At 68.3% G+C, this 57,671-nt stretch carries 46 protein-coding genes (1 of these 46 running past the window's edge); 33 read left to right on the top strand and 13 right to left on the bottom strand.

Annotation, left to right across the window (positions count from 1 at the left end; translation table 11 throughout):
• The first annotated feature begins 29 nt into the window (after nt 1-29).
• From tssK to NU688_RS20500, 31 genes are all read left to right on the top strand, one after another.
• A complete protein-coding gene (tssK, locus tag NU688_RS20650; protein ID WP_257862666.1) occupies nt 30-1,361 on the top strand; it encodes a type VI secretion system baseplate subunit TssK in 1,332 nt (443 codons plus the stop codon).
• Nucleotides 1,362-1,392: 31 nt separating this feature from the next.
• Nucleotides 1,393-2,757, top strand: coding sequence for a DotU family type VI secretion system protein (locus tag NU688_RS20645; protein ID WP_257862665.1), 1,365 nt, complete (start codon nt 1,393-1,395; stop codon nt 2,755-2,757).
• Nucleotides 2,754-6,353, top strand: coding sequence for a type VI secretion system membrane subunit TssM (tssM, locus tag NU688_RS20640; protein WP_257862664.1), 3,600 nt, complete (start codon nt 2,754-2,756; stop codon nt 6,351-6,353). The genes NU688_RS20645 and tssM overlap by 4 nt, the downstream gene beginning before the upstream one ends.
• A complete protein-coding gene (tagF, locus tag NU688_RS20635) occupies nt 6,350-6,982 on the top strand; it encodes a type VI secretion system-associated protein TagF (protein ID WP_257862663.1) in 633 nt (210 codons plus the stop codon). The genes tssM and tagF overlap by 4 nt, the downstream gene beginning before the upstream one ends.
• Nucleotides 6,983-7,778: 796 nt before the next feature.
• Nucleotides 7,779-9,713, top strand: coding sequence for a serine/threonine-protein kinase (locus tag NU688_RS20630; RefSeq protein ID WP_257862662.1), 1,935 nt, complete (start codon nt 7,779-7,781; stop codon nt 9,711-9,713).
• 60 nt (nt 9,714-9,773) lie between these two features.
• A complete protein-coding gene (locus NU688_RS20625; protein ID WP_257862661.1) occupies nt 9,774-11,360 on the top strand; it encodes a murein transglycosylase A in 1,587 nt (528 codons plus the stop codon).
• A 141-nt stretch (nt 11,361-11,501) separates the two neighbouring features.
• Nucleotides 11,502-12,251 carry a hypothetical protein gene (locus tag NU688_RS20620; RefSeq protein WP_257862660.1) on the top strand — a complete coding sequence of 250 codons (750 nt, stop codon included), beginning with the start codon at nt 11,502-11,504 and terminating at the stop codon, nt 12,249-12,251.
• A 28-nt stretch (nt 12,252-12,279) separates the two neighbouring features.
• Nucleotides 12,280-13,419: a hypothetical protein gene (locus tag NU688_RS20615; protein WP_257862659.1), complete on the top strand. Its 1,140-nt coding sequence runs from the start codon at nt 12,280-12,282 to the stop codon at nt 13,417-13,419.
• 140 nt (nt 13,420-13,559) lie between these two features.
• Nucleotides 13,560-15,518: a caspase family protein gene (locus NU688_RS20610; protein WP_257862658.1), complete on the top strand. Its 1,959-nt coding sequence runs from the start codon at nt 13,560-13,562 to the stop codon at nt 15,516-15,518.
• Nucleotides 15,519-15,564: 46 nt separating this feature from the next.
• Nucleotides 15,565-16,122, top strand: coding sequence for a hypothetical protein (locus NU688_RS20605; RefSeq protein ID WP_257862657.1), 558 nt, complete (start codon nt 15,565-15,567; stop codon nt 16,120-16,122).
• 1 nt (nt 16,123) lies between these two features.
• The gene (locus tag NU688_RS20600; protein ID WP_257862656.1) at nt 16,124-16,972 is read left to right on the top strand and encodes a type VI secretion system accessory protein TagJ; all 849 of its coding nucleotides are present in this window, start codon (nt 16,124-16,126) and stop codon (nt 16,970-16,972) included.
• A gap of 1 nt (nt 16,973) precedes the next feature.
• Nucleotides 16,974-17,486: a type VI secretion system baseplate subunit TssE gene (tssE, locus tag NU688_RS20595; protein WP_257862655.1), complete on the top strand. Its 513-nt coding sequence runs from the start codon at nt 16,974-16,976 to the stop codon at nt 17,484-17,486.
• Between the two features lie 111 nt (nt 17,487-17,597).
• Nucleotides 17,598-19,490 carry a type VI secretion system baseplate subunit TssF gene (tssF, locus tag NU688_RS20590; RefSeq protein ID WP_257862654.1) on the top strand — a complete coding sequence of 631 codons (1,893 nt, stop codon included), beginning with the start codon at nt 17,598-17,600 and terminating at the stop codon, nt 19,488-19,490.
• Between the two features lie 8 nt (nt 19,491-19,498).
• Nucleotides 19,499-20,536 carry a type VI secretion system baseplate subunit TssG gene (gene tssG / locus NU688_RS20585; RefSeq protein ID WP_257862653.1) on the top strand — a complete coding sequence of 346 codons (1,038 nt, stop codon included), beginning with the start codon at nt 19,499-19,501 and terminating at the stop codon, nt 20,534-20,536.
• Nucleotides 20,533-21,867: a tetratricopeptide repeat protein gene (locus NU688_RS20580; RefSeq protein ID WP_257862652.1), complete on the top strand. Its 1,335-nt coding sequence runs from the start codon at nt 20,533-20,535 to the stop codon at nt 21,865-21,867. The genes tssG and NU688_RS20580 overlap by 4 nt, the downstream gene beginning before the upstream one ends.
• 77 nt (nt 21,868-21,944) lie before the next feature.
• A complete protein-coding gene (tssH, locus tag NU688_RS20575) occupies nt 21,945-24,662 on the top strand; it encodes a type VI secretion system ATPase TssH (RefSeq protein WP_257862651.1) in 2,718 nt (905 codons plus the stop codon).
• A gap of 27 nt (nt 24,663-24,689) precedes the next feature.
• On the top strand, nt 24,690-27,731 hold the full coding sequence (locus NU688_RS20570) for a type VI secretion system tip protein TssI/VgrG (protein ID WP_308340317.1): 3,042 nt from the start codon (nt 24,690-24,692) through the stop codon (nt 27,729-27,731).
• An 11-nt stretch (nt 27,732-27,742) separates the two neighbouring features.
• Entirely contained in the window at nt 27,743-30,340 is a 2,598-nt protein-coding gene (locus tag NU688_RS20565; RefSeq protein ID WP_257862650.1) for a DUF2169 domain-containing protein, read from the top strand.
• 61 nt (nt 30,341-30,401) lie between these two features.
• The gene (locus NU688_RS20560) at nt 30,402-31,460 is read left to right on the top strand and encodes a pentapeptide repeat-containing protein (protein ID WP_257862649.1); all 1,059 of its coding nucleotides are present in this window, start codon (nt 30,402-30,404) and stop codon (nt 31,458-31,460) included.
• 32 nt (nt 31,461-31,492) lie between these two features.
• Nucleotides 31,493-32,137 carry a DUF3540 domain-containing protein gene (locus tag NU688_RS20555; RefSeq protein WP_257862648.1) on the top strand — a complete coding sequence of 215 codons (645 nt, stop codon included), beginning with the start codon at nt 31,493-31,495 and terminating at the stop codon, nt 32,135-32,137.
• A 13-nt stretch (nt 32,138-32,150) separates the two neighbouring features.
• Nucleotides 32,151-32,546: a DUF4150 domain-containing protein gene (locus tag NU688_RS20550; RefSeq protein WP_013539039.1), complete on the top strand. Its 396-nt coding sequence runs from the start codon at nt 32,151-32,153 to the stop codon at nt 32,544-32,546.
• An 87-nt stretch (nt 32,547-32,633) separates the two neighbouring features.
• Nucleotides 32,634-35,012 (top strand): type VI secretion system Vgr family protein, encoded by a 2,379-nt coding sequence (locus NU688_RS20545; protein WP_257862647.1) that lies wholly within the window; start codon nt 32,634-32,636, stop codon nt 35,010-35,012.
• Nucleotides 35,013-35,032: 20 nt separating this feature from the next.
• A complete protein-coding gene (locus NU688_RS20540) occupies nt 35,033-35,518 on the top strand; it encodes a DUF6484 domain-containing protein (RefSeq protein ID WP_257862646.1) in 486 nt (161 codons plus the stop codon).
• Between the two features lie 13 nt (nt 35,519-35,531).
• The gene (locus tag NU688_RS20535; protein ID WP_257862645.1) at nt 35,532-36,644 is read left to right on the top strand and encodes a DUF2169 domain-containing protein; all 1,113 of its coding nucleotides are present in this window, start codon (nt 35,532-35,534) and stop codon (nt 36,642-36,644) included.
• The gene (locus NU688_RS20530) at nt 36,641-37,693 is read left to right on the top strand and encodes a hypothetical protein (RefSeq protein ID WP_257862644.1); all 1,053 of its coding nucleotides are present in this window, start codon (nt 36,641-36,643) and stop codon (nt 37,691-37,693) included. The genes NU688_RS20535 and NU688_RS20530 overlap by 4 nt, the downstream gene beginning before the upstream one ends.
• Nucleotides 37,690-38,685: a PAAR-like domain-containing protein gene (locus tag NU688_RS20525; protein WP_257862643.1), complete on the top strand. Its 996-nt coding sequence runs from the start codon at nt 37,690-37,692 to the stop codon at nt 38,683-38,685. Before NU688_RS20530 ends, NU688_RS20525 begins: the two co-directional genes overlap by 4 nt.
• Before the next feature lie 12 nt (nt 38,686-38,697).
• The gene (locus NU688_RS20520) at nt 38,698-39,606 is read left to right on the top strand and encodes a hypothetical protein (protein WP_257862642.1); all 909 of its coding nucleotides are present in this window, start codon (nt 38,698-38,700) and stop codon (nt 39,604-39,606) included.
• 16 nt (nt 39,607-39,622) lie between these two features.
• Nucleotides 39,623-40,918, top strand: a complete 1,296-nt coding sequence (locus tag NU688_RS20515) for a TIGR02270 family protein (protein WP_257862641.1) — start codon at nt 39,623-39,625, stop codon at nt 40,916-40,918.
• A gap of 5 nt (nt 40,919-40,923) precedes the next feature.
• A complete protein-coding gene (locus tag NU688_RS20510; protein WP_257862640.1) occupies nt 40,924-41,091 on the top strand; it encodes a hypothetical protein in 168 nt (55 codons plus the stop codon).
• A 122-nt stretch (nt 41,092-41,213) separates the two neighbouring features.
• Complete coding sequence (gene tagH / locus NU688_RS20505) at nt 41,214-42,941, top strand: type VI secretion system-associated FHA domain protein TagH (protein WP_257862639.1); 1,728 nt, start codon at nt 41,214-41,216, stop codon at nt 42,939-42,941.
• Between the two features lie 71 nt (nt 42,942-43,012).
• A complete protein-coding gene (locus NU688_RS20500; protein ID WP_257862638.1) occupies nt 43,013-43,852 on the top strand; it encodes a PP2C family serine/threonine-protein phosphatase in 840 nt (279 codons plus the stop codon).
• Between the two features lie 82 nt (nt 43,853-43,934).
• On the opposite strand, the gene NU688_RS20495 is transcribed toward NU688_RS20500, so the two are convergent.
• From NU688_RS20495 to tssA, 5 genes are all read right to left on the bottom strand, one after another.
• On the bottom strand, nt 43,935-44,495 hold the full coding sequence (locus tag NU688_RS20495; RefSeq protein WP_257862637.1) for a hypothetical protein: 561 nt from the start codon (nt 44,493-44,495) through the stop codon (nt 43,935-43,937).
• Between the two features lie 70 nt (nt 44,496-44,565).
• Nucleotides 44,566-45,048, bottom strand: coding sequence for a type VI secretion system tube protein Hcp (locus NU688_RS20490; RefSeq protein ID WP_257862636.1), 483 nt, complete (start codon nt 45,046-45,048; stop codon nt 44,566-44,568).
• A 137-nt stretch (nt 45,049-45,185) separates the two neighbouring features.
• Nucleotides 45,186-46,679: a type VI secretion system contractile sheath large subunit gene (tssC, locus tag NU688_RS20485; RefSeq protein WP_257862635.1), complete on the bottom strand. Its 1,494-nt coding sequence runs from the start codon at nt 46,677-46,679 to the stop codon at nt 45,186-45,188.
• A 52-nt stretch (nt 46,680-46,731) separates the two neighbouring features.
• Nucleotides 46,732-47,247 carry a type VI secretion system contractile sheath small subunit gene (gene tssB, locus NU688_RS20480; protein ID WP_257862634.1) on the bottom strand — a complete coding sequence of 172 codons (516 nt, stop codon included), beginning with the start codon at nt 47,245-47,247 and terminating at the stop codon, nt 46,732-46,734.
• A gap of 73 nt (nt 47,248-47,320) precedes the next feature.
• Nucleotides 47,321-48,349 carry a type VI secretion system protein TssA gene (tssA, locus tag NU688_RS20475; protein WP_257862633.1) on the bottom strand — a complete coding sequence of 343 codons (1,029 nt, stop codon included), beginning with the start codon at nt 48,347-48,349 and terminating at the stop codon, nt 47,321-47,323.
• Nucleotides 48,350-48,420: 71 nt separating this feature from the next.
• Between tssA and tssJ the strand changes: the two genes are divergently transcribed.
• Entirely contained in the window at nt 48,421-48,942 is a 522-nt protein-coding gene (tssJ, locus tag NU688_RS20470) for a type VI secretion system lipoprotein TssJ (RefSeq protein WP_257862632.1), read from the top strand.
• A 119-nt stretch (nt 48,943-49,061) separates the two neighbouring features.
• On the opposite strand, the gene NU688_RS20465 is transcribed toward tssJ, so the two are convergent.
• Both NU688_RS20465 and NU688_RS20460 read right to left on the bottom strand, forming a co-directional pair.
• Complete coding sequence (locus NU688_RS20465; RefSeq protein ID WP_257862631.1) at nt 49,062-50,192, bottom strand: type VI secretion system protein; 1,131 nt, start codon at nt 50,190-50,192, stop codon at nt 49,062-49,064.
• Nucleotides 50,189-51,514, bottom strand: coding sequence for a DotU family type IV/VI secretion system protein (locus NU688_RS20460; protein WP_257862630.1), 1,326 nt, complete (start codon nt 51,512-51,514; stop codon nt 50,189-50,191). The genes NU688_RS20465 and NU688_RS20460 overlap by 4 nt, the downstream gene beginning before the upstream one ends.
• Before the next feature lie 243 nt (nt 51,515-51,757).
• Between NU688_RS20460 and NU688_RS20455 the strand changes: the two genes are divergently transcribed.
• On the top strand, nt 51,758-52,447 hold the full coding sequence (locus tag NU688_RS20455; protein WP_257862629.1) for a response regulator transcription factor: 690 nt from the start codon (nt 51,758-51,760) through the stop codon (nt 52,445-52,447).
• Between the two features lies 1 nt (nt 52,448).
• On the opposite strand, the gene NU688_RS20450 is transcribed toward NU688_RS20455, so the two are convergent.
• The 6 genes in view from NU688_RS20450 to NU688_RS20425 are tightly spaced (at most 41 nt apart) and all read right to left on the bottom strand, a layout consistent with a single transcriptional unit that may run on beyond the window.
• Complete coding sequence (locus NU688_RS20450) at nt 52,449-53,762, bottom strand: MSMEG_0569 family flavin-dependent oxidoreductase (RefSeq protein WP_257862628.1); 1,314 nt, start codon at nt 53,760-53,762, stop codon at nt 52,449-52,451.
• Between the two features lie 39 nt (nt 53,763-53,801).
• Nucleotides 53,802-54,086, bottom strand: a complete 285-nt coding sequence (locus NU688_RS20445; RefSeq protein WP_257862627.1) for an MSMEG_0570 family nitrogen starvation response protein — start codon at nt 54,084-54,086, stop codon at nt 53,802-53,804.
• A 41-nt stretch (nt 54,087-54,127) separates the two neighbouring features.
• Nucleotides 54,128-55,144: a sll0787 family AIR synthase-like protein gene (locus NU688_RS20440; protein ID WP_257862626.1), complete on the bottom strand. Its 1,017-nt coding sequence runs from the start codon at nt 55,142-55,144 to the stop codon at nt 54,128-54,130.
• Nucleotides 55,141-55,701, bottom strand: coding sequence for an MSMEG_0567/Sll0786 family nitrogen starvation N-acetyltransferase (locus NU688_RS20435; protein ID WP_257862625.1), 561 nt, complete (start codon nt 55,699-55,701; stop codon nt 55,141-55,143). Before NU688_RS20435 ends, NU688_RS20440 begins: the two co-directional genes overlap by 4 nt.
• Before the next feature lie 2 nt (nt 55,702-55,703).
• Nucleotides 55,704-56,786, bottom strand: a complete 1,083-nt coding sequence (locus NU688_RS20430; protein ID WP_257862834.1) for an MSMEG_0568 family radical SAM protein — start codon at nt 56,784-56,786, stop codon at nt 55,704-55,706.
• Nucleotides 56,749-57,671 carry the 3' portion of a Nit6803 family nitrilase gene (locus NU688_RS20425; RefSeq protein ID WP_257862624.1) on the bottom strand. It continues 139 nt past the right edge of the window, so 923 of the gene's 1,062 nt are visible here — the last part of the coding sequence; its start codon lies off the right edge, out of view; it ends in the stop codon at nt 56,749-56,751. Before NU688_RS20425 ends, NU688_RS20430 begins: the two co-directional genes overlap by 38 nt.

The following is a 57,671-nucleotide window of genomic DNA, read 5'->3' as shown; positions in this document are numbered from 1 at the left end:
AGGCAACCCTTGCCGTTGACGGAGTGCGGATGAGTTGGCGAACAAAAGTGGTCTGGAGCGAGGGGATGCTGTTGCAGCCTCAGCACCTGCAGCAGAGCGAGCGTCATGCCGATCATGCGAGGCATGTGCTCTTGCGTTCGACCACGCCCTACGCCTGGGGTTTTGCCGAACTCGAGATCGACCAGGCCGCGCTCACGCTGGGCAAGCTCGCGCTGGTGCGCGCGGTGGGCGTCTTCGGCGATGGCACGGTGTTCGACATGCCGGCGGTCGATCCGCTGCCCGAACCCATCGACATTCCTTCCACGATGCGCGACGAGCCGGTGGTGCTCGCGCTACCGCTGCGCCGCGCCGGCGCCCGCGAGGCCGACGCCGAAGACTATGAAGAGCTGGTGCGCCACCGAGTGCTCGAATCCGAGGTGCCCGATTCCAACACCGCCGGCGAGCGCACCGCGATGCTTCAGCTGGGCCAGCTGCACACGCGCCTCATGCGCGCCAGCGAAGCCACCGACGCCTGGACCACCATGGGCGTGGCCCGCGTGGTCGAACGCCGGACCGACAACCAGGTGCAGCTCGAACGCGGCATGCTCCCGCCCTTGCTCGACGTGGCCGGTCACGCGGTGATCCGCGCATGGCTCGACGAACTGCTGGGGCTCCTGCGCCAGCGCGGCGAGGCGCTGGCCGGCCGCATGACGCAGGGCGGCACCGGCGGCGTGGCCGAGATCGCCGACTTCATGCTGCTGCAGGCGGTGAACCGCAACGAGGCCATCTTTGCGCACCTCGCAAAGAGTTCGATGCTGCACCCGCAGCACTTCTTCGAGCATGCGCTCGGCCTGGCCGGCGACCTGTCGAGCTTTCGCGATACGCGCCGCGTCGCGCGCTTCGGTCCCTACATCCACGACGACCTCGCGCTGAGCTTCCGCCCGGTGATGGACGACCTGCGCCGCAGCCTCTCGATGGTGTTCGAGCAGTCAGCCATCCGCATCGAGCTGCACGACCGCAAGCACGGCGTGCGCGTGGCGATGGTCACGGACGTGGAACTGCAGCGCAAGGCCACCTTCGTGCTCGCGGTGAACGCCAACATGCCGAGCGAGGCGCTGCGCGCGCGCTTCCCGACGCAGGTGAAGATCGGCCCGGTCGAGCGCATCCGCGACCTCGTGAACCTCGCGTTGCCCGGCGTCACGCTCACGCCGATGCCGGTCGCGCCGCGCCAGATTCCCTTCCACACGGGCGCCAACTACTTCGAACTCGAAACGCGCAACAGCGACCTGTGGCGCCAGCTCGAGCAATCCGGCGGCATCGCGATGCACATCGCCGGCGACTTCCCGGGCCTCGATCTCGCCTTCTGGGCCATTCGTTCCTAGCCGCATCGGCTGACGGAAACGGAACACCATCATGAGCACACCTCCCGACCCCTTTGCCGCCTTCGAGTCGGAGCGCACGGTCATCAAGCCCAAGCCGCGCACGCCGGCCGGCACGCCGCCGGCCGCATCGCCCGCGCCATTTTTCGGCGGTGCCGATCCGACGCCTGCCGTGGAAGTCGGCGAGATCGGCCTGCTCAATCCGCTGGTGTCGGCGGCCGGCAAGCTGCTGGTGCTGATCGGCAAGCTGCGCAACCTCGCGCAGCCGCCCAACGTGCCGGCGCTGCGTGCTTCCACCGCCGACGCGGTGAACCAGTTCGACGCCAGCGCGCGCCGCTCGGGCGTGAGCAACGAATCGGTGCTCGCCGCGCGTTACGTGCTGTGCACCGCGCTCGACGAGGCCGTGGCCAACACGCCCTGGGGCGTGCAGGCCGGCTGGAACAAGCAGAGCCTGCTGGTCCAGTTCCACAACGAAACCTGGGGCGGCGAAAAGGTGTTCCAGCTGCTGGCCAAGCTCGCGCAGGACGTGCCCACGCACCGCCAGTTGCTCGAACTCATCTACAGCGTGCTCGCGCTCGGCTTCGAAGGCCGCTACCGCGTGGTCGACAACGGCCGCGCGCAACTCGACTCGGTGCGCCAGCGCCTGGCCGACCTGATCGCCAAGGACCGTCCGCAGCTCGAACCCGAGCTCTCGCCGCACTGGCGCGGGCAGGGCGCGGGGACAGTGCGGCTGCGCGAATCGCTGCCGCTGTGGGTGTTCGCAGCGGGCTTCGCGTTCCTGCTCGCACTGGCGTGGGTGGGCATGCGGCTCATGCTGAACAACCGCTCCGACACCACCTATGCGGCCGTCTCCGGCCTGCGCGTGCCGAACATCCAGATCGCGCCGCCGGCACCGCCCGCGAAGACGCCGCGCCTCGCGCGCTTCCTCGAACCTGAAGTCAAGCAAGGCCTCGTCACCGTGACCGACGAGGCCGACCGCAGCGTGGTGCGCCTCCGCGGTGATTCGTTCTTCGGTTCCGGCAGCGCCGAACCGATGGCCGCGTCGCTGCCGGTGCTGCGCCGCATCGGGCAGGCGCTGGCCGAGGTGAAGGGCGAGGTGCTCATCACCGGCCATTCCGACAACCAGCCGATCCGGTCGCTGCGCTATCCGTCGAACTGGCACCTCTCGGCCGCGCGGGCCGATGCGGTGAAGGGCGCGCTCACCACGCTGGTCGATCCCGCGCGCATGCGCTCGGACGGCAAGGCCGACGCCGAGCCCGTGGCCGCCAACGACACGCCCGCCAACCGCGCGCGCAACCGGCGCGTGGACATCGTGCTGCTGACCGAACCCGAGCGCGTTGCCTCCGCTGCGCCGGTGGCACCTGCGCCGGCTGCTCCCGTTCCAGGAGCGACGAAATGATCAAGAAAATCTTCGGCTTCCTGTTCAGCCCGCTGCTGCTGACGCTGCTCGCGCTCATCGTCGTCGGGCTGCTGATCTGGTGGATCGGTCCGCTGGTGAAGATCGGTTCGCTCGCGCCGCTCGAAAGCGAAATGGCGCGCTGGCTGCTCATCGGCGCCATCGTGCTCATCGTGGTGCTGCGCGTGCTGTGGCGGCGCTGGCGCGCGCGCCGTGCGAGCCAGCACCTGACCGATGGGCTCATGAGAGCGCCGAGCGTGAAGACCGATGCACCGGTCAACGGCGAACAGAAGATCCTCGACACGCGCTTCAGCGAAGCCGTCGCCACCCTGAAGCAGATGCGCCTGCACGCCGCCGGCAAGAAGCCGGGCTGGCGCGACTGGATGTCGATCTCGGGCGGCAGCTATCTGTACGACCTTCCGTGGTACGTGTTCATCGGCGCGCCCGGTGCGGGCAAGACGACGGCGCTCGTGAACTCGGGCCTCTCGTTCCCGCTCGCCGAGAAGTTCGGCCCCGGCGCGATCCGCGGCGTGGGCGGCACGCGCAACTGCGATTGGTGGTTCACCGACGAGGCGGTGCTCATCGACACTGCCGGCCGCTACACCACGCAGGACAGCCACCAGACCGAGGACAAGAACGCATGGGAAGGCTTCCTCGGCCTGCTCAAGAAAGCGCGCCCGCGCCGGCCGCTGAACGGCGTGTTCCTCACGGTGAGCGTCGCCGACCTGTTGAGCCAAGGACCCGAGCAGCGCACGCAACTCGCCGCATCGATCCGCGCGCGTTTGCTCGAACTCGACAGCAAGCTCACCACGCGCCTGCCGGTGTATGTGCTCGTCACCAAGAGCGACTTGCTCTACGGCTTCACCGATTACTTCGACGATCTCGGCAAGGAGCAGCGCGCGCAGGTCTTCGGCTTCACGCTGCCAGCCGACGAGAACGTTCAGACCGAAGAAAAAGGCCTTTCCACCGCCTTCCACCGCGAGTTCGCATTGCTGCACAACCGCGTGAACGACGGCCTCATTCCGCGCATGCAGCGCGAGACCGACGGCACGCGCCGCGCGGCGATCTTCGGTTTTCCCGCGCAGTTCGGCTCTATCGGCTCGCTGCTGTCGGACCTGCTCGACCAGGTGTTCACCGGCTCGCGCTTCGCGCAGCCGCCGTGGGTGCGCGGCGTGTACTTCACCAGCGGCACGCAGGAGGGCAGCCCCATCGACCGCGTGATGGGCAGCCTCTCGCGCAGCTTCGGCATCGAGCGCGCGATGCTCGCGCCGCAGAAGTCGAGCGGGCGCAGCTACTTCCTCACTTCGCTGTTGCGCGACGTGGTGTTCCCCGAGCAGCGCCTCGCGGGCGCCGACGTGAAGCTGGAGCGCCGCCGCCATCTGGTGCGCATGACGGGCGTGGCCGCGATGACGCTGGTCACCCTCGGCCTCATCGCGGGCTGGGGCTACAGCACCTGGCAGAACACGAACTACCTGAAGTCGGTCGAAGCCCGCGCCGAGCCTGCGCAGAAGAGCCTGGCCAACCTGCCGGTGCAACTGCAGAACCTGGTCGAAGTCGCACCCGTGATGCAGGGCATACGCGACATCTGGAAGACGCCCGAGAACCGCCAGGGCGACGAGCCGCTGAGCATGACGCTGGGCCTCTACCAGGGCGACAAGCTCGATGCCGCCGCGCGCCTTGCGCACCAGCGCGCGCTCAACGACGTGTTCCTGCCGCAGATCGCCAAGCGCATCGAGGACCAGCTGCGCACCGCGCAGAAGGACAACCTCGAGTACACGTACGAAGCGCTCAAGAGCTACCTGATGCTCTACCAGCCCGAGCACTTCGACCCCGAGGCGCTGAAGGCCTGGATCACGCTCGACTGGGCGCGCAGCCTGGACCGCGGCATTCCCGAAGAGCAGCGCATGGCGCTCGAAGAGCAGCTCGACGTGCTCATCGCCCAAGGCCCGCCGCGCTCGCCGCTCAAGATGGACGAGAACCTGGTGCGCAGCGTGCGCGCCGTGCTTGCGAGCTACCCGCTGGAGCAGCGCGTGTTCAGCCGCTTGAAGCGCCAGCGCGCAACCAAGGACATCCCGGGCTTCAGCGTGGCGACGGCCGCCGGCCCCTCGGCGCCGCTCGTGTTCGAGCGCATCAGCGGCAAGCCGCTGACAGAAGGCGTGCCGGGCATGTTCACCTACGACGGTTATCACAAGCGCTTCCAGAACGAAGTGACGGTGCTCACCGGCCTGCTCGCCGCCGAAGACCCGTGGGTGCTCGGCCAGGACAAGGGCGCCGCCGACCGCCTGCGCGACGTGGCCGCGCTCGGCGCGCTGACCGACCGCGTGCGTCGCCTGTATCTCGCCGAATATGTGAAGCAATGGGAAGCGCTGCTCGGCGATGTACGCCTGATCCGCGCCACGGGCCTGGAAAAGAACATCGAGGCCGCGCGCATTCTCTCGGGCGTGAGCTCGCCGCTCGCGAACTTCCTGCGCGCCGTGGTGAAGGAAACCACGCTGATCCCCGCCGATCAACCGAAGGACGTGGTGAGCAAGGCCACCGCCACCGTCGCCAGCACCCGCAAGGGCCTGGAAGACCTGTTCGGCGGCGACCCCAACAAGCCGGTGGCGAGCGGCAAGCGCATCGAGAGCATCGTGGACGACCGCTTCGAGCCGCTGCGCCGCCTCGTGACTGCTGCCGCACCGGGCCAGCCCGCGCCGATCGACGATGCGTTGAAGCTCTTCAACGAGGTGTACGTGTACCTCAATGCGGTCGACACGGCCGTGAAGGGCCGCACTTCGCCACCGCCCGGCGACGTGGCCGGCAAGCTCAAGGCCGACGCCGGACGCTTGCCCGAGCCGGTGCGCTCGATGGTCGAGAACCTGAGCCAGTCGGGCGCCGCGCAGGCGCAGGTGGCCGAGCGCGGCAACCTGAGCCAGGACCTGCGCCCCGTGACCGAGTTCTGTGCGCGCGCCATCGCGGGCCGCTATCCGTTCTCGCCGACCAGCAAGCGCGATGTGCTGCCCGAGGACTTCGGCCAGATGTTCGGCGCCGGCGGGCTGATGGACGACTTCTTCCAGAAGCGCCTGGCTGCGTTGGTCGATACGAGCACGCGGCCGTGGCGCTACAAGCCCGTGGCCGAGCGCGGCGCGATCACCACGCAGGCGCTCGCGCAGTTCGAGCGCGCCGCGCGCATCAAGGACATCTTCTTTCGCGCCGGTGGCCGCGGGCCTTCGATGCGGCTGGACTTCAAGCCGGTGGAGATGGATGCGGGCATCACCCAGTTCATCCTCGACGTCGATGGGCAGCTCGTGAAGTACGCGCACGGGCCCGTGGTGCCGATGGCGGTGCAGTGGCCCGGCCCCAAGGGCAGCAACCAGGTGCGCATCCAGGTGAGTCCGCCGTCGACGACCGGCAGTTCGGGCTCGGCGGTCGATGGGCCGTGGGCGTTGTTCCGGGCGCTGGACGACGGGCAGCTTGAAGCGGGCGATGCGCCGGAGAAATTTTTCATCACCTTCCAGATCGGCGCGCGCAAGACGCGTTTCGAGGTGACGACGAACAGCGTGCAGCATCCGATCCGGTTGCGTGAGCTGCGGGAGTTTTCTTGTCCGGAGGGGTTGTGAGTCTGGCCTCTTCTACTTCCATCTTTGCTTCGACTGAACTGCCCGGGTGGTTTGGCAAGTTGCCGGGGATGGGGGATTTTGCGCATCGGCGGTTGCCGGAGTCGTTTCGTTCCGTGTGGGATCAGTGGTTGCAGCGGGGGATGGGGCGGCTGCGGGATCGGCATGCGGACTGGACGGCGCATTACCTTGAAGCGCCGATCTGGTGTTTTGCGCTGGGGCCGCAGGTGGCTGGCGAGCGTGGGTGGATTGGGGTGTTGATGCCTTCTGTCGATGGCGTTGGACGGTACTTTCCGTTCACCCTTGCTGTTGAACTGGCTGGCGATGTTTCGGATTCGCTGCAGGGCGAGGCGCTGGGTGCTGCGTTGCAGTGGTGGGGGTTGGGGACTCAGGCTGCGCTTGAAGGGCTTGATGGGGATTTGGATGCGCTGAGGTTCGATGCGGTTCTTGGGCGGCTGTTCGTGGCTGCTGCCGGTGAAGGTGTCGCTGGCGTCGAGTCGCTGGAATTGCCTGCGGCGGGGGCTTCTTTGTGGCTTGGCGATCCGGCTGTTGAAGGTGGGGTTCGGATGCTTGCGACTGGGCTGCCTCGCGATGCGCAGTTCGAAGCTTTGTTTCTTGGGGGTGGGGAATGAAGGCTTTGCTTTCTTTTCTTTCCCGAGGCCGGGTCTCGCCCCGGCAGGCGACCTACTTTTCTTTGCTTCGCCAAAGAAAGGTAGGCAAAAGAAAGGCGACCCTGCTGTCTGCGTCCCTTCGCTTCGCTGCGGGCAACCTGCGGTGCTCGCGTTTCGCGGGGTCTCGCAGAACTCGCTTCGCTCAAACAGCTGCGAGCCCTGATCCGCGAACCGCTGCGCTCCTCGGCGCAGCCAGAAGGGCTTTGGGGACCGACAGGCCATCGCTGCGCTCGGCCAGTTCACGGGCCTTCGCTTCGCTCGGCCTCGCTTCGGTCGAGCCGCTATTTCGTTCGGCGGCCGGACTTGCTCCCTCTCCCCTTGGGGAGAGGGCGGGGGTGAGGGCGGCGGCATTCATGCGGGCGAGGCGGTATTTCTGCGCCGCCGGCCCTCACCCCAACCCTCTCCCCAAGGGGAGAGGGAGCAAGCCAAGCCGAGCGAAGCAAAGGCCCGACTGCAAGCCGAGCGCAGCGATGGCTCGTTCGGTTCCCACCCCCCTCTGGCTGCGCCGAGGAGCGGAGCGTTTCGCGGATCAGGGCTCGCCCTTGTTTGAGCGAAGCGAGTTTGGGCGAGACCCCGCGAAACGCGAGCACCGCAGGTTGCCCCGTAGCGAAGCGCAGGGGTCGCAGACAGTGGGGTCGCCTTTTCTTTGCTTACGTTCTTTTGGCGAAGCAAAAGAAAGTAAGTCGCCCGCCGGGGCGAGACCCGGCCTCCGCCCCTCGCAGGGGAAGCAAAGCATTCAACCCGCAGGAGCAAGTCGATGACCGACTCTCCCCCCAACTCCTCGCCGCCGGACGACGACCGCACAAGAGTCGTCCCTCGTCAGGCCCAGCAGCCAGCCACAGGCGGCGACACAAGCACAACCGTCATCACCGCCGGCACGACAAGCCTGTCCAACGTCCCGGTAACAAGTCCCGCATCAGCAACGCATGAGGCGGGCCTCCTCCCCGTAGGCAGCCGCCTCGCAGAATTCGAAATCACAAGAGTCATAGGCCAGGGCGGCTTCGGCGTCGTCTACGAAGCCTGGGACCACGACCTCGAACGCGTCGTGGCCATCAAGGAGTACCTGCCAACCTCGCTCTCCACGAGACAGTACGACGGCACGGTCGTACCGCTTTCGGAGCGCCACCGCGAAACCTTCGACTTGGGCATGCGCAGCTTCATCAACGAAGCCCGCCTCCTCGCCCAGTTCGACCACCCCTCGCTCCTCAAGGTCTACAGGTTCTGGCAAGAGCGCGGCACCACCTACATGGTGATGCCCTTCTACCGCGGCGACACGCTGAGGGAGGCTTTGGTCGCCATCCCCGCCGGCGTCGACGAGGCCTGGCTCATCCGCATCATGGACGGCGTGACCCAGGCGCTCGGCGTGATGCACAACGCCAACTGCTACCACCGCGACATCGCGCCCGACAACATCATCCTGCTCGAAGGCTCCGGCCGTCCGGTGGTGCTCGACTTCGGCGCCGCGCGCCGCGTGATCACCGACAAGACCCAGGCGATCACCGTCATCCTCAAGCCCGGCTACGCGCCCATCGAGCAATACGCCGAGATGCCCGACATGTCGCAAGGCGCATGGACCGACGTCTACGCCCTCGCGGCCGTGATGCACGTGGCCGTGTGCGGCCGCGCGCCGCCGCCGTCGGTGGCGCGGCTCCTGTCCGACAGCTACGTGCCGCTCGCGGGCAACGACATCCTGCGCCAGCGCTACAGCCTCAAGCTGCTGCAGGCGATCGATGCGGGCCTGGGCGTGCGGCCCGAGCAGCGGCCGCAGTCGATGGCCGACTTGCGCGCGGCGCTCGACCTGGAAGTCGGCCACAGCATCGCGCCGACGCCGCGCACGCAGCCGCCTTCGGGCGCACGCACGGGCGGCAACAACACCGGTTCCAACGCGAACGCCGCGACGGTGATTGCCGGCAAGAAGGCGCCACCCCCGGCGCCCGCGCGGGGGGCCGCAAGCAGCACAAGCGGCGGCGGCAAGGGCAAGACCGTGGCCGCACTGGCCTCGGTGGCGGTCGTCGCGGCCGTCGCCGGCGGCGGCTGGTGGTGGTACCAGGGCCGTGCCGGTGGCGTGGGCAAGACGGACGTCACCACCACCGCACCGCCGCCACCGATCGACACCAAGGTCGCCCAGACACCGACCCCGCCGCCGCCTCCACCCCCACCGCCGCCCGCGCCGGCGGCGCCGCGCACGCCGATCGAATCGCTGCAGTCGCTCGCGGCGGGCGCGGCGCCCGGCTTCGAGGTCACGGCCACGGCGAAGAAGGCCGAGGTCAACATCGGCAAGGACAAGCTCGCCTTCGAGATCCGCAGCAAGCGCGACGGCTTTGTCTATGTGTTCCTCTTGTCCAGCGGCGGCGAGATGTTCCTCTTGTTCCCGAACCTGCTGGACAAGTACAACAAGATCACCGCCAACAGCGCGCTCGCGCTGCCGCGCGCCTCGTGGCCGATGGACGCGGGCGGTCCCGCTGGCACCAACCAGTTCGCGGTGCTCGTGAGCGAGCACGAGCGCGACTTCAGTGCTTCCGGCGTGCAGAACGACGGCGTGTTTCCGCAGTTCCCGCTGCCGGTGCTCTCGGCGCTCGAAGCCACGCGCGGCACCGGCCCGTCGCCGCTGCTGGGCAAGCCGACCTGCGCGCCCGGCGCCCCGTGCAACGACGTCTATGGCGTCGCGAATTTCAAAATCGTCGAGAAGTAATCGTCTGTAGACGTTGGCCCATCGGCTCGATGGCCGCTTTTTCCGGACAAGGAGACTTTCATGCATACCTCACAGTCGCCGCGCTTCACTTCCACGCTGATCCGATGGGCCGCCGTTGCGGCCGCCGCATCGCTGGCAGGCTGCGCCAATCCGCCGCCGGCCGCGACCACCGACACGACCGCGGCCACCACCGACACGTCATCGACCACCAGTTCGCGGCCGGCCTCGACCGGCGCGAGCGTGGCCGGCCAGGCGCGCACCTTCTCGACCCAACTGGCCACCTACACCGCGGTCAGCTTCGATGCGATGCCGGGCTGGTCGCGTGACGATTTCTCCGAGACCTGGCCCGCGTTCCTGGGCAGCTGCAAGGTGCTCACCGGCCGCGGCGCCGAGTGGAAAGAGGTGTGCGACCGGGCCGCCAAGGTCGACGGCAAGAACCGCAATGGCATCCGCGGCTTCTTCGAGAGCGAGTTCTCGGCCTACCAGATCCGCGACGACGACCGCAAGCCCGACGGCGTGGTCACCGGCTACTTCGAGCCCGAGATCGCGGGCAGCCGCACTTACGGCGCGCCCTTCATCTACCCCGTGTACGGCCAGCCGGAAGACATGCTGTTCGCCGATGCGCGCAAGCTCCCGGCCGGCAGCGGCACGGTGGCCGCGAAGGTCGAGGGCCGCAACGTGGTCGTGCAGACGGGCCTCAGCACGCGCGACATGGGCGCGCCCGGCCTCTACGCGCTCGACCTCTCGGCCGTCACCCGCGACACGCTCGACCGCAAGGTGCGCATGCGCATCGAGGGCAAGCAGCTCTTGCCGTACTACACCCGCGAAGAAATCGAAACCAAGGGCGCGCCCAACGCCAAGGTGCTGGCCTTCGTGAGCAGCGCCACCGCGCTCTACGAGATGCAGATCCAGGGCTCGGGCCGCATCAAGCTGGCCAACGGCGACACCATCCGCGTGGCCTACGCCGAGCAGAACGGCCAGCCCTTCCGTCCCACCATTGCGCAGGCCGCCAACGGCAAGCCGCGCAGCGCGGTGAAGGTGCGCGGCTCGTCGATCGAACTGCAGCTGGACGATGGCGATGACGACGATGTCGGCGCCGTCGACAGCAGTGTCATCCGCACGCGCGGCTTCACGCTCGCGCGGCCCACCGCCAGCGGCGCGGTCGTGGTGCCGGGGCGCCGCACGGCCGGCGCGGTCACGGGCTCGGGCATCAAGGACCCGAGCTATGTGTTCTTCAAGGAATCGACCTCGCCCGTGGGCGGGCCGGTGGGCGCCTTTGGCGTGCCGCTGTCGGCGGGGCGCTCGATCGCGGTCGATCCGCGCAGCACGCCGCTCGGCTACCCGGTGTTCGTCTCGACCCGCACGCCCGGCAGCGGCGCGCCGATGCAGCGCCTGACCATCGCGCAGGACACCGGCGGTGCAATTCGCGGTGCGGTGCGCGCCGACTATTTCTTCGGCAACGGCCAGCAGGCCGCGACCAACGCACGCCGCATGAAGGAGCGCGGCCAGCTGTGGATTCTTCTGCCGCGCGGCCTGGCCGTGGCGCAGGCGGCGGTGTCGTCGACGATGCGCACGCGCGGTGGCCCGGTGGGCGCGGGCCTGGCGCAATGCCTGGTGCCGAGCGAAGGCGTCTGCGTCGACGACTGATGGACCCGGCTCTTCAACGGTGGACGCAGTGGAGCTTTTTCAGGGAACACCGCGGAACCGGCTTTGCCGGGCCGCTGGTGTTGCCCCCGGTGAGGGGGTTGAAGAAGCGACACGAAGTGCGCGAAGCCTGGGGGTGAGCCAATGATTGAAACCCTTTCGTCCGCGGAGAGCACTGAACTCGTCCGCCTTTGGCGGCGCAGGCAGACGCTGTCCTCGAACGACATGGGCACCATGTACCGCATCGTCGGCGATGCGCTCGTGGCCTGCAATCCGCCCGAGCTGCAGATCCTGGGCGAAGGGCGGCAGGAGCTGGTGGCGCAGTTCATCTACGTGAAGGTGCTGCGGCTCGATGCCGATCCGGACGAGGCCGACGAGCGCGCGAGCCACAGCGCGCCCTCGACCGCCTTCGCGCTGTGCGCGTACTTCCGGCGCTACCTGATCGACTGCACGCGGGCCAGCTCGTTCCGCCGCAAGCTCTCCATCGGCGACCAGATCACCGAGGCGCAACTCGAAGACGAGATCGGCGCCGGCGACGACCTCGACGGCTGCCTGGCCGAACACGGCCTGAGCGCGGAAGCGGTGCAGCTGGCCGCGCGCGCCTTCATCGCCGAGCTGCCCGAGCCCGAGCGCATCCTCTTGTGCGAGGGCTTCGGCAAGGAAGCGGAGGGCGGGCTTTCGGGCATCGCCTCGCGCCATGCCATCGCCTCGTACCACTACCGCGCGGGGCGCCTGGGCCTCGTGCACAAGCGGGAGGGCCTGACCGCCGACTACGCCAAGACCCGGCTGGGCGGCTGGATCCAGCAGACCCTGGGCATCGCCATCGAGGCGGAAAACATGGCAGCGATCCTGCAGGTTTTCAAAATCCTCGGTGCTGAAGCGTCTTATGCCTGAAGACATAGCCATTCAGGAACAGACCGCCATGAACACCGAACTCTGGCCCCCACTCAGCGTGATCCGCAACGCGTTCGAAACCGGCGGCACCGCCGTGCCCGATGCAGCTGCAGCAGCCGCTGGCGTGGCCACGGTGGCCATGCCGGGTGCGATGCCGCAAGCCGCATCGGCGACAGCGCCCGCACTTCAGGATCTCTTGCTCCCCCTCACCGAATTGGCCCGGCGCCGCGAGGCTGTCGCCCAGCGGGCCTTCCCCGCACGCTGGGCGCCGGGCCGCCTCATCAGCGTGGTGCACGAAGGGCGGTTGCTCGGCGTGCTGCTGGACCGCTGCATCCACGGCGATCTCTGGCAGGGCTGGATGGCCGCGGGCGAGGCCGACTGGGCCGGTGCCTTCGACGTGCTGCTCGAACCCGACGACGAACCCTTCGAGCCGGCGTTCGGACTGATTCAAGCCTGGAACGTGCTCACGCTCGAACCCAGCCCGCAGCTGTGCGCGCGCGTGCTCGGCGAGGTCTCGGCCACCCGGCTCGCGGCGATCCGCGCGGTGCACGACGAGTGGGCCGCGCAGAAGGTGCTGCCCATCGCGCCCGAGCCCGGCCGCATCGCGCTGCGCACCGTGGGCGGCGTGTTCTCGGTGCTTTCCGGCACGCCGCTCGGCGCGCACGACCCGCGCGCCGACTACCAGGCGCTGTACCGCACCGCTGGCCTGCAGCTGGGCCCGGCGCTGACGCAGTCACCCGAGGCTGCGCCCGCTTCGCCGCGCGCCCGGCCGCAGGAGCGGCCCGAGGGCGGCTGGTGGGGCAGCATCCGCCGCTGGTTCGGCGCCGATGGATGGATGCGGCCCGCGTTCGCGGTGCTTGCGCTGTGCGTGGTGGTGCAGAACGTCGGCCTGCTGGGCGGGCGTGGATCGCAAGAGGACGACGTGCGCTTTCGCAACGTGCCTGCCGCGCCTGCGGTGGCGTCGGCCAACCTGGTCGTGCGCTGGAAAGATGGTGTGCGCGTGGACGAGGCCGACCGCCTGCTGCGCTCGATGTCGGCCGAAGTGGTCGGCGGGCCGGGCACGAACGGCGTCTGGCGCTTGCGCGTGGACGATCCGGTCGGTGGGTTGTCGATGCTCGCGGCGTCGCCGCTGGTCGAATCGGCCGGGCCGGCTTCGGAGCGGCCATGAGTCGCGCCGCGCCGCTGTCTTTCTCCCTCCCCTCCCGGGGGAGGGCCGGGGTGGGGGCAAGCGGCGCATCCATCGGGCGCTCTGCCTGCCCCCATCCCAACCTTCCCCCAGAGGGGGAAGGAGCAATACGGGCGCTTTGCTTGCGGCTGTTGTTGTCGCTCGCGCTGCTCGTCTCCGGAAGCACCGCCTTCGCCACCCAACGCGCCCTGCTCGTCGGCGTCTCCGAACTCGTCAACCAGCCGCAGGCCCTGTGGCTGCAGGCACCGCGCAATGACGTGATGCTGATGCGCGACGCGCTGCTGAAGCAAGGCTTCGCGTCCGCCGACATCACCGTGCTCGCCGACGGCGTGAGTGGCTCCGTGCTGCCCGAATCGCAAGCCATCCACGAAGCCCTCGGCCGCCTGCTCGCACAGTCGAAGAGCGGCGACTTCGTGCTGCTCTATTTCTCCGGACACGGCACCCGCCTGCGCGACAGCAACAAGCGCTACCAGGAGCCCGACGGCCTTTCCGAGAACTTCCTCGCGCGCGACGTGCGCGGCACGCTCGGCGCCGACAGCGCCCTGACCGGCGACCTGCGCGATGCCGATTTCGACGCCTGGATCCAGGCCTTTCTCGCGCGCAACGTGTTCGTCGCCTCCGTCTTCGACACCTGTTCGGCGAACTCGATGACCCGCAGCACCACCGATGCGCCGGCCATCGCCGAAGGACCGCCCGGCGACGAGGTGCGCTGGCGCGGCCTGCGCACCACGCAATTGATCGGCGCGCCCGGCCCCGCGGCGCGCGTTGCCATGACGCGGCCCACCGTGACCGACCCCGTGCCGCGCGCCCGCTACGTCGCGCTCTTCGCATCGGAGAGCCACCAGATCACCCCCGAGTTGCGCCTGCCGCGCAAGAACCGCAACGCGCGTCCGCAGGGCCTGCTGACCTGGGCCGTGGTGGAGGCGCTGTCGCGCAAGCCCGCCACCTGGCGCGATCTGTTCGACGGCGTACTGGCCGTCTATCCGCCGGTGATCGACGAACTCGCACAACGCTTTCCCACGCGCGAGCTGCCTTCGCCGGTGGCCGAGGGCAACCTCGACGCACCGATCTTTTCCAACCGCGCCCAGGCCGTGTCGACGCGCCCGGTCTGGCGCGCGCAGCGCTCCGGCGACACGCTCACGCTGCAGGCCGGCCAGCTCGACGGCCTCGTGCTGCAGCAGCCGCTGCGCGTGCTGGCCACGATGGACGACGGCACCGTGCGCAGCGCCGAGGGCACGCTCGCGCAGGCCTTCAACGACAAGGCGCGCATGGCGGTGCCGCCTGCGCTGCGCGAACTGCCCGGCGCCGCGCTCTGGAACATCACGCCGCTGGGCGAACCGGCCACGGTCGCGCTGCGCGTGCGCGCGGAGCAGGGGTTGCCGCCGGGCTTGAGCCTCGAATACCCGGCCTCCGTTGTTGCGGTGAACGAGGTGGATGGCGCCGATGTGCGCTGGTCTGCGGGCCGGCTCGAAGTGCTCTCGCCACAGCTCGGTGCTGGCGCGAAGACAGCACCCATCGAGGCGACCGCAGCGCGCCGTCGCCTCGAAGTGCTGGCCCGCCTCAAGTGGCTCAACCAGCTCTACACCATCGCCAGGGACGCGCAGTTCGACGGCTTCGACGCGGTGTTCGAAGTCTGGAACGGCGATCGGCTCGTGCGCAGTGGCTCCGCGCAGCAGGTCGACGCGAAGCTCCTGCCGCTGCGCAGCGGCGAGCGCGCCGTGCTCAACGTGCGCAACACCAGCGCACGCTCGGTGGACCTGGTCATCGTCGGCATCGATCCGCAGGGCGGTGCGCGCCAGGTCTACCCCGAGGACCCGGGCGAGACCAACCGCTTCAAGCGCGGCACGCGCGAGGCGCCCGCCACCAAGCGCTTCGAGCTGCCCTGGTTCAACGCGGAAGGCGGCCGGCTGCTGGTGCTGGCCACGCCCGCGGCGCCCTACAGCGCGCCGCGCCTGTTCGGCACGGGCGCAGGCGATGCGGTTGCCGAAGTGCGCGTGCGCGGCGCACTGCAACCCGAGGGCGAGCGGCAGACCTTCGCCGCGATGGTTCATTGGGCGGGCGAAGTTTCGGCCGCCAAGTAAAGACGACAGCACACCACCCACACGGATTTTTTCTCAGGAGATCGACATGAGCTGGACCTTCGATGGACAACTGGACCCCGATGAGGCCCTGCGCCTGCTCGACTACCTGTCGGGCGAATCGGGCAACGACTTCTCGATGATGATCGAGAGCAAGGGCTCGCCGATCGAGGGCGAGTCGGTGCGCACGTACGAAGACGGCAAGCAGCGCATGGACATCGGCGGCTACTCGTACAAGGCCGACGTGGTCATTCCGCCGGGCTCCAGCAAGGGCAAGATGCGCAACCACCCCTTCATCGTGATCCGCGACTGCGATGCCGCCACGGCCTCCATCGCGAGCCTGCTCAAGGGCCAGGACAGCGACCTGAAGGTGACGGTGTCGGTCTTCAAGGCCGGCGGCGACAGCTCCAAGGACCTGCAGGCGCACCTGGAGTTCGTGCTCGAGGGCGCGCGCGTGCACTGCCACGCCATCGTGACCGGCGGCACGCCCAAGCGACCCTGCGACATCGTCTTCTTCAGCTACACGAAGCTGGAGATCCGCTCGGCGCCGCAGCAGAAGACCGGCGCACGCGGGGCCGTGCGCACCTGCACCTTCACGGGCAACTGACATGACCACCTCCGCCGAACTCCTGAAGTCCGCCGACCCGGTGGCCGCGCTCAAGGCCCTCAGCGACGAGGTGCGCGCCAAGCCTTCCGACAGCAAGCACCGCGTCTTCATGGCGCAGCTGCTCTGCGTGCTGGGCCAGTGGGAGCGCGCGCTCAACCAGCTGACCGTCGCGGCCGAGCTCGATGCGCTGGCCGTTCCCATGAAGCAGGTGTATGGCGACGCCGTGCGCTGCGAGGGCCTGCGCGCCGAGGTGTTCGCCGGCACGCGCACGCCCATGATCTTCGGCCAGCCCGACGAATGGCTGGCGCTTCTCATCGAGTCGCTGCTGCGGCAGGGGCGCGGTGAGTCCGAGCTGGCCGAGGATCTTCGGCAGCGCGCGTTCGACGGCGCACCCGCCATCGCCGGCACCATCGACGGCGCACCGTTCGAGTGGCTGGCCGATGCCGACATGCGCCTGGGCCCGGTGCTCGAGGCCTTCGTCAACGGCAAGTATTACTGGATTCCGTACGTCCGGCTCGCGCACATCAAGATCGAGCCGCCCGAGGACCTGCGCGACTGCGTCTGGATGCCCGCGCACCTGCAGTTCGAGAACGGCGGCGAAACCCTCGCGCTCATTCCCACCCGCTACGAAGGCACCGAGAAGAGCGAAGACGGCGAACTGCGGCTCGCGCGCAAGACAGAGTGGCGCGAACTGCGCCCCGAGGTCTGGGCTGGCTACGGCCAGCGCGTGCTCGGCAGCGATGCCGGCGAGTACGCGCTGATGGACGTGCGCGAGATCCTCTTCAACCCGGTGGCTTCCGCTGAAGAAGAAGCGACACCAGAGGAAGGCACCGAAAGCGGAGGCGGTTGACGTGGCCGAGCTCACCGCCCAGGAGCGCCTGCAGCCTTCGCTGCTCGACCGCCTGGTCGACAACGCGCCGACTGAAAAACGCGAGAGCGACGAGAAGCGCACGCTCACCAAGCAGGCACTGCGCGCGGCCGTGCTGCGCGACCTGAGCTGGCTCTTCAACGCCACGGGTTTCGGGCTTGCGATGGACGACAAGCAGTACCCGAATGCGGCGCGCTCGGTCATCAACTACGGATTGCCTATGCTGTCTGGCCAGTTCACCTCGTCGGTGCAGCGTGTCAGCATGGAACAGGCTTTGAAGAACGCAATCCTGCAGTTCGAGCCGCGCATTTTGTCCCGCACTCTCGAAGTGGAACTCGTCATGGAAGGCTCGGCACTGGAATCGCACAACAGCATCGGCCTGCAGATCCGCGGCATGCTGTGGGCGCAACCCGTGCCGCTGGAGTTCCTGATGCGAAGCCGAGTCGATCTGGAAGAAGGCCGCATAGAGATCGTGGACATGGCGCAAAGATCATGAGCCCCCCGGCTTTTCACTCCGCTGCGCTCCGTGTAATTCGCCACCCCCCGGGGGGGAGGCGCGGCTCGCCTTGGGGCGGCCCGGCGGCAGCCGCATCAAGGTAAATCCGACATGGACCCTCGGCTGCTGAACCTGTATGAACAGGAACTGCGCTACTTCCGCGAGAGCTCTTCGGAGTTCGCGCGCGCCTTTCCGAAGATTGCGCACCGGCTGGGCATCGAGGGGCAGGAGGTCGCCGATCCCTATGTCGAGCGGCTGATCGAGGCCACGGCCTTCCTGTCGGCGCGCGTCAACCTCAAGCTCGATGCAGAGTACCCGCGCTTCACGGGGCACCTGCTCGACATCGTCTATCCGAACTTCCTTGCACCGACGCCGGCGATGGCGGTGGTGTCCTTCTCGCCCGACCTCGACGACGCCAACCTGGCGACAGGCCCGAAGCTGCCGCGCGGCGCCGGCCTGCGTGCGCGCCAGGCCGTGGGGCAGAACACGCATTGCGAGTTCCGCACATCGGGCGCGCTGCGCATCTGGCCGATGGAGGTGCAGCGCGCGCAGTACTTCACCTATGCGCCGGACCTGCCGCTCGCCACGCACCCGCAGTCGCGCGCCATCCGCGGCGGCCTGCGCATCGCGCTGCGCGCGACGGCGGGGCTCAAGTTCAACCAGATCGCGCTCGACGACCTGGTGCTGCACCTCGGCGGCGCGGAAGACGTGGCGTGGCAACTGCAGGAATGCGCGCTGGGCCAGCCCATCGGCGTGATGGTGCGGCCGTTGTCGCCCACCGGCGCATTGCAGGGCGTGGCGCAGAGCCTGCCGGCCAGCGCAATCCAGCCGGTCGGCTTCGAGGACGACGAGGCGCTGTTGCCGGTCACGGCCACGGGCTTCTCGGGCTTCCGGCTGCTGCAGGAGTACTTCGCGTTTCCGCAGCGCTTCCAGTTTTTGCGCATCGCCGGGCTGCAGGCGCTGCTCGCGACCATGCCGGTCACCGAGATCGAACTCGTGCTGCTGTTCTCGCGCGGCGATGCGGCGCTCGAAAAGCTGGTGAGCGCAGAGAACATCCAGCTCCATTGCGTGCCGGTGGTCAACCTCTTCAACAAGCGGCTCGATCGCGTGCCGCTCACCGAAGGCGTGAGCCAGTTCCACCTGGTGCCCGACCGCACGCGGCCGCAGGATTTCGAGGTGCACACCGTCACCGAGGTGATCGGCCACGGCGCACCCGGCGTCGATGCCGCGGCGGCGGAGCAGCCGTTCCGGCCTTTCTACTCGGCCTTTCACGGCACGCGGCACAGCCACCCCGCCTACTTCACGACCACGCGCGAGCCGCGCATGCTGTCGGTGCGGCAGCGCACCGAGGGCCACCGCAGCAGCCACATCGGCTCCGAGGTCTACATGCAGATCGTCGATCCGCAGCAGGCGCCGTATGCGGCCACGCTGCGGCAGTTGGCGGTGACCGCGCTGTGCACCAACCGCGACCTGCCGCTCCTGATGCCGCTCGGCCGCGACAACGATTTCGACTGCGTCGACTCCTTCCCCGTGCAGCGCGTGCGCATGGTGCGCGGGCCCTCGCGGCCGGTGTCGCCGGTGGTGAGCCAGGGGCTGGGCTGGCGGGTGGTCGACCACCTCGCGCTCAACTATCTGTCGATTTCCGACAGCACGCCGGAGCAGGGTGCCGCCGCGCTGCGCGAGACGCTGATGCTCTATGCCACGCACGCCGACGAGATGCGCCAGGGCCAAGTGCGTGGCCTCCTGTCCGTGAAGAGCAAGCCCGTGGCGCGCCGCCTGCCGCTCAAGGGGCCGATCGCGTTCGGGCGTGGGCTCGAGGTGACGCTGGAGGTCGACAAGGATGCGTTCCATGGCCACAGCGTGTTTCTCTTCGGCGCCGTGATGTCGCGCTTTCTCGCGCGCCATGTGGAGGTCAATCACTTCGTCGAGACCGTGCTGCGCGTGGCGGGCAAGGGCGAGACCATGCGATGGAGGCCGCTGTGCGGGACCCGGCAGATTCTGTAGCCACACGCGTGGACAACGCGCTGCGCGGATGGTCGGCGGAGCCGTGGTCGTTCGATTACTTCGCGGTCATGCGCCGGCTGGAATCGGTCGCCGCGACCACGCCGCGCTGGGGCCGCGCGCTGCTGCCGAGCGCCGAGCCGGTGCGCGTGGGGCAGGAGCCTTCGCTGTCGTTCGCGCCGGCCAGCTTCAGCCGCTTCGAGCCGGCAACCGCGTATTCGCCACCGCGGCTGCGCCAGCATTTCTTCAGCTACGTCGGCCCCAACGGCCCGCTGCCGGTTCACCTGAGCGACTTCGTCCGCGAGCGCAGCCTGAACCATGGCGACCCGACGTGGCTGGCGTTTCTCGACAGCTTTCTGCATCGCTTCTCGCTGCACTTCTACCGCGCGTGGGCGCAGGCACGGCCCGCGGTGGCGCTCGACCGTCCGGGCGAAGACCGCTTCAGGCTGCAGGTCGGCGCGTTCATCGGCACCGGCACGCCGGGCCGCATCGGGCGCGACGAGGTGCACGACGATGCGCGCCTGCATTTCTCGGGCTGGCTCGCGCGCCGCGTGCACAACGCCGAGAGCGTGGAGTCGGTGCTGTGCAGCTACTTCGGCGTGCCGGTGACGCTGGAGCGCTGGGTCGGCCACTGGATGCGCGTGCCCACGGACGAAGTCACGCGGCTCGGGCGGGGCGAGAGCTCGCGCTCGATGGGCATGGGCGCGATGCTCGGCACCCGCGCGTGGGACCGGCAGCACCGCGTGCGCCTGCACATGGGGCCGCTCACGCTCGATCAGTACCGCATGTTCCTGCCGATCGGCACCGCGCGGCCGGTGCTGCAGCGCTGGATGCAGCAGCTGCTGGGCGACGAACTCGAATGGGATGCCGAACTCGTGCTCGAGAAGGCCGAGGTGCCGGTCACGCGGCTCGGGCAGAAGCAGGGCAACGCGCCGCGCCTGGGCTGGGTCTCGTGGCTCGGTCAGCGCACGCGCTCGAAGGACGCGGCGGACGTGCGCATCGGCAACAGCTCGATGACCGTCCGGGCCGCTGCAGGAGCCGCGGCATGACGACGACTCTCGGGTGTGCAGACACGGCGGCGCACGCGGCCGCGCTGGTGCAAGCGGCGGACCTGACGAAGGCGGGGAATCTCGACGCGGCCGACGAACTGCTCGCCCGCATTCTGGAAGCCGCGCCCGGCGACCCCGATGCCCTGCACTACCAGGGCTTGCTGCGCCATGCGCAGGGGCGCGACGCCGAGAGCATCGCGTTGATCGGGCGGTCGCTCACGCTGCAACCCGCGCAGAGCGGCGCCTGGAACAACCTGGGCAATCTGCTGGTCGAGGCCGGCCGCGTCGACGATGCAATGCGTGCCTATGAAAACAGCGTGTCCTTTGCCAAGGGTGACGACGGCGCCGACGCGCTGAGCAACATCGCGACGCTCGAATGCAGCAAAGGCCACTGGCAGGCCGCCGAGCGCGTCAGCCGCCGTGCGATCGAACTGCGGCCGACGTCCAGCGAGGCCTGGTACAACCTGTCGATCGCGCTGATGGAGCAGGGGCGCATCGAGGAAAGCGTCATCGCCAACAGCCGTGCGGTGCTGCTGCAGCCGCGCAACCTGAGCGCGCGCTCGAAGGTGATTCGCGCGCTGGAGCTGCTCCGCGAGAACGAGCAGGCCATCTGCATGTACCGGGAGTGGCTGACCGAAGATCCAGGCAACCCCGTGGTCGCGCATCTGCTGGCCGCCTGCGAGGGGCATGCGCCCGAGCGCGCCAGCGACGGCTATGTGGAGACGTTGTTCGACAGCTACGCAGGAAGCTTCGACGCGAGCCTGGAGAAGCTGCACTACCGCGCCCCCGAACTGGTGGCCCGCGCGGTGCAGGACATGTATGGCCCGCCCGCCGCGCATCTGGCGGTGGTCGATGCCGGCTGCGGCACCGGACTCTGCGCCCCGCTGCTGCGGCCCTGGGCCTCGCACCTGGCCGGCTGCGACCTGTCGGTCGGCATGCTGCAGCGCGCGGAGCAGCGCGGCGGCTACGACGTGCTGCACAAGGCCGAGCTCACCCACTACCTGCAGACACAGCCCGCCCGGTTCGACCTGGTGGCATCGGCCGACACGCTGTGCTACTTCGGCGATCTGCACGAGGTGCTGGCGGCAGCCGCGCGTGCGCTGCGCCCGCAAGGCGGCGTGGTGTTCACGGTCGAGGCCATGGCCGGGGGTCGGGACGACTTCAAGATCGAGGGCAGCGGCCGCTACCGCCATGCGGCAGCTCACGTCGAGGCCTGCCTTGCGGCCGCCGGTTTCGGCGCCGTTCGCATCGAGCCGATCGTTCCGCGCCGCGAGGCGGGGCGGAACGTGCAGGGTTGGCTGGCCAGCGCAAGGCTCGCGGCCCCACCCTGAATTCGCCCACACATCGCCGAACGTCCTTCATTCAAATTTCCCGGCATGAATCGTCTTCAACAGATACGGAGTCTTCCATGAGTGAAATCAGTCGCACCGCCCTCTTCGGCAAGCTCAACTCGCTGGCCTACAAGGCCATCGAAGGCGCCACGGTGTTCTGCAAGATGCGGGGCAATCCGTATGTGGAACTGGAGCACTGGTTCGCCCAGCTGCTGCAGGCGCAGGACTCCGACCTGCATCGCGTGATCCAGCACTACGGCCTCGATGTGTCGGTGATCGCCAAGGACATGACCGCCGCGCTCGACCGCCTGCCGCGCGGCGCCACCGCGATCAGCGACTTCTCGCCGCACATCGAGAACGCCATCGAACGCGCATGGACCTACGCCACGCTGCAGTTCGGCGAGGCGCAGGTGCGCACCGGCTACATCGTGGTCGCCATGCTGAAGACGCAGAGCCTGCGCAACCCGCTGTTCGGCCTGTCCAAGCAGTTCGAGAAGATCAAGGTCGAGGACCTGGCCGACAACTTCCCGAAGGTGTGCGATGCCTCGCCCGAATCGCAGATGCGCGCGCAGGACGGCACCGGCATGGGCAGCGGCGCCCCCGGCGAAGACTCGGGCGCGATGGCGCCCGCCGCCATGGGCAAGGGCGATGCGCTCAAGAAATTTGCTGTCGACCTCACGGAGAAAGCCAAGAAGGGAGAGATGGATCCGGTGACCGGGCGGGACGAGGAAATCCGCCAGATCGTCGACATCCTCATGCGCCGCCGCCAGAACAATCCGCTCTTGACCGGGGAGGCCGGCGTCGGCAAGACGGCAGTGGTGGAAGGTTTTGCGCAGCGCCTCGCACGCGGCGACGTGCCGCCGCAACTGAAGGACGTGAAGCTGCTCACGCTCGACATCGGCCTCTTGCAGGCCGGCGCGAGCATGAAGGGCGAGTTCGAGCAGCGCCTGCGCCAGGTGATCGACGAGGTGCAGAGTTCGCCGACGCCGATCATCCTGTTCATCGACGAGATCCACACGCTCGTGGGCGCGGGCGGCGCGGCCGGCACCGGCGATGCGGCCAACCTGCTCAAGCCCGCGCTCGCACGCGGCAACCTGCGCACCATCGGCGCGACCACCTGGGCCGAGTACAAGAAATACATCGAGAAGGACCCGGCGCTCACCCGCCGCTTTCAGGTCGTGCAGGTGCCGGAGCCCGACGAGGTGAAGGCGATATTGATGCTGCGCGGCGTGGCCAGCGTGCTGGAGAAGCACCACCGCGTGCAGTTGCTCGACGAGGCCATCGAAGCGGCCGTCAAGCTCTCGCACCGCTACATTCCCGCGCGCCAGTTGCCCGACAAGGCTGTGAGCCTGCTGGACACCGCATGCGCCCGCGTGGCCGTGTCGCAGCACGCGACGCCGCCCGAAGTGGAAGACTGCATGCGCCGCATCGAAGGGCTTACGGTCGAGCAGGAGATCATCGGCCGCGAGGCCACCATCGGCATCGACGTGACCAAGCGCTCGGCGCAGGTGGAGGCGCTGCTGGTCGAATCGAAGCAGCAGCTCGAAGCGCTGAATGCGCGCTGGCAGGAAGAGAAGGGGCTGGTCGACCGGCTGCTGGAGCTGCGCAGCAAATTGCGCGCGGGCAACAAGCCGGTGGATGCGCCCTCAGATGCCGCGCCTGCAGACGCGGCTGCCGGTGCTGTTGCCGCTGCCCCCGCGCACGACCGCGCCGCCCTGCTCGCCGAACTGCACGAGCTGCAGGCCAAGATCCACGCGGTGCAAGGCGAGTCGCCGCTCATTCTTCCGTCGGTCGACGAACAGGCCGTGGCCTCGGTGGTCGCGGACTGGACCGGCATTCCGGTCGGCCGCATGGTCAAGAACGAAGTCGAAGCGGTGCTCAAGCTCGCCGACACGCTCAACATGCGCGTCATCGGCCAGAAGCACGGCCTGGAGATGATCGCGCGCCGCATCCAGACCTCGCGTGCGCGCCTGGACAACCCGCAGAAGCCCATCGGCGTCTTCATGCTCTGCGGCACCTCGGGCGTCGGCAAGACCGAGACCGCACTGGCGCTTGCCGAGGCGCTCTACGGCGGCGAGCAGAACATCATCACCATCAACATGAGCGAGTTCCAGGAGGCGCACACCGTCTCCACGCTCAAGGGCGCGCCGCCGGGCTATGTGGGCTACGGCGAGGGCGGCATCCTGACCGAGGCCGTGCGCCGCCGTCCGTACAGCGTGGTGCTGCTCGACGAGGTCGAGAAGGCCCACCCCGACGTGCACGAGATCTTCTTCCAGGTCTTCGACAAGGGCTGGATGGAAGACGGCGAGGGCCGCATGATCGATTTCAAGAACACGATCATCCTGCTCACCACCAACGCTGGCAGCGAGCTTGTGATGAGCATGTGCCGCGACCCCGAGCTGCTGCCCGATTCGAACGCGCTGGCCGATGCGCTGAAGGCGCCGCTGATGAAGGTGTTTCCGCCCGCGCTCTTGGGCCGCATCGTCACCATTCCCTACTACCCGCTGTCGCCCGACATGATGAAGAAGATCGTGCGACTGCAGCTGGGTCGCATCAAGAAGCGCGTGGAGACCAACCACGGCGTGCCCTTCGAATACACCGAGGCGGTGATCGAGCAGGTGGTCGCGCGCTGCCAGGACCCGGAGTCGGGCGGCCGCGTGATCGACGCGATCCTGACCAACACGGTGCTGCCCACCATTTCCGTCGAGTACCTGCAACGCCTCGCGTCCGGTGGAGAGATCCGCCGCGTCGCGCTGGATGTGAAGGATGCCGATTTCACCTACGCGTTCGACTGAACGACATCCCTCTTCCAAGAGCAAAAAATGGCCGACCACGAGTTCCGCATCGAGACCGATTCACCCGCCAAGGACGACCTGATGTTCTGGCGCATCGTGGGTCACGAGGCGCTCGCGCGCCCCTCGGCCTACGAGCTCACGGTGCTCTCGAAGAACAAGGCGCTCGATGCCAAGGACATCCTGGGCCGTGCGTTCGACGTGGTCATCGAGTTCCAGGACAAGGGCGGCGCCAAGCACGAGCGGCACTGCCAGGGCCACGCGGTGCGCTTCGTGCGCGCGGGGCATGTGGGGCGGCATTTCGAATACCGCATCACGCTGCGCTCGTGGTTCTGGCTGCTCACCAAGCGCACCAATTCGCGCATCCTGCAGGACAAGAAGGTGCTCGAAGTACTCGACGCCGTGTTCGAAGACAGCCCGATCAAGCGCTTCAAGAAGACCAAGGCCGGCAACGTGATCGGCACCCACACGCCCCGGCGCTACTGCGTGCAGCACCAGGAGAACGACTACCAGTTCCTCTCGCGCCTGCTGGAGGACGAGGGCATCTACTACTGGTTCGATGCGCACGATGCGCCCGGCACCATGCACCTGTCGGACGCGAGCGACATGGCGCACGAGAAGCTGCCGGTCGAAGGCACGCTGAGCTACATGGCCAGCGATGCGACCGAGGCGCGGCACAACGAGATCTCGCGCTGGGTGAGCTCGCGCCAGTTCGACACCGGCAAGCAGGCCTCGCGCGACAGCGACTTCAAGGCGATCAAGAAGAAGCTGTCTCCGAGCATCGACGCGAAGGACGATCACGAGCTGGCGGATTTCGAGGAGTTCGAATTTCCCGGCGGCTACTTCACCGGCGACGACGGCGAGAACCGCACCAAGATGCGCGGCGAGGAACTCAACGCGCGCCGCGACCGTCACTGGGCACTGACCACCTGGCCCGACGTGACGGCAGGACGAAGCTTCAAGTTCGAGGGCGACCCCGACGGCACGCGCAACGGCGAGTACGTGATCGCGGCCTGCACCTTCATGGCGAGCCACCCCGGTTATGAAAGCGTGGGTACCGGCGGGGCGACGCCCCAGCAGGTGCATGCGTCCCTGGCCGACGTGCTGCGCGACGATGCGGTGAACGCCGACACGCTGCAGGTGCTGGAAGACCTGATCGCCGGCACGCCGATGCTCAACAGCGCGCAGCCGGGCGTGAGCGCCTTCCTGATCACCGCGATTCCGATGGAGCGCGCCTACCGGCCGCCGCGCCTCACGCCGCGCGTGACCATGCCCGGCCCGCAGACCGCCATCGTGGTCGGCCCCGCCGGCGATGAGCTGCACGTGGACGACCACGGCCGCGTGAAGGTGCACTTCCACTGGGACCGCTACGACGAGAGCAACGAGAAGTCGACCTGCTGGGTGCGCGTGTCGCAGCCCTGGGGCGGCAAGGGCTGGGGCGGGTATTTCATTCCGCGCATCGGACAGGAGGTGATCGTCGATTTCCTGAACGGCGATCCGGACCGCCCGGTGATCGTCGGCCGCGTCTACAACGACGACCAGCCGATTCCGTACAAGTCGCCCACGCAGAGCGGCTTCAAGACCCGCTCCACGCCCGGCGGCGGCCCTGCGAACTACAACGAGATCATGTTCGAGGACAAGAAGGGCGAGGAGAACATCAACATCCACGCCGAGCTGGACATGAGCCGCAGCGTGGAGCGCGACGATTCGACGAAGGTGGATCGCGACCAGACGGTGACTGTCAAGCGCGACCAGACCTCCACCGTGGTGCGGGACCGCAAGCTGACCGTGCAGAACAACGACACCACGAGCATCCAGCAGTTCCAGAAGCTCACGGTCGGCCAGAACCAGGACAACCACATCGTCGGCAACCAGACCACCCATGTGGATGCCGACCACGCGCTGCTGGTCAAGGGCAATCACACGATCGACGTCAAGGGTAAACGCACCGACTCCACGGGCGGCAACGAGGGCCGCTTCGTGAAGGGCAACCAGACGATCGCGGTGATCGGCAACATGAGCCAGAAGGCCGCGCGCATGACCTTCGAGGCCGGCCACATGGAGTTCAAGGTAACCGGCGGCAATTCGATCAACTGGGACGGGGGCGCGGCACCGTACACCGCGGCGTTCCAGAAATACACCCTGGTGAGCAACACGCACATCAACATGATCGCGGTCGGCGACATCAACCAGACATCGCTCGGCTCCAACACCACCGTGCTCGGGGCCAACACGAGCGGCTACATCGGCAACAACTCCGAAGCCAACCTGGGCATGGCGCAGTCCACCTTCCTGGGCATGAGCACCGACAACGCGGTCGGCCTGGCCATGAGCAACTTCCTGGGCATGCAGATAGAGAACACGGTGGCCATCCAGATCATCTCGGTGGCGGCCATCGGGATCGAGCGCAAGAACGGCGACCTGAAGGAGGCGCCGTTCCACATCCTCAAGGCGGGCGGCGCAGGCGGCGGAGGCAATGCCACGCCCCGTATCGACAAGCTGGCAGCCGCTTTCTCGGCGGTGAGCGCCATCTGGGGCATCTATACCGGGAGGGCCGGTGTCAAGGCCACCTTCAAACAGTACGAGGACGCGGTCGCGCAACTGCGCGCGGCAGCCAATGATCCGGCGTGCGCGTCCGTGCCGGGGCTCCAGGGCCGGCTGAACCGCATGGCCAATGCGGGCGACGCACGCCTGGAACAAGGGCACTCGTTGGCCGGTTCGCACTTTGGCACCGACACGGCCATTGGCGCCGGTACCGGCGCGGCAGTGGTGGGGGGTGTGGGGGGCATCTTCGGCCCGGTGGGCACGGCGGTCGGCGGTGTGGTGGGCGGTGCGGCCGGTGCGGTCGTGGGCGGCCCCATCGGGGCGATGACGCGGGCCGCCAGCAGCGACGCGGGCGACCAGGCGGATGCGCTCAAGCCTCTGGACGATGGTTCGGTGCCGCCGGAACCGCCGCCCGCCAATCCGGCACCCCAGACACCAACGCCCGACAGCGGCCCCAACTCGTCGCAGACCGACGGGCCGACCTCCTCCGAGCCTGGTCCGAACTCGTCCGGCTCGGGCGAGCCCTGAGGTAGCGCCGCATGCAAGTCGTCAAGCCGCAGGCCATGGGCCTGAGCACGAGGCCGATCGAATACCGACAGCGTTTCGGTCTTTGCATCACCGCGGCCCTGCACGTGCCTTTCGCGCAGGGCGAAAAGGGGGCGCTCTGGGGCGAGCAGTCGATGTGGGACTTCCTTGCCGCGGAGATGGGTGAACCGCTGATCGACGAAGGCGTGGCCAAGCTCACGCCGGAGTTCCTGGTGCACGGCAAGGCCTTTCCGCCCCCGCAGCAGCAACAGACGGCGTGCGCGGTGCGCGCCAGCCTCGGCGGCACCAGCAAGACCCTGCTGGTGTTCGGCCACCGTTTCTGGGACGGCACCCGCGCCAGTGCGCCGCAGCCCTTCGACAGCATGCCCATCGACTGGGCGCATGCCTATGGCGGACCGGACATGCCCATGAACCCGGCGGGCGTCGGCCGGCAGTTGCGCGACGGCCATCGGCCGCTGCCCAACATCGAGCGCGCGGACGATCCGTTGCGCCAGCCGGACCATGCCGCGCAGCCTGCGGGCTGGCATCGGCTGGACCCGGGACACCCCCAGCGCCTTCAGTACCGTGGCACCTATGACGCCGACTATCTGAAGATGCATTCGCCCGGGTTCGCGCCCGATCTGGACTGGCGCTATTTCAACCTCGCGCCGGCGGACCAGTGGCTCGGCGGGCCGTTGCGCGGCGACGAACCCTTCGTGCTGGAAAACCTGCATCCACGCGAGCCGCGCATCGAAGGCCGCCTGCCCGGCCTGCGGGCGCGCGTCTTCGCCAGCTATGCGGTGGCCGGCAGCGAGCCCAAGCTGCGCGAGGTGCCGATGCGTGCGACGACCGTATGGTTCTTCCCGCATGCAGAGCGGCTGGTGCTGCTCTTTCACGGCCTCGCCGAGGTGGCCCGCGACGACGGCTCGGACGTGGTCGGCCTCACGGGTGCGGTCGAGCGGCTCGGCGAAGCGAAGGACGATGCCCACTACCTGCGGGTGCTCGCCCAGCGCGCCGATCCGCGCATGGGCGCCGTCCACAGCCTGCGCGACAGCGACCTGCTGCCCGCCGGGCTCGACGCCAGCGACCCCGCGGCGCTGCAGGCCGGCGAGGCATTCGCCATGGAGGGCCTGCAGGCCGAGGCGCAGGTCCGGCGTGCCCAGATCGAAGTGGCGTTGGCGCGCGACGAAGCGCGCGCCGCCGGACGCGACCCGGACGCGCTGGGCATCGTCATGCCCGAGCGCGAGGCTCAGCCACCGCCGGATGAACTGGCGCAGTACCTGGAACGAAAGATCGAGGAAGCCGAACGCCAGCAGTGGGAAGCGCTCAACGGCACGCTGATCCAGATGGAAAAGGCGATCGAATTTGCCGCCGAGCGCGGCATCGACCTCGCGGCGCTGCAGCATCGGGGCCCGCCGGTCTTCAAGGCCGAGCGCGAGGTGGAGCGGCTGCGCAGCGCGGCACAAGGCGCGAACCGCAGTTTCGACGCACGGGCCGTCTATGGCCCACTGCTCGAGAAGGAGCTGGTCGAAGTGACCGGCTACCTGGCAGGCGCCCACCTGCAACCGCCGGTGGCGCCGATGGCGCCGGCCGCCGCCGCGCAATTGCGCGCGGAGATGGCGGTGGCGGTCCCGGCTGGCCTGAAGCATTTCAGCGGCATGGACCTGACGGGCGCCGACTTCAGCGGACTCGATCTGCGGGGCGTGAATTTCGCAGGCGCCTGGCTGGAGAGCGCCAACTTCGAGAACGCCAACCTGTCGGGCGCCAACCTGTCCCACGCGGTGCTTGCGCACGCCAACCTGCGCGGCACGATCGCGGTGGAAACCTCGCTGGTCGGCGCCAACCTCGGAGGTGCGCGCCTGGTCGGCGCGGTGCTCGAGGATGCCGACTGCAGCAACGCCCGCTTCGACGGCAGCGACTGGACCGGCGCGCGCTTGCGCGGCGCTCGCCTGGAGGGGGCCTCCTGGCTGGACGTGGTGTGGGGCGGGGTCGACCTGCAGCGCGCCCAGGCCGCCGGACAGCTCTTCTACAAGCAGGACCTGCGCGGCACGGTGTTCACCGAAGCCGTGCTGGACGATGCCAATTTCATCGAGTGCGATCTGCGCGGCTGCGATCTGCGCGCGGCGCACATGGCACGCGCCACTTTCGTCCAGTGCCGGCTCGACGGCGTCCATGCGTCCGGGGTGCTGGCTGATGGCGTGGTGTTCGTGGAAGGCTGCAGCCTGGTCGGCGCAGACCTCGGCCATGCTGCATTGGGTTCCGCCAATTTCGGTGGCATGGATCTGAGCCAGGTGTCGCTGGTGGGCAGCATGCTGGACGGCGCCAACCTGATCGGCGCGCGGCTGGCTCGCAGCGACTGGCGCCTGACCTCTGCCAAGGGCGCGCTGCTGTGCAAGGCCGACCTGGCGCACGCCCGGATGGCGGGGGCCAACTTCAGCAACGCAGTGCTGCAGCACGCCGACCTGCGCGGCGCCGATCTGCGGCAGAGCAATCTCTTCGGCGCCGACCTTGCACGCGTGCGGCTCAGTGGCGACACGCGCTTCGACCAGGCGCTGCTCACGCGCGCGCGCACCTGGCCGCGCCTGACGCCCGAACAGCAGGCGGCGCCATGAAGCGGCCCATGAAGAGGCATTCGCGCACCTCGCCTGCCGGCGCCGGCCGGGAGCCACGCCGATGAGCCCGGAACTCCTGACCATTGCCGTCGCCATGGGCGAGCCCCTGAGCGGGTTCGACCTGTCGGGCCGTCACTATGCGGGCAGCTCGCTGGCCGGCGGGACCTTCTCCAAGATGCGACTGTCCGGCACCGACCTGCGCGACGCGGACCTGCGCGAGGCGGTGTTCGACGAATGCGATCTGCGCGGTGCGTTGCTGTCCGGCGCGCAGCTGCGGCGCGCGGTGTTCAACCGCTGCGAGATGGACCATGTCGACCTGCGCCGCGCCAACCTGCATGCCGCAACGTTCAACGAATGCGGCGCGGCCCACGCCCAATGCGGCGAGGCCTGGATGTCGATGGCGGTGGTCACGAAGACACGGCTGGACCATGCGAACCTGGCGCAGGCCAACCTGGACGCCGCGTTGTTCAGCGGCTGCAGCCTGGTCGACGTCTGCGCCGACGCGGCGGACTGGCACCAGGCCACGGTCATGGAGTGCACGCTGACGCACCTGAGCTGGAGCGGTGCCTCGCTGCGGCGGACGATCTTCGTCAAGACCGTGCTTGCCGGCCTGTCGTTCGCCGGGCTCACGCTCGAGTCCTGCCAGTTCGGCGCGGCCGACCTCCGGGGCGCGGATTTCGGCGGCAACACGCTGCCTCGCTGCAACTTTCAGGGTGCCCGGCTCGATGGCGCCCGTTTCGCGGGCGTGACCGCCCCGATGGCGCTGTTCTGCGAGGCGCAGGGCGAGAACGTGGATTTCTCCGGAGCCCGGCTGCGCCAGTCGCTGTTCACCGGCGCCGTACTTCCGGGCAGCAACTTCACCGGTGCGGACCTCTGGCAGACGCACTTCGCCGGCGCCGACCTCGCGCGTGCGCGCATGTCGGGTGCCGAACTGAGCTATGCCGACCTCAGCCACGCCCACCTGCCCGATGCCGACCTGCGCGACGCGATCCTGTTTCGCACCTGCCTGCATGGCACCCGCACCGACAACGCGCAGATGAGCGACCGCGCTCGCGCGCTGGAGACCGATCCCGAGCGTGCGCAGGCCGAGCAATGGCGCCCCCCCGCCGTCTCTGCATGAAACCCGCCCCGACAAGACCCCAAGGAACTCTCATGAACACCGTTGCTTCGCACGCCGCCGTCGCCACCCACCGGGGCCGCCGCCCCACCGCCGCACGCCCGCAGCCGGCGGCCTCGCCGGCCTGCTGGAGCGCACACGTCGAGGCGTGCGGCGACGCAGCCTTGCGGGTGAACGACGGCGCGCAGTCGTTCGAGGTGCGCCGCGCCGCCAGCTGCCTGCTGCTGCCGGCGCCCGGCGACCAGGTGGCCTGCGTGCGAACCGGTCCGCAGGAGGTCTGGGTGCTCGCGGTGCTGCAGCGCGCGGCCGACACGCCGGCCGTGCTGCACTGCGATGGCGCGCTGGAGATCAAAGCCACCACCCTGCGCCTGCGCAGCGAGCGACTCGATGTGGTCGCGGAGCACGCGGTGTTGACGGTCGGGGTGGCCGAACTCATCGGCCGGCAGCTGCGCGCCGTGGCCACCACGGTGAAGATCGTGGGCTCGGTCCTGACCAGCGTGATGGACCGGGTGACCCACTTCAGCCGCCAGTACCAGCGCACGACGAAGGGCACCGACCGCGTCAGCGCGATCCACATCGAGTGCGAGGCCGAGCAGCTGCTGCGCATGCAGGCAGAACATGTGCTGGCCAACGGCAGCAAGCTGGTGAAGACGCGCGGCGCACAGATCCATTTCGGCTGAGGAGCGCAGCACCATGTTTGCCAACTGCCAGATGATGGGCACCGACACGGGCTTTCCGGACGTGTGCATGACGCCTGCCGCGCCGTCCCCCATTCCGGTGCCGTACCCGAACATCGCCATGGGTGCCACGGCCATCCCCAACTGCCCGACGATCCTGATCATGGCCGGTCCGGCCCACAACCTCGGAACGACCATTCCCATGACCAATGGCGACAACGCCGGCGTCTTGCTGGGCGTGGCTTCGGGCACCGTGATGGGACCGAGCCGGCATTTGACGGGTGCCTTCACCGTGCTGCTCAACGGCATGCCCGCGACGCGCCTGAGCAGCTCGAGCCTGCAGAACAGCACCAACTGTCCCGGCGTTCGCGTGGTGCCAAGCCAGACCAATGTGCTGCTGCTGGCGCCCTGAGGCGCAACCACGACGACAGGTCGCAAGGCCTGTGGGAGAGAGCCAAAGACCGGAAAAGACGGGCGAGGAGGCCTTGAGCCGAAACATATGGCTGATCACGAGTTCCGTATCGAAAGCGATTCGCCCGCGAACGGCGAACTGATGTTCTGGCGCATCGTGGGTCACGAGGCCTTGGCACGCCCGTCCACCTACGAACTCACCGTGCTGTCGAAGAACCGGGCGCTCGACGCCAAGGACATCCTGGGCCGCGCGTTCGACGTGGTCATCGAGTTCCAGGACAAGGACGGCGGCGTGCACGAGCGCCACTGCCAGGGCCATGCGGTGCGCTTCGAACGCACCGGCCACGTGGGGCGGCACTTCGAATACCGCATCGGCCTGCGCTCGTGGTTCTGGCTGCTTTGCAAGCGCATCAACTCGCGCATCCTGCAGGACAAGAAAGTGCTCGAGGTGCTCGACGCGGTGTTCGAAGACAGCCCGATCAAGCGCTTCAAGAAGACCAAGACCGGCAACGTGATCGGCACCCACAACCCGCGGCGCTACTGCGTGCAGCACCAGGAGAGCGACTACCAGTTTTTATCGCGTCTATTGGAAGACGAAGGTATCTATTACTGGTTCGACGCGCACGACGCGCCCGGCACCATGCACCTGTCGGACGCGAGCGACATCGCACACGACAAGCTGCCCGCCGAGGGCACCCTGCGCCACGTGGCGACCGACGCCACCGAGGCGCGCCACAACGAGATCTCGCGCTGGGTGAGCGCGCGCCAGTTCGACACCGGCACCTATGCATCGCAGGACAGCAACTTCAAGTCCATCAAGAAGAAGCTCGTGGCCGCGGGCGGCGCGCCCGACAAGCACGAGCTGGCCGAGTTCGAGGCCTTCGAATTCGAGGGCGGGTATTTCTCGAGCGGCGATGCGGACGACAAGGGCAAGCTGCGCGGCGAAGAGATCGTCGCGCGCCGCCAGCGTCACTGGGCGCTGACCACCTGGCCCGACGTGACCGCGGGGCGCAGCTTCAGCTTCGAGGGCGACCCCGACGGCGCGCGCGATGGCGACTACGTGATCGCGGCCTGCACCTTCGTGGCGAGCCATCCGGGCTACGAGAGCATTTCCCACAACACGCCACGGATGCCGATCGAGCAGGCGCTGCGCGAAGCGCTCGACGACGACGCGGTGAACGCCCAGGCGCGGCCCGCGCTCGAAGCGCTGATCGCCAGTGCGCCCGCGCTGCGCACCGACCTGCAGGGCACGAGCGCCTTCCTGATCACCGCGCTGCCGATCGACGTGCCGTTTCGCCCGCCGCGCCTCACGCCCCGCGTGGTGATGCCGGGGCCGCAGTCGGCCATCGTGGTGGGGCCGGCCGGCGAGGAGATCCATGCCGACGACTTCGGCCGCGTGAAGGTGCACTTTCACTGGGACCGCTACGACAAGAGCGACGAGAAATCGACCTGCTGGGTGCGCGTGTCGCAGCCGTGGGCGGGCAAGGGCTGGGGCGGGTATTTCATTCCGCGCATCGGGCAGGAGGTGATCGTCGACTTTTTGAACGGCGACCCCGACCGGCCGATCATCGTGGGCCGCGTCTACAACGACGATCAGCCGATCCCGTTCGGCTCGCACACGCAGAGCGGCTTTCGTACGCGCTCCACGCCCAAGGGCAGCGCCTCGAACTGCAACGAGTTCCGCTTCGAGGACAAGAAGGGCTCGGAGCAGGTGTACCTGCACGCCGAGAAGAACCAGGACATCGAGGTCGAGAACGACGAGACGCACTGGGTCGGCCACGACCGCACCAAGACCATCGACCACGACGAGACCACGCACGTCAAGCACGACCGCACCGAGACGGTGGACAACAACGAGACCATCACCGTGCACGGGCAGCGCACGGAAACGGTGGACAAGAACGAGACCATCACGATCCATCAGAACCGCACGGAGACGGTGGACCTGAACGAGACGATCTCCATCGGGCAGAACCGCACGATCACGGTGGGCGCGAGCGAGAGCGCGACGGTGGCGCTGCAGCGCACGCACACGGTGGGGATCAACGAGACCATCACCATCGGCGCGGCGCAGGAGATCACGGTGGGGGCGATGCAGGCGGTGACGGTGGGAGCGAGCCAGACGATCAATGTGGGGGTGAACCAGTCGAGCAGCATCGGGGCGAACCGGTCGGTGGATGTGGGGGCGGCGCTGTCGACGAATGTGGGCGCCGACGAGTCGCGCAGCGTGGGCGGGGGGCGCTCGACAAGCGTGGGAAAAGACGACGCGCTCTCGGTCGGCAAGAACCTCGTCATCAGCGCGGGCGACTCGATCTCGATCACCACGGGCAGCGCCAGCATCACGATGAAGAAGGACGGGACCATCGTCATCAAGGGCAAGGACATCACAGTCGAGGGCTCAGGAAAGATCAACGTCAAGGCGAGCAGCGACATCGTGATGAAGGGTTCGAAGATCTTGCAGAACTGATTTCCACAAGCGAGGACACGATGAGCAAACGAGAGTCGATCGACGAGTTGCTGGCTGCGCGGCTGGAGCCATTGCCCAGCCTTCCGGCCGTGTTGCTGGGAGAGCTGGTGGCGCTTGCGGACGAGGGCAGCACGCCGCTGGTGCTGTTCACGGGCCAGCCGTCCGGTGCGGCCGTACGCGCACGCACGGTGGTGGATTTGCACGGTGCCCACATCGGGCACCAGGTGACACTGGTCTTCGAGGCGGGCGATGCAACACGGCCCATCGTGACGGGCGTGCTCCGCGAGGCGCAGGGGTGGCCGCTCGCGGATTTACCGGGGCAGGTCGAGGTCTCGCAGGACGGGCGGCGCATGGTCGTCGGCGCCCGCGAGCAGTTGGTCATGCGCTGCGGCAAGGCGAGCATCACGCTCACCAAGGCCGGCAAGATCCTGATCCGGGGGGCGTATGTCGCCAGTGTCTCGAGCGGGGTCAATCGCATCAAGGGCGGATCGGTCCAGTTGAACTGAAGGGCGGGATGCGATGGAACTGATCAACGCCACCCGCATGGTCACCGGCTACACGATGGGCGTGGAGCCCAGTGGCAGGGAGTTGCTCGTCGTCGTGATCAAGGGCACCTTCGTGCTGCCGAGGCCCGGGGAAGCGGTGCGCCTGCACGACGAGCAGGTGCCGCTGCTCATGGCGGACACATTCAACGGTGCGCCGGGCTTCAGCGCGCCATTGCACGAGGCCGACTTCGCGCCACGCAAACACCACTGCGATGTGCTGCTTGCCGGCAGCGCTCACGCGCCCGGCGGCCGCCCGGTCACGCGCGCCCGCGTCGGGCTGCATGTCGGGCCGATGCGCAAGAGCTTCGACGTGGTCGGCCATCGCGTCTGGGAGGCCGGTCTCGGTGCGGTTCGCGCGAGCCTGCCCTTGCCGTTCGAGACGATGAGCCTGAGCTACGGGTGCGCGTTCGGCGGGGTCGACGAGTCCTCCGAAGACCCCGCCGAGCACAGCGCCTACGGGCCCAATCCCGTGGGGCGCGGCTATCGAAAGCGGCTCAAGGCGTCGTGGGTCGACGGCACCCCGCTGCCCAACACCGAGGAGTCGGGCATCCTGGTGGATGCCCCCGACGGCACCTTTCGTCCGATGGCCTATGGGCCGGTCGGCCGCGGCTGGCCGCAGCGCGCCTGCCATGCCGGCACCTACGACCAGGCATGGCTGGACAACGGGTTTCCGTTTCCACCGGCGGACTTCGACGAGCGCTACTACCAGGCAGCGCCGCTCGACCAACAGATTCCGATTCCCGAAACTGCGCTCGAAGTGCGGCTGGAGAACCTCACGCCCGATGGGCTGCGTCATTTCGCGCTGCCCTTCTTCGAAGCGCCCATCCATGTCTTTCCGAAGAACAACGCAAGGCGCGAAGACCTGGTCGCCCGGCTCGACACCATCGTCTTCGAGCCCGACCAGGAGCGCTTCACCATGCAGTGGCGCGTCGCGCGGCCACTGCGCGACAACATGTTCGAGGTGTCGCAGGTGCTCGTCGGCCGCAAGGGCAAGGACTGGTGGCAGGCGCGCGACGAGATGACTTTTCCGATCCGCGTCGTGAGTGCCCCGGCCGATGCCGATGCGGACCTGGAGGCGTTCGAATGACCGGCGTGGCCGTGGCCGTGGCCGGCGTAGGTCTCGTCACCAGCCTCGGCCTGGACGCCGAGTCGACCTGCGCTGCACTGCGCGCGAGCGTCACCAACCCGTCGATCACCCGGTTCCGCGGGCGCGACGGCCAGTGGATCCATGCGCACCAGGTCGAGCTCGATGCGCCCTGGGTCGGTGTCTCCAAGCTTGTGCAGATGGCCTTGCTGGCCGCCGAAGAGTGCCTTGTGGGCGCGCGGGACGCGCCAGCGGGAGATGCACTTCCGGTTCTGCTTTGCACGGCCGAGCAGCAGCGCCCCGGACGGCTGGAAGACCTCGACGACGCGCTGTTCGACGGCATCCGGTCGGGGCTCGGCGTGCGCGTGGACGAACAGCACTCGGCAATCTTTCCGCTCGGCCGCGTGGCGGCGCTGGCGGCGCTGGAGCGGGCGAGACGGTTGATCGCCGAGCAGGGGTGCGGGCAGGTGCTGATCGTTGCGGCCGACGGGCTGCTCTCCTGGCCGGCACTGAAACACTATGTGGACCTCGACCGTGTGCTGCGGGAGGACAACTCCAACGGCTTCATGCCCGGCGAAGGCGCCGGTGCGTTGCTGATTGCCGCGGCGCACGCCGACGACACGCTGCGCTGCACCGGCATCGGCGCCGGCATCGAGCCGGCGCCCGTGTTGAGCGGTACGCCGCTGCGCGGCGACGGGCTCACCGCCGCCATCACGCAGGCGATGCGGGAGGCGGGCCTGCTGGCGGATGACGTCGACTTCATCGTGGCCGATATTTCCGGCGAGCAGTATTTCTTCAAGGAGGCGGCGCTGGCGCGCTCACGCGCGCTGCGCGGGCATGTGCGAACGCTGGATCTGTGGCATCCGGCGGAAGGCATCGGCGAGGCGGGGGCGCTGGCCGGTGTCACCACGATCGCCGCCGCATGGACCGCGATGCGCAAGGGCTACGCGTGCGGGCCTCGGGTGTTGGTCCACGGCTCGGACGACGCGTCGTACCGCTTCGCTGCAGTGCTTTGCCGCCCGGACACCCAGGCCGTGGAGGAGATGTCTTGAGCAACGAGGTCTATGCCAACAACATGGAGGTGTCGTGCAAGGCGGCGGCGGGCAAGTCGATCTGCGCCTTTCCCGATGTCTGCTTCACGCCGCCGCAGACACCCGCCACGCCGCCGGGCGTGCCCATTCCCTACCCGAACACGGGGCTCGCATCGGATTGCACCAACGGGTCGACCAGCGTGAAGATTTCGGGCAAGGAGGTGATGCTGAAGAACAAGAGCTACTTCAAGAAGAGCACCGGCGACGAGGCGGGCTGTGCGCCCAAGAAGGGCATCATCAACAGCAAGATCACTGGCAAGGTCTACTTCAATGCCTGGTCGATGGACGTGAAGGTCGAGGGCGAGAACGTCGTGCGCAATCTGGACCTGACCACGCACAACCATGGCAGCACGGCCAACGAAGCGGTTCCGTGGCCCTACCAGGATGCGATCGCGATGAACGTGAAAGGCCACCCGTGCAAGGCCATGGCCAAGGACATCAAGGACAACTGCTCGGGTGCCAACGACTACGGGCGCGACTGCTGCAAGGCGCGCAAATGCATGCTGGCGCCGTACTCGCCCAACACCTGCTGCAACGCGCCCAGCACCTCCAGGCAGATGACGCCGCACCACCCGCTGCCCTCGAAGGAGTTCGTTGCCCACGCGGGGCGCGGCAAGCCGGACCCGGCCACCAACTACGTGTCGAACAAGGCGCCCTGCGTCTGCCTGAAGGGCACCTCGCATGCCAAGCACACCGAGCATGGCAAGGTCGGCTGCAACTACACGGTCGAGAAGAACAAGTGGTTCAAGGACCCGGCCAACAAGGGCAAGAAGTACACGCTGAAGGAAGGCATCAAGACCGCGGCCAAGTCGGCCCAGGGAAAGATCAATTCCGGGGATTCCAAGGGCTGCGACGAGAAATGCATGGCACGCCAACTGGCCCTCGGACACAGCCGCATGAAGCTCACGGTGAAGACCAACGACCCGCTGCCGCGATCCAGGCAGCATGCCTGAAAGGACCCGCTCATGAACCCGTTTCCCAAGGTGCTCAAGCGCCTGGACTACATCCAGGAAGGTGCCAACCCGGCGTCCGGCGTGGTGCTGCTGGGCTGCACCGTCGGCGATGACTACGACAACCCCGACAACCGCGTGCTGGTCGTGCGCGACGCCGCCGTTGCTGCGTTTTCCTTCGGAGGGGACGAGCTCGTCTCCATCGATGCGGGTGCCGGTGGCACCGGCTACGCGCTCGGCGAGAACGGCACGCTGATCAGCTTCGACTGGCTCGGCGGCACCACCGACGCGGCGCTTGCGCAGTCGCTGCAGCGATTTTCCAATCCTGCCGTGGAGGACCTCGGGCCCTTGCGGCGATTGCGGTTGCTTGGCGCGGACGTCGTCTGTGCGGGTTCGGTGGGGCAGGTCTATCTGTTCGCCGACGGACGCTTCGCGGCGCTGCCGCAACTCACGGTCGAAGGCGAGGACGTGACCATCGAAGACCTCGCGGGCGCTTCCGCCTCCGACTTCATGGTCGTCACCTCGGACGGCTACGGCGCTCGTTTCGATGGCCGGGCCTGGCACAAGCTGGACCTGCCGGGCAATTCGAGCCTGAACACGGTGTGCCGGCTGCCGGACGGGCGCTTCGCCATCGGCGGCGACAACGACACGCTGCTGATCGGCGCCGCCGACCAGTGGCAGGCCGTGGCAACGGACGACATGGAGCGGGACTACTGGGGCATCGCCGCGGAGGGCGATGCGATCTATCTGGCACACGTCGATGGCATCGACACGTATGACGGCGCATCGCTCCAGCCGCTGGCAATTGCCAAGCGGCAGAAGAACGAGTTCGTCGTGCTGCGCTCCGGTCCCGACGGCGTGTGGTCGCTGGCCGGACGCAGCGTCGGGCTGATCGCCGGCGGCCGGTGGCAGGTGATGGTCTAGCCGGGAGCGCTGCCCCATGTCCGTTGCCGAGCATCCAGCCGCTGTCGCGCGGCCACGCCGTACCCCGGTGCCGCTGGTGGTGCAGCAGCACGTGGACGAGGCCGTTCAACTGCGACGCGTGCGCTCGGTGCTGGTGCGTGCGCCGCACGTGAGGCTGCCTCGCCTCGCGCGCCTCGACGAACGCATTGCGGCGCACCTGGACGGCATCGGCGTCGCGGGCGCGCTGGGCGCGGCCTTGTGCCTGCAGGTGCTGGAGCGTCCGGGCGTGGCCGAGTTCTTCGCTGTCACGGTGCGCGCCATCGAAGACCGCGACACGGACCGGCTCTCCAGGCTGCTGGCCGCGGCTGCGGCACTGCCCGACGGGCGGGCCGGCCTTCTGTCGGCGTTCGGTTGGGTCGAGGCGGCCGCACTGCGAGGACTGGTGCAACCGCTGCTCGATGCTCGCGACCCCTGGTGGCGCGAAGTGGGGCTGGTGGCTTGCGACCAGCACGGCGTGGACCCGGGAGACACGCTTGCCGATGCACTGGGCGACGACGATGCCGGTCTCAGGCAACGCGCGCTGCGCATGGTGGGCAGGCGCGGCCGCATGGATCTGCGCGGCGCCTGCGTCGCGGCGATGGGCGACGCGAACACTTCCTGTGCCTTCGAGGCCGCGCGCGCCGCCTTGCTGACAGGTGACCGCGGCGCATCGATGGCCGTGCTCGAAGCCATGGCGGCCGGGGGCGGACTTCACGGGCTGGAGGCGCTGTCGATCGTGTTGAAGGTCGCGACGCCCGAGCAAGGTCTCGCCATGCTGGCGGGGTTTGCGAAAGACCGGGCACATGCCCGAACGCTGGTTCGCGGTGCCGGCGAGCTGGGCGATCCGCATGGCATCGCATGGCTCATCGAGCAGATGCACGATCCGAAACTGGCCCGGCTTGCAGGCGAATCCTTCAGCCTCGTCACCGGGCTCGACCTGGCCTTTCTGGACCTCGAGTGCGATCGGCCCGATGGCCTGGTGTCCGGCCCGAACGACGATCCCGGCGACCCCGACGTGGCGATGGACGAGGACGACAGCCTGCCCTGGCCCGACCCCGGGAAGATCGGGGCATGGTGGCAGGCCAACAGGCACCGGTTCCCCGCGGGCCAGCGCTTCTTCATGGGCGAGCCGCCGGGAGAAGGGCATTGCATTCGCGTGTTGCGCGAAGGCAGCCAGCGCCAGCGTGCGGCGGCTTCGCTGCACCTGAGCCTGATGAAGCCCGGCACGCCGTTGTTTCCCACCGCGGCGCCAGCCTGGCGGCAGCAGCGATGGCTCGATGGCATGGGGGCCTGAAGCGCATGGCCGCGAAGCATGTTCTTGCCGCGCTGGCGCTCGTCTTCCTCGTCGCCGCCGCGCTGCGCTGGTCGCGCAACGCACGGCGCATCGACCCCGCCACCCGCACCTGGCTCCTCATCGCCCTCATCTTCACCGCCGTCGCCGCCTGGCTGCAATGGCATACCTCTTAAGGCGAGATTGCCAACCCGCCCCCCGGAATGAATACTCCTTCTGAGTTTTTTCGCCCGTGCACGTCCGTGCGTGCGCGGGCTGTGTCCGGGATAGAAAGGCCTAGAGCCTCGGGGGCCGATTCATGATCCATATCGCTGTCATCACCCGGCAAGGCGCTCCGGCGGGGCAGCCCATCGCCGCCGACTTCGGGCCCAACGGGGGCACCATCGGCCGGGCCGACACCAACACGCTGGTGCTCGACGATCCGGATCGCACGGTCTCGCGCGTGCATGCCCAGGTGCTGTGCCGCGACGGCCAGTACTTCGTGATCGACCGCGGCAGCAATCCGCTGCAGTGCAACGGCGTGTCGCTCGGGTCGGGCAAGGAAGCGCCGCTCACCGACGGCGCGCGGCTGGTGGTCGGCAGCTTCGAGCTCAGCGTGCGCATGACGGCCGCCACGGCGGCAGCGCCCCCGCCGTCGCTGGCGATTCCCAACACCGTCATGTCGGCGCCGGCCGGTGCCGCTCCGGCCGCGAGCACGAGCGACGATCCTTTCGCCGACCTGCTCGCGGGGCTCGGCTCGCCGCCAGCACCTGCGCCCGCAGCCGGGTCCGGCGCCAACAAGGCCGCGGCGCCCGCCAGTGCCGACTCGCTGCTGTTCCCCGACCCGATGGAAACCGGCTCCCGCAATGCGCAGGCTGCGCAGGTCGATCCGTTCGCCAACCTGCTTGGGCCCACGCCGAGCTCCGCGCCGGCCGCGGGCATCGGCGCGCTCGACGATTTCTCCGACCTCGGCGTGCCGCCCGCGCACGGCAAGGCGTCCGGCATCGACGAGCTGTTCGGTGGCATGGGGAGCGGCGGCGGCATCGGTGGCGACCCGCTCGCGCTGTCGCCGCTGGCCGATCCGCTGCTGCAGCCGAACACGGCTTCGTCCGCGGACCCGCTCGCCGCGTTGCAGAGCGCGGCACCGTCCACGCCGACACCGCGCTCCGACCACTTGCCGATCGACCAGTTCGGCTTCACACCGCCGAAGGAGGTGACGCCACCACCTCCTCCGCCACCGCCGCCTCCACCACCAGCGCCCGCGCCGGTGGCCGCAGCACCCGCAGAGGTGCTGCCGCAGTTCGACGACATCACGGGCCAGCCGATCCGCATCAGTGGCCCCGAGCTTGGCAGCAAGCCGCTGGAGCCACTGCCTCCTTTGCCGCCACCACCGCCACCTCCCGTTCAACGCGCGCCCGCACCGGCCGCGCCTCGCGCCGAACGCATCGCCACCGACGACGAGCTGCTCGCCGCCTTCCTGCGCGGCCTCGCCAGCACGCACCAGCCGCCCGAGATGCTCACGCCCGGCCTCATGGAGCGCATCGGTTCGATGCTGCGCAGCGCCACCGAGGGCACGTTGCAGCTGCTGCTCACGCGCCAGGAGTTCAAGCGCGAGGTGCGCGCCGAGGTCACGATGATCGCGGCGCAGGCCAACAACCCGCTCAAGTTCTCGCCCACAGTGGAAGTGGCGCTCGCGCACCTGCTGGGGCCCGGCGTGCGCGGCTTCATGCCGCCCGAGGCCGCGATGCGCGATGCCTTCAACGACCTGCGCGCCCACCAGTTCGGCGTGATGGTGGGCATGCGCGCGGCGTTGGCGCATGTCATCACGCGCTTCGAACCCGGGGAGCTCGAGAAGAAGATCAGCGCGAAGTCGGCGCTCGACGCCATCTTCGCCGCCAACCGCAAGGCCAAGCTCTGGGACCAGTTCGTGGCGCTCTACGGCGGCATCGCGAGCGAGGCGGAAGACGATTTCCACAACCTTTTCGGCAAGGCCTTTCTCGAAGCCTACGAAGAGCAGATGGCGCGCCTGAAGTCAGACGGACAGTAAGAAAAAAACAAGAGAAGAACGACGACCTCGGTCGCAACCACAACAACACCAGCACACGCGAGGCACCCCGCTTGGAAATCGAAATCGTCACCTTGTCCCGACAGGGCGGCCGCACCTACAACGAAGACGTCCATGGCCATTGGCATGACGAGCGCTATGTCGCCTGCCTGGTGGCCGATGGCGCGGGCGGTCATGGCGGCGGCGATGTGGCGGCGGCCACGGCGCGCAGCAGCGTGCTGGGCGGCTTCTCGGCGGCGCCGGGGCTGGACGAGTTCACCCTGCGCACGCTGGTCGAGCAGGCCAACCGCGACGTGGTGGCGCGCCAGGCCGAAGGCGGCAAGCTGGCCGGCATGCGTTCGACCATCGTCTTCGCGGCGATCGATCTCGAGAACCAGGCGCTCGCCTGGGTCCACAGCGGCGACAGCCGCGCCTACCTGTTCCGCGGCGGCGCCATCGTGGCGCGCACCACCGACCACAGCCTGGTGCAGCAGATGGTTGCGGGCGGCATGCTCGACGAGGAGGGCGCGCGCCTGCATCCGCAGCGCAACATGCTGCTGTCGGCGCTCGGCTCGATCGAGGAGGCGCCCGACATCACGGTGTCCGACCGCATGCGCCTCGTGCCGGGCGATGTGCTGCTGCTGTGCAGCGACGGCGTGTGGGAGCCACTGGGCGACGAGTGCCTGGTCGACACGCTGCATGCCTCGCGCACGCCCAGCCAGTGGACCGAGCAACTGGACACGCAGATCAAGGCGCATGCCAAGCCGGGGCACGACAACTACACCGCACTCACGCTCTGGGTGATTCCCGACGAGGAAGACGATGCGACGCGGCTGCTGCCGGCGGTGGAGGAAGTGACGATGCCGGCGCCGATCGACGAGCCGTCGGCGGCGCCCGGGAAATCGGAGGACTAGGGTCTGTTCACCCTGTGCGCAAGGGGGCGCAAGGCTCGCCACAGCCTGCCCCTCAAGGCGCGTGATGCCCTCCCTCTCCTTCTTACGGCTTCTTGGGCCGGTAGGCCTTGAGCGTGCCGCTCACGGTCACGTCCACCGTGACCACCACGAGGGCCGATTCCATCTTCCCGTTGTCCTGTCGCTTCATCTGCTTGCGGGTGGTGGTCGAGGTCGAGCTGCTCTTCCAGCGGATCGTGCTGGAGCGCACCGCTTCCTTGTTGCCCTTGTGGTTCTGCTCCAGCACCGTGATGGCGCCGGTGCCCGGGTTCTTCGAAAGGACCGAGGTGTGGTGCGGGTGGCCGACCGTCACGAAGGGGGCGTCGACCCAGCCCGAGTCGTCGGAGAAGGTGACGTCGGTCGTGGTGGTCGTCGTCATCTCGTAGTCGCGGTACTGGAGGATGTCGCCGGGCAGCGCATCCTTGAGGGCGACTTCGTCGCCCCAGATGTAGTCGTCGTCGGCGCCCATCGGGCCGAAGTCCGACGAGGTGCCGGCGCCGGCCTGCAGCAAGGCCTTGTTGGCCAGGTCCCAGCATTCGCCCGCGCCGATCTGCTTGCCGACCTGTGCGCTGGCCCACTGAAGGACCTTGGCGTTGAGTGTTGCCATCGCGTGTCTCCGGCTGAAAAGGTCGAAGCGGCCCCCGGCCGCTTTTTTCTTGCGCAGCCGGAGAAGCGCGTCAGACCTTCTTGTTGGCCGCGATGTCCCAGCCGGTTTCCTTGGTGCCGTCGCCGGAACCGTCGGCCTTCTGGGGCGTGTACTCGTATTTGAACTTCGAGAAGTTCAGCGTCACGGTCTCGGTCAGGCGGTCTTCGCCGCCGCTGCCGCCGGTGTGGACGTTGCTCACCAGGATGTCTTCCATCGTGAGCTTGATGTATTCGAGCGGCGTGGCGCCGGCCTTGCGGACCACCAGCGTGCCCTTCTTGATGTGCTGGCCATTGCAGCAATCCAGGAGCAGCAGGTGCGAGGCGGAGTCGACGTACTTGGTGATCGAGACGTCCTGCACGCTCACCTTGCCGGCGCCCGAACCGCCGCCCACGTGGCCGGTGCCGGACTGGCTGGCGCCCCAGCTCCAGGCGAGAACGTCGATTTCCTTCTTGTGCGAATCGTCCTTGGATTCACCGTCGACGCCTTCGAGCTTCAAAAACATGTCTGCAGCCATGATGCTTACCTTTCAGTTGTGTGTGAGTCAGAGAAAAAGGGCTTCCGTGCGGTGCCTAAGCGTTGGTGCCCGGGAGCTATCAAGAGAACGAGCAGAGGGCCGGGTTTTCAAAGGCCCTCCGAAGGCATATGCCTTCGTTACTTGCCGCCCTTGGCCGAGGGCAGCTTGGACACCAGCCGCAGCGACACCGTGAGGCCTTCGAGCTGGTAGTGCGGGCGCAGGAAGAACTTGGAGGTGTAGTAGCCGGGGTTGCCCTCGACCTCTTCCACCACCACCTCGGCCGCGGCCAGGGGCTTGCGGGCCTTGGTCTCTTCCGAGGAGTTGACGGGATCGCCGTCCACGTAATTCATGATCCATTTGTTGAGCCAGCGCTGCATGTCGTCGCGCTCCTTGAAGCTGCCGACCTTGTCGCGCACGATGCACTTCAAGTAGTGCGCAAAGCGGTTGCAGGCAAAGAGGTAGGGCAGGCGCGCGGCCAGGTTGGCGTTGGCCGTGGCGTCCGGGTCGTCGTATTCGGCGGGCTTGTGCAGCGACTGGGCGCCGATGAAGGCCGCGAAGTCGGAGTTCTTGCGGTGAATGAGCGAGAGCAGGCCGGCCTTGGAGAGTTCGGCTTCGCGCCGGTCGCTGATGGCGATCTCGGTCGGGCACTTCTGGTCCACGCCGCCGTCGTCGCTCGGGAAGGTGTGCAGCGGCAGGTTTTCCACCGCGCCGCCCGACTCGATGCCGCGGATGCGCGAGCCCCAGCCGTAGAGCTTGTACGAGCGGTTGATGTTGGTCGCCATCGCATACGCGGCGTTGGCCCAGGCGTACTTGGTGTGGTCGGCGCCGGCGGTGTCCTCCTCGAAGTCGAACTCTTCCACCGGGTTGGTGTTGGCGCCGTAGGGCGTGCGCGCCAGGAAGCGCGGCATGCACAGGCCCAGGTACTTGGCGTCGTCCGAATCCCGCAGCGAGCGCCAGCCGGCGTACTCGGGCGTGAGGAAGATCTTGGTCAGGTCGCGCGGGTTCGCGAGCTCCTGCCACGACTCCATCTGCATCAGGTTGGGGCTCGCGCCGGTGATGAAGGGCGCATGCGCCGAGGCCGCGATCTTGGACATTTCGCCCAGCAGTTCGATGTCGGGCGGGCTCTGGTCGAAGTGGTAGTCGCCCACCAGCGCACCGAACGGCTCGCCGCCGAACTGGCCGTATTCCTGCTCGTAGATCTTCTTGAACATCGGGCTCTGGTCCCAGGCCGCGCCCTTGAACTTCTTCAGGCTCTTGGCGAGATCCACCTTCGAGATGTCCATCACCCGGATCTTCAGGTGCTCGTCGGTCTCGGTGTTGTTCACCATGTAGTGCAGGCCGCGCCACGCACTCTCGAGCTTCTGGTAGTCGGGGTGGTGAATGATCTTGTTGACCTGGTCGGTCAGCTTGGCGTCGATCGCGGCGATCATGGCCTGGATCGACTTGGTCACGTCCTTGCCGATGACGGTGCTGTTGCTCAGCGCCTGCTGCGCGAGCGTGAGCACGGCGGCTTCGACGGCGCTCTTGGCTTCGTCGCTGCGCGGCTTGAATTCCTTCTGAAGGAGCGACGAAAAGTCGCTGCCCGCATAGGCAACGTCCTTGAGTGCGCTCTGCTCGAGTGCTTCGGCCATGGTGGTTTCTCCTCGTGTACCGGTGTGTCAGGCGTTGGGGCTGTGTGGGTATTCAGGCGGCCGGCTTGGCGGCGTCGTCGGGCTTGGCGGTGGCGGCCAGCGACTGCAGCAGGGCCGGGTCTTCCAGCACCTTGGCCAGCAGCTCCTCGGCGCCGTTCTTGCCGTCCATGTAGGTCACCAGGTTGGACAGCTGCGTGCGTGCTTCGAGCAACTTGTTGAGCGCGCCGACCTTCCGGGCCACGGCGGCGGGCGAAAAGTCTTCAATGTTCTCGAAGGTGAGCTCGACCTTGAGTTCGCCCTCGCCGGTGAGCGAGTTCTCCACCGCGAACGCGGCGCGGGGCTTCATGGCCTTCATGCGCGAGTCGAAGTTGTCGACGTCGAACTCCAGGAACTTGCGGTCGGCCACGGGCGCGAGCGGATCGGCGGGCTTGCCCGACAGGTCGGCCAGCACGCCCATCACGAAGGGCAGCTGGATCTTCTTCTCGGCGCCGTAGAGTTCGACGTCGTATTCGATCTGCACGCGTGGCGCCCGGTTGCGGGCGATGAATTTCTGACTGCTCTTGGCCATGGCGATGCTCCTTGCGGGGGTAGATGGGGCGGTTCGATCAACAGGAAAAATGAAAGAGGGGAGAAGGCGGTGGCTATTCGGACGAGCGCTTGCCGGTCACGGTCTCGATCGTGTCCAGCGCGCCGGGCGCGAGGTTGGCCATGATTTCGAGAAAGCTCACGCCGATGAGCTTCTTGGCGCGGTCGATCAGGAGCGGCGCGGGGTTGCCGGGCTCGGTCTGTTCGAGAAAGCGGATCACGCGGTCCAGCGTCTGCAGTGCGTCCTGCCGGCTCAGGATTTCGCCGCGCGCGGCGGCGGCGCGCGGTGCGCCGCCGGCCTGCGAGCCATCGCCTCCCGCGCCTTCGGCCTCGGCTTCATCGGGCAAGCCGATGGCGGCGCTGCAGGCCTTCTGCAGCATGCGGCCGATGGTGCGCAGCGGGGTCAGGTCGATCACGTCGCCGCGGCCGGTGCGCTCGACCAGGAGGGCCTGCAGCTTCTCGACCAGGCCCGGCACGCCGAGCGCGGCCTGGATCAGCTCGGGCCGCTCGGCGTGCAGCGCCTCGAGGCCGCCCTGGATCTGCGCCGGCGAATAGGTGGCTTCGCCGCCCACCGCGTTCAATGCGTTGTTGGCCACCGCGATGTCTCGCACGCGGATCGCGCCCACGCCGGGCGCCATGCCGACCTGTGCGTCGTACAGGTCCTTCAGCACCATCGACTCGTCGCCCAGCGGTGCCAGCGCGTTCAGGCGCATGGTCGGGTCGTTGTCGTCGTCGGCATCGAGCTTTGGATGTATGCCTTCCCAGAACCGGTCGAGCAGGCCGGTGAGCAATTCGAGCCCGGCAACGAAGCCGGTGATGCCCTGCAGGCGCGTGGAGGCACGCAGCAGCAGCACCGCGGGACGCACGTCCTTGCTCCTGCGCAGGAGCGCATCGGACTGCTCGGCCACCTGGCGCCACTCCGGCTCCACCGCCGGGATGACGGTGTCGCCGAACTGTTGTTCGGGCTTGCCCTGCGCGGACGTGGTGAGCGCGGTGAAGTCCGCGTCGTACTCCAGATCGTCCCCGCATGGCGATGCCTCGCCTATCGGCGTGAGCAGTGCTTCTACAAGTTCGTGAGTCAGCATGTTGCCTGTTCGAGTTCGCTGGTGATAATCAAAGATGCGTCAGGACCGGTCAATGCAACGAAGGGAATAGCATGCGCACGCTGGGTACACACCATTCGTCCTATGAAGGCTTCTTCGCTGCGGCATCGCGGCGCCGCGTGGCGGGTCTCGGGCTCGCAATTGCGGGTCTGGCAGGACTTACCCTCGCTGGCTGCGCGAGCAAACCGGTGGTCACGCCGGTGAGCATCACGCTCGTGGCCGGCGCTGATGCCAACCCCGATGCGCGCGGCCGCGCCTCGCCGCTCACGGTGCGCGTGTATGCGCTCAAGTCGCCCGGACCCTTCGAGGGCGCCGACTTCTTCTCGCTGTTCGAGAAAGACCAGGCCACGCTCGGCGCCGAGCTCGTGCAGCGCGAAGAAATGCTGCTGCGCCCCGGCGAGAGCAAGAAGCTCGACCTCACGCTGCCGGCCGATGCCAAGTCCATCGCCGTGATGGCGGCGTTCCGCGACCTCGACCGCGCGCGCTGGCGCGAAGTGGTGCCGGTGACCACGGGCAAGCCGCAGACGCTCACGGTCAACTTCGGCGCGCGCCAGATCCGCATCGAAAACAAATAGCTCGCCCCCAGGCTGCGCGCACTTCGTGTCGCTTCTCCAACCCCCTACCGGGGGCAACACCTGCGGCCCGGCAAAGCCGGTTCCGCGGTGTTCCTGGAATTTCCGTTGCGTGTTGCGAGTCATGGCAATGTTGACGCCGTGTTCGACGGACGTCCCGGCCGTACCAAGGGTTGATCGGCCGGCAGGAAGCGCTCGAAGAGATCCGTCACGAAGGCCCCGCCACTTGCATCCGATGCGGCGGCCGTGAAGTAGAGGCCGCGCCAGCGCGGCGCGCGCGAGCCCTTGCCGTGGCTCTCGAACAAGACCTCCGCCACCTCGCGCAATGCGGGCTGCAACCCCTGCACCGCTTCCACGAAGCCATGGATCGCAAGCCGCGCCGCGGCCCCGTGCTGATCGCGCAGCAGGGCCATGCGCAGGCTCTGCAGTTGCGCCGCGATGGGGTCGAACAGGGCATCGAGCCGATCGCCGGCCGGTGCGTTGGGCGCGGCGAACGGGTCCGGCAGGCGATGACCCAGCGCCTGCGCCAGCACCTCGGGCGGCAGTGCGCCGCGCAGCGTGGCGTAGCCTGTCAGGTGCTCCAGGCCGGTGACGACGAGGTACATGGGCAACTGCAGGCGCAGCGTGTCGCCCGCCTCGTCGAGCAGCCGGCGCATCTTCGCGGCGAGGGGCCGCAGGCTGTCGGCATCGGCCAGCAGCAGTTCGCTCGCGGAGAAGCACGCGACCACGCCGTTGAGCGGCAGGCGGTCGCGCCGCTCGGCCAGCGCCAGCAGCGCTTGCAGCCACAGGCCGCGCGTGCGCGGCGCGCCGGCGGTGTCGCCGACCGCGGCGGGTTGCACCTCGATGGCGGCCACCGCGCCCGTCAGCCACCAGCGCCAGCAGGCCTCGTCGTCGACTTCGCTGTCGGGCCGCGCGAGGGGCTTGCCATGAGCGGTGGCCAGCAGTCCGGGCAGGTCGGCCGCCGCATCGCCGAGGAACAAAAACCACGGCACGGGCGCCGACGGTGCGTGCGACGAACGTGCGGGCCGCGGCGTCTGCCGCAGCGCCTGGCGCGCGCGCGCCATCGAATCGCGCAGGGCCTCGACGGCCGTCTCGTCGACCGGCGCATCGAGCGTCTCGATGCGCCGCAGCAAGGCACGCCGCCGCGCGCTGCGGCCCGCGTCATGCACCATGGCGTACAGCAGCCCGAAGCCGAGCAGGCAAAGCGCGAGCAGTGCCCAGAAGAAGTGTGCGGGCGAGAGCAGCGCGGTCATCGCGAGACCGTTTCGAGGAACACGAAATCGGCGATCAGCCGCTCGCTGTTCTTGCTGGCCGCGAGCGCTTCGCGCAGCCGCAGCAGGTAGGCCGAGGCGAGCTCGAACGGCGGGCGGTCGAAGGTCTCGGTGAACGGCACCGGCGCCGAGAGCACCGTGATCAGCACGCTGCCGAACGGTGGGCTCACGAGCCAGCTCGAGGGGATGTCGCGGCCCATCTCCAGCGTGGCGCCGGCGTGCAGCGGTGTGGGCGCCTGCCCGGCGTTCAGGTGCATGACCGAGCCGTCGACGGTGTAGTAGTCGACCCAGATGTAGCTGTCGTGCCGCGGCGCGCCCACCTGCACGCGCACGTTGTCGCCTTCGCGCAGCTGGTGGTTACGGGCCGTGGGCGCGTCGATGTCCAGCCCGTAGTGCTTCTCCTGGTTGCGCGCCTGGTAGGGCTTGAGGATGGCGAACACCTCGCAGTGCGGCCACACGCGCAGGCCGATGTCGAAGCGCGGCGAGTTCACGCCCGGCATCGCGCTCACTTCGCGCGCCACGCGCGGCACGTCCTCGGGCAGCGAGACGAAGCCGCTCACCTGCGTGTGGCCGTCCTTGCCGACCGAGGCCGAGAGGTCGGCGCAGGCGTAGCTCTGCAGGTGCTGGTCGATGCGCTGGGTCAGTGCGGTCGCGGTCGTCGCAGGCCCGGAGGTCATGAGCCACAGCAGGTAGAGCAGGGGCAGCAGCAGCGCCAGCGCCGCGCTCGCGCGCAGCAGTGCGCGGTCGCGCCGGTGGGTGTCGTTGGGGCCGCGCGGGTCGGCGACGCCGTAGGGCTGGGGCGTGATGTGGTCCTGCACCAGGCTGCCGAGCGGCAACGGCTTGAGCCGCAGCTGGCGCCCGTGCAGGTCCTTGAGCTTGCCGAGTTCGCCGTGGTCGCCGTCCTCGAAGTAGTACTGGCCCTTGAAGCCGTGCGCGAGCGCGTGCCAGTAGACCTCGCGCACCTCGTCGTCCTGCGCGGTCAGCGCCGAGAGGTGATGGAAGAACTCGCTGTGCGCGTTGTTGGAGTTGAAGAGCTGCACCTGCAGCGGTGCGGCGCTGACCTGTGCGCCGGGGTGGCGCGCGAGGATCTCGTCGATCCACGCCACCATTGCGAACACCGCCGATTCGACTTGCACCGCGGGCGTGCCGGATGCTTCGGCCTGCGCGCGCGCCGCATCGAGCAGGCGGCGCGCCTGTTGCTGCGCTGCGTCATGCGAGAGTGCGGGCCGGCCGGCCGTGATGGAGGCGTCCAGCGCGAGGCCGAACGAGATGAAGGTCGAGAAACAGTCGAGCAGCCGGGCCATGGACGTGCCCGCTCAGTAGTGCATTGCGAAGGATGTCTTGCACCGGCGTCTGCATCGATGGCACATGCCCATGTCCCCGGTTCCTTCGAGTGGAAGTTCATTCTTCCAAAGGGGTCCCGGCGGGCGCCATACCGCTTGGGGTCTATGCCGTTGGTGGGGCCGGGCGGCCTTGCTGTGCGGGGCAATCGCCGTTATCTTCGGCAATCGCTGACTTCCACGCAGCTGGAACAACGGAACCAAGCCATGAAAATCCTGATCGCCGACGACCACCGGCTCGTCATCGAGGCGGTCAAAGCCAAGTTGTCGGAGCTCGAGCCCGGCATCGAATTCGTTCTGGCGATGAGCGTCGACGAATTGCTTGCAGGCGCGAACGACGACCTCGACCTGGCCGTGATCGATCTCAACATGCCCGGCGCGGACGGCCAGGCGCACATCGACGAAATCCGGCGCCGCCATCCGGCTGTGCCGGTGATCGTGCTGTCGGGCTACGAAGACCCGGCCATCATGCGCAGCGCGCTGGAGCGCGGCGTTCTTGGATTCATTCCAAAAGCTTACTCACCGGAAGTCATGCTCTCGGCCGTGCGCCTGGTGCTGGCGGGTGGCGTGTACGTGCCGCCGATGATGCTGACGGCGCTGCCGCCGGGCATCGTGGCCGGCGTGGCACCGCAGGTCGGCGGTGCCGAGGTGCTGACGCGCGGCGGTGGCGCCGGCCAGACGCTCGAGCATCTGCGCAGCGTGCTGACCGAGCGACAGGTCGAGGTGCTGCAGTTGCTCTCGCAGGGCAAGCCGAACAAGCTGATCGGGCGCAGTCTCGGCATCAGCGAGGGCACGGTGAAGATCCATCTGGCTGCGATCTTCAGGGCGTTGAATGTGCGCAACCGGACGGAGGCGGTGGTGGCCGCGCAGGCGCTGACCGAGGCGCAGCAGGCCTGACCTAGGCGGCGCGCAGCGCGAGAGGCGCCGACGCCTCCATCGCGCCCTCTCGCAACCCCGTCTTTCTCTCTTCGATCGCCTCCGCAAGAAACTCCGCGTCGCGCGCGACGCCCGAGAAGCGGCCCGATCCCCAGGTGTGCAGCCACGGCAGGCCGAGGAAATACAGGCCCGGCTCGTTCGTCACGCCGCGTCGGTGCACCGGTGCACCACGACCGTTGAAGACGGGCGCATCCACCCAGGCGAAGTCGGGCGAGAAGCCGATGCACCAGACCACGCTCGCGATGCCCGCCGCCGCGAGGTCGAGCCGCGTGCGTTCTTCCGCCGGCTCCCACACGGGCGCGTAGACCGAGGGCGGCGGCGCTTCGAGGCCCTGCGCGGCGATGAACTTGTCGATCGATGCGTTGATGCGGTTGTAGGTGGCGTCGGCGCTGTCGAGGTTCTCGCGCAGGTTGGGCTGCAGCTCGAAGCTGCCGCCGTCGAAGCCGCTGAGCAGGCCATAGAGCTCCATGCCTTCGCGCGCGAAGCGGCGCAGGTCGATGTCGCGCCCGCCGTCGCGGCCGGTCACGTAGTGGTTGGTGTTGTCGCGCACGCCTTCGCGCAGCGGGTGCTCGGTGACGGGCATGTCGTAGTACTTCATGTCGGCGAGCCAGTCGACCACCTCGCGGCCGCGGTAGAAGCGCGCGCAGCGCGGCGCGTTGCCGGTGGCCAGGTGGACCTTGCGGCCCGCCAGGTGCAGGTCTTCGGCGATCTGCGCGCCCGACTGGCCGCAGCCCACCACCAGCACCGCGCCCTCGGGCAGTTGCGCCGGGTTGCGGTACTGCGCCGAGTGGTACTGCGCGACGGTGGCCGGCAGCTTTTCGGCCAGGCGCGGCACGATCGGGCGGTGGTAGCCACCCGAGGCCACCACTACCTGGTCGGCGGTGTAGAGGCCGGTGTCGGTCTGCACGAGGAAGCGGTCGCGCTCGCCCGTGCCCGGTACGCGCGAGACGCGCTCGACGGTAACGCCCTCGATGGCCGGCGCCTTCACCTGCGCAACGAAGCCGGCGAGCCAGTCGTTGATCTGGTCCTTGACCATGAAGCCGTGCGGGTCGCTGCCGATGTAGCCCCAGCCCGGCAGCTGGCACTGCCAGTTGGGCGTGACGAGGCAGAACGAATCCCAGCGCTGCGTGCGCCAGCTGTGCACGAGGCTGCGCTTCTCGATCACGAGATGGTCGATGCCGCGCTGCTGCAGGCAGTGGCTGAGCGACAGGCCGGCCTGGCCGCCGCCGACGATGACGACGCTGTAGTGGCTGCGTCCGCCGTAGGGATAGGACATGGGGGTCTTCTTTCTTTCTCTCTCTCTGGATGTGGGGTGTCAGTCGAAGGCGACGACGGTGACTTCGGCATCGGTGGTGCCGGTGAAGCGGGTGGCGATGCGCTCGATCTCGGCGAGTTGGTCCATGGCTTGCGAACACGCGAAGCCGTACCTGGCGCGCACGCGTTCGGAGGCCATGGCGAGTGCGTCGCGGCTGCGCTGCAGGAAGTCGCCGAGCGCATAGCGCTGGCCGGGCGCGAAGAACTCCTGCACCACGGACGAGGGCGAGTAGCAACGCGTTTCGCTGGCATCGGGCCAGCGCACGTGGAAGTGCATCACGGGCATGGGCGTGTCTCTTTCAGGTGGGTGGGGCCGGCCCTTCGGACTCAGACATACACCGCCTCCGCACGCTCGGAGGGCGTATGCGGCTGGATGAACGCGTCGCTGCCGAAGTCCCACAACAGGGCTTGGTCGCCGCCCGCTTGCAGCCGCACCTGTCGCGTCGCATCGACCTCGCCGACGACCGCGCAGGCGATGTCGCGCGCGGCGAACCGACCCAGCACCGGCGCGACCTGCGCGGGCGGAACGCTCAGCACGAAGCCGTAGCTTGGAAAGGACGAGAGCCAGCGCATCAGCGGCACGCCGTCCGGCCGCGGCAACGCGTCGATGTCGATGCGTGCGCCGACGCCCGAGCACTCCAGCAGCATCATCGCCGTGCCCACCGCGCCGGCCATGCTGATGTCTTTGGCCGCGCAGCACAGGCCCTCTTCGGCCAGCGCGGGCAGCACTTCGAGGTCGGCGCGCAGCCGCGCGGCCGGCGCGGTGGTCGATGCATTCCAGTACGGAAAAGGCTCCTCGTACGCACCGCGCAAGTCGGCCGCCATCACCAGCAGGTCGCCGGGCTTTGCGTCGAAGCTGGTGAGCAGCTTGCGCGCATGACCGAGGATCGCCACGGCGAGTTGCGGACGCTCGCTGCGGTTGTTGCTGTGCCCGCCCACGATGGGCACGCCATAGCGCACCGCCGCTTCCGCCAGCCCGCGCAGCACGTCATCGGCCGGGTTCATGCCGGTGCTCCAGAGCGCATCGACCACGGCCGTCGGCCGTCCGCCCATGGCGTAGATGTCGCTCACGTTGACCATCACGCCGCAGTAGCCCGCGAACCAGGGCATGCGCACGATGAAGTCTTCGACCAGCCCCTCGATGGCGAACAAGAGGTAGCCGCCGTGGCCGTCGGGCATGGCGGCGCAGTCGTCGCCGATGGGCACGGCCTGCGCGAGTGCCGCATGGCCGCCGGGCAGCGACCGGCCGAGTGCGGAGACCACGTCGCTGATGTCGCGCTTGTGGGCGAAGCCACGCGTGGCGCGCAGGGCTTCGGCGATCTCGTGGACGTTGTTGTTCGTCATGCCATCACCTTGGCGCGCGTGACGAAGCCGCTCACCGGGTCGTGGCAGGGCGGGTACCAATCGAGGTCGGCCTGCATGCGCGCATGCGGCCGGCCGTGCACGGTGGTTTCTTCGAGCAGCTGCCAGCCGATCTTGCGGAACAGCGGCACGTTCTGCATCTGCACCTGCGCGAAGAAGGCCACGCAGCCCAGCGCGTTGGCGCGCGCGACGGCCAGCCGGATCAGCGTCACGCCCAGGTGGCCCTGGCTGCGAAAGGCCGGATGCACGGCGAGGCGTGAGCCCCACCATTCGCCCTCCGCTTCGCCGCGGTGGATGCGCACCGTGCCCACCACCTGCTCGGGCATGCCGCCGTTGCACGACATCGCAACGAGCAACTGCGAGCGGTCGTCGGTCGCATCGCGGTCGTCGCGCACGAAGATGCCCTGCTCGATGCAGAACACCGCGCGGCGCAGCGCCATCGCCTCGTCGCGCTCCCACTGCTGCGCGGCCTCGCGCACGAGGTACTCGACGGGCGCGTAGTGCAGGTCGAGTTCGCTCAGGTCGTCGATGCACAGCATGGTCAGCTTTCGCTTTCTTTTTCGTATATCGACAACGACGAGCACGCGCCGCACTTGCCGCAGCCGGCCTTGATGTCGGCCGAGCGCAGGCCCGCGGCCACCACGCGTTCGCCGAGCGGCGCAAGCAGCGACTTCATGAAGTCGGGTGTGGGCGCGGGATGGTCTTCGAGCGGCGTGCCGCTGATCGGCACGAAGGGCACGACGAAGGGGTACACGCCGCGCAGGAGCAACTGGTCGCAGGTGTCGAGGATGGCTTCGCGCGTGTCGCCCAGGCCGGCCAGGATGTAGGTGCTGACCTGCCCGCGCCCGAACACGCCCACCGCCGCCTCGAAGGCGCTCATGTAGCGCGAGACCGGCACGCTCGCCTTGCCCGGCATCAGGCGTTCGCGCACCTCGGGCGTCACCACTTCGAGGTGCATGCCGAGCGTGTCGATGCCCGCGGCCTTCATGCGGTGGAACCACTGGTCGTCGTCGGGCGGCTCGCACTGGCCCTGTATCGGGATGTCGACCGCGGCCTTGATCGCGAAGGCGCTCTCGCAGAGGATGGCCGCGCCGCGGTCGGTGGCGTTGGGCGTGCCCGTGGTCATCACCATGTGCTTGACGCCATCGAGCAGCACGGCCGCGCGCGCCACTTCGGCAAGCTGCTCGGGCGTCTTGCGCGCGATGGTGCGGCCGGCCGCGAGCGACTGGCCGATCGCGCAGAACTTGCAGCTCTTCTTGCGGCTCTCGTAGCGGATGCAGGTCTGCAGCACCGTGGTGGCCAGCACGTCGCTGCCGTGCAGCGTGGCGATGTGCGAGTAGGGCACGCCGTCGAAGGTCTGCATCGCGTAGAAGCGCGGCTGCTTCGGAAAGCTGATGCTCGCGATGGGAATGGCGCCGCGCATCACGCGGCTCATGCCCTGCGCATTGGGTGCTTCGGCGGTGAACGGCGAGTGCCACGCGGTCGAGGTGTGGACCGGCACCATGATCGTGTGGCCGTCCACCGTCACCGCCTTGTGATCCGAAGGGCCCGCGCCGCCGCGGCGGCTGGCCACGCCCGCCGAAGGATCAACCAGCCGCAACCCGAAGGACTGGAGCTCGGTCATCAGTTGCCGGCTGTCTTGCTGCTGTGTCGTCGTGGTGGTCATGGTCGGGGCTCCGTGGCGCGAGGGTTGGGGGTTGGGGTTGCGTGAGATGCATCGGCACGGTCGTCTGAGCCGGCCGGTCGTTGATGGCGAGCGACAGCAGCTCGGGCCGCGCGTAGTGGCCGACCGAATCCATCATTCGCTTGCGCTTGGCGATCAGCGCCATGTCCATGTCGGCGATCACCATGCCTTCGCCCTCGGTGAGCGGCGGCGCGAGGTGTTTTCCCTCGGGCGACACGATGGCCGTGTGGCAGCCGCCGCGCAGTGCCTTCTGCAGGTTGGCATCGGGCGTGACCGAGCGGATCTGCTCGTCGGTGAGCCAGCCGGTGGCGTTGACCACGAAGCAGCCCGATTCGAGCGCGTGGTGGCGGATGGTCACTTCCATCTGCTCCGCGAAGATCGGGCCGACCAGCGAGCCGGGGAACTGCGCGCAGTGGATCTCTTCGTGCTGCGCCATCAGCGCGTAGCGCGCGAGCGGGTTGTAGTGCTCCCAGCAGGCGAGGGCGCCGACGCGACCGATGGCGGTGTCCACCACCTTCAGGCCCGCGCCGTCGCCCATGCCCCAGACCATGCGCTCGTGATAGGTCGGCGTGATCTTGCGGCGCTTGAGCGCGAGCGTGCCGTCGGCATCGAACACCAACTGCGTGTTGTAGAGGCTGCCGTGGTCGCGCTCGTTCACGCCGAGCACCACCACCATGTGGCGCGCGCGCGCCCGCTCGGCCACGGCCTGCGTGACGGGGCCGGGCACGACCACCGCGCGCTCCACCAGCTGCAGGTGCGGCGCGCCCTGCAGCACGGGCGGCAGCACGAAGCTGAAGTAAGGGTAGTAGGGCACGAAGGTCTCGG

The sequence above is a fragment of the Variovorax sp. ZS18.2.2 genome (genome assembly GCF_024701975.1).
Taxonomy (GTDB): domain Bacteria; phylum Pseudomonadota; class Gammaproteobacteria; order Burkholderiales; family Burkholderiaceae_C; genus Variovorax.
This window is presented reverse-complemented; position numbering and strand designations above follow the sequence as displayed.

Excerpts from the sequence above, each read along its gene's own strand:
- tssK (WP_257862666.1), top strand. The coding sequence starts at position 30 with ATGAGTTGGCGAACAAAAGTGGTCTGGAGCGAGGGGATGCTGTTGCAG.
- NU688_RS20645 (WP_257862665.1), top strand. The coding sequence starts at position 1,393 with ATGAGCACACCTCCCGACCCCTTTGCCGCCTTCGAGTCGGAGCGCACG.
- tssM (WP_257862664.1), top strand. The coding sequence starts at position 2,754 with ATGATCAAGAAAATCTTCGGCTTCCTGTTCAGCCCGCTGCTGCTGACG.
- NU688_RS20630 (WP_257862662.1), top strand. The coding sequence starts at position 7,779 with ATGACCGACTCTCCCCCCAACTCCTCGCCGCCGGACGACGACCGCACA.
- NU688_RS20625 (WP_257862661.1), top strand. The coding sequence starts at position 9,774 with ATGCATACCTCACAGTCGCCGCGCTTCACTTCCACGCTGATCCGATGG.
- NU688_RS20620 (WP_257862660.1), top strand. The coding sequence starts at position 11,502 with ATGATTGAAACCCTTTCGTCCGCGGAGAGCACTGAACTCGTCCGCCTT.
- NU688_RS20615 (WP_257862659.1), top strand. The coding sequence starts at position 12,280 with ATGAACACCGAACTCTGGCCCCCACTCAGCGTGATCCGCAACGCGTTC.
- NU688_RS20605 (WP_257862657.1), top strand. The coding sequence starts at position 15,565 with ATGAGCTGGACCTTCGATGGACAACTGGACCCCGATGAGGCCCTGCGC.
- NU688_RS20600 (WP_257862656.1), top strand. The coding sequence starts at position 16,124 with ATGACCACCTCCGCCGAACTCCTGAAGTCCGCCGACCCGGTGGCCGCG.
- tssF (WP_257862654.1), top strand. The coding sequence starts at position 17,598 with ATGGACCCTCGGCTGCTGAACCTGTATGAACAGGAACTGCGCTACTTC.
- NU688_RS20580 (WP_257862652.1), top strand. The coding sequence starts at position 20,533 with ATGACGACGACTCTCGGGTGTGCAGACACGGCGGCGCACGCGGCCGCG.
- tssH (WP_257862651.1), top strand. The coding sequence starts at position 21,945 with ATGAGTGAAATCAGTCGCACCGCCCTCTTCGGCAAGCTCAACTCGCTG.
- NU688_RS20570 (WP_308340317.1), top strand. The coding sequence starts at position 24,690 with ATGGCCGACCACGAGTTCCGCATCGAGACCGATTCACCCGCCAAGGAC.
- NU688_RS20565 (WP_257862650.1), top strand. The coding sequence starts at position 27,743 with ATGCAAGTCGTCAAGCCGCAGGCCATGGGCCTGAGCACGAGGCCGATC.
- NU688_RS20560 (WP_257862649.1), top strand. The coding sequence starts at position 30,402 with ATGAGCCCGGAACTCCTGACCATTGCCGTCGCCATGGGCGAGCCCCTG.
- NU688_RS20555 (WP_257862648.1), top strand. The coding sequence starts at position 31,493 with ATGAACACCGTTGCTTCGCACGCCGCCGTCGCCACCCACCGGGGCCGC.
- NU688_RS20550 (WP_013539039.1), top strand. The coding sequence starts at position 32,151 with ATGTTTGCCAACTGCCAGATGATGGGCACCGACACGGGCTTTCCGGAC.
- NU688_RS20545 (WP_257862647.1), top strand. The coding sequence starts at position 32,634 with ATGGCTGATCACGAGTTCCGTATCGAAAGCGATTCGCCCGCGAACGGC.
- NU688_RS20540 (WP_257862646.1), top strand. The coding sequence starts at position 35,033 with ATGAGCAAACGAGAGTCGATCGACGAGTTGCTGGCTGCGCGGCTGGAG.
- NU688_RS20535 (WP_257862645.1), top strand. The coding sequence starts at position 35,532 with ATGGAACTGATCAACGCCACCCGCATGGTCACCGGCTACACGATGGGC.
- NU688_RS20530 (WP_257862644.1), top strand. The coding sequence starts at position 36,641 with ATGACCGGCGTGGCCGTGGCCGTGGCCGGCGTAGGTCTCGTCACCAGC.
- NU688_RS20520 (WP_257862642.1), top strand. The coding sequence starts at position 38,698 with ATGAACCCGTTTCCCAAGGTGCTCAAGCGCCTGGACTACATCCAGGAA.
- NU688_RS20515 (WP_257862641.1), top strand. The coding sequence starts at position 39,623 with ATGTCCGTTGCCGAGCATCCAGCCGCTGTCGCGCGGCCACGCCGTACC.
- NU688_RS20510 (WP_257862640.1), top strand. The coding sequence starts at position 40,924 with ATGGCCGCGAAGCATGTTCTTGCCGCGCTGGCGCTCGTCTTCCTCGTC.
- tagH (WP_257862639.1), top strand. The coding sequence starts at position 41,214 with ATGATCCATATCGCTGTCATCACCCGGCAAGGCGCTCCGGCGGGGCAG.
- NU688_RS20495 (WP_257862637.1), bottom strand. The coding sequence starts at position 44,495 with ATGGCAACACTCAACGCCAAGGTCCTTCAGTGGGCCAGCGCACAGGTC.
- NU688_RS20490 (WP_257862636.1), bottom strand. The coding sequence starts at position 45,048 with ATGGCTGCAGACATGTTTTTGAAGCTCGAAGGCGTCGACGGTGAATCC.
- tssC (WP_257862635.1), bottom strand. The coding sequence starts at position 46,679 with ATGGCCGAAGCACTCGAGCAGAGCGCACTCAAGGACGTTGCCTATGCG.
- tssB (WP_257862634.1), bottom strand. The coding sequence starts at position 47,247 with ATGGCCAAGAGCAGTCAGAAATTCATCGCCCGCAACCGGGCGCCACGC.
- tssA (WP_257862633.1), bottom strand. The coding sequence starts at position 48,349 with ATGCTGACTCACGAACTTGTAGAAGCACTGCTCACGCCGATAGGCGAG.
- tssJ (WP_257862632.1), top strand. The coding sequence starts at position 48,421 with ATGCGCACGCTGGGTACACACCATTCGTCCTATGAAGGCTTCTTCGCT.
- NU688_RS20465 (WP_257862631.1), bottom strand. The coding sequence starts at position 50,192 with ATGACCGCGCTGCTCTCGCCCGCACACTTCTTCTGGGCACTGCTCGCG.
- NU688_RS20460 (WP_257862630.1), bottom strand. The coding sequence starts at position 51,514 with ATGGCCCGGCTGCTCGACTGTTTCTCGACCTTCATCTCGTTCGGCCTC.
- NU688_RS20455 (WP_257862629.1), top strand. The coding sequence starts at position 51,758 with ATGAAAATCCTGATCGCCGACGACCACCGGCTCGTCATCGAGGCGGTC.
- NU688_RS20450 (WP_257862628.1), bottom strand. The coding sequence starts at position 53,762 with ATGTCCTATCCCTACGGCGGACGCAGCCACTACAGCGTCGTCATCGTC.
- NU688_RS20445 (WP_257862627.1), bottom strand. The coding sequence starts at position 54,086 with ATGCCCGTGATGCACTTCCACGTGCGCTGGCCCGATGCCAGCGAAACG.
- NU688_RS20440 (WP_257862626.1), bottom strand. The coding sequence starts at position 55,144 with ATGACGAACAACAACGTCCACGAGATCGCCGAAGCCCTGCGCGCCACG.
- NU688_RS20435 (WP_257862625.1), bottom strand. The coding sequence starts at position 55,701 with ATGCTGTGCATCGACGACCTGAGCGAACTCGACCTGCACTACGCGCCC.
- NU688_RS20430 (WP_257862834.1), bottom strand. The coding sequence starts at position 56,786 with ATGACCGAGCTCCAGTCCTTCGGGTTGCGGCTGGTTGATCCTTCGGCG.